Below are 57165 nucleotides of genomic sequence, written 5' to 3' on the forward strand. Positions count from 1 at the left end.
AGACACCACCCGCGTTCGACCTGCTGTACTGGAACAGCGATTCGACCAATCTGCCCGGCCCTTGGTACGCCTGGTATCTGCGCAATTTCTATCTGGAAAACAACCTGCCCAAGCCCGGCGGCGTGACGGTCTGCGGTGAGGCGCTTGATCTCTCCAAGGTCAACCTGCCGATGTACATCTACGGCTCGCGCGAAGACCATATCGTGCCGATCCAGGGCGCCTACGCGTCCACGCAGGTGTTCCCGGGCAAGAAGCGCTTCGTGATGGGGGCCTCCGGCCATATCGCCGGCGTCATCAACCCGCCCGCCAAGAAGAAGCGCAGCTACTGGGTGCAGCCGCAAAGCAAGTTCCCGGCATCGTTTGACGACTGGCTGGCCACGGCGACCGAACATCCGGGCAGTTGGTGGACCGACTGGTCCGAGTGGCTCGGCGGCCATGGCGGCAAGCAGATCGCCGCGCCCAAGACCTACGGCAAGGGCGCCAAGTACAAGGCCATCGAGCCCGCACCGGGCAGCTACGTCAAGCAGAAGGCCTGACGGCACCGAAGTCGGTGCATCCGGCTTTCTACACCATATCGAGGTGCGGAAAGTCGGGTTGCGCCGTCCCAGTAAGGGCAAGTCATAAGAGGGTAAGCCTGTGCTCCCGTTTTGCCGGAGTCACGCAAGAATCTCACCATGGAAGAGCACGTGACGGCAACGCGCTGAAAGCAGAATCAACCAGTCCCAGCGTCCGGATCATGGAGAGATAAGCATCCAGACTCCGGAACCTACGCCAAGCAGTAAGAAAGGTCCGTCATGAGTGAAGATATCGTCATTGTTTCCGCAGTCCGAACGCCTGTCGGCAAGTTCGGCGGAAGCCTCGCCAAGGTGCCAGCCACCGATCTGGGCGCGGTCGTCATCAAGGAAGCGCTTGCGCGCGCCAAGGTGCCGCTCGACCAGGTGGGTGAAGTCATCATGGGTCAGGTGCTCACCGCCGGTGCGGGCCAGAACCCCGCGCGTCAGGCCATGATGAAGGCGGGCGTCGCCAAGGAAACGCCTGCGCTCACGATCAACGCCGTCTGCGGCTCCGGCCTCAAGGCCGTGATGCTGGCGGCCCAGGCCGTCGCCACGGGCGACAGCGAGATCGTCGTCGCCGGCGGTCAGGAAAACATGAGCGCCTCGGCGCACGTGTTGCCCAATTCGCGCGACGGCATGCGCATGGGCGACTGGAAGCTGGTCGACACGATGATCGTGGACGGTCTGCTCGACGCCTACAACCACTACCACATGGGCATCACCGCCGAGAACGTCGCCAAGCAGTTCGAGATCTCGCGCGAGCAGCAGGACGCGCTCGCGCTGGCCAGCCAGAAGAAGGCCGCGGCCGCGCAGGACGCGGGCCACTTCAAGGCGGAGATCGTGACCGTGGAGTTGCCGCAGAAGAAGGGCGATCCGCTCAAGTTCGACAGCGACGAATACATCAACCGCAAGACCGATGAAGCCGCGCTCGAGCGACTGCGTCCCGCGTTCGACAAGGCGGGCTCCGTGACCGCAGGCAATGCCTCCGGTCTGAACGACGGCGCAGCGGCCGTGGTCGTGATGAGCGCCAAGAAGGCCAAGGAACTGGGCCTCACGCCGCTCGCGCGCATCGTGGCGTATGGCACGAGTGGCCTGGACCCCACGATCATGGGCATGGGCCCCGTCCCCGCGACCAAGAAGGTGCTCAAGCGTGCGGGCTGGAAGGTCGAGGACGTGGACCTGTTCGAATTGAACGAGGCCTTCGCCGCCCAGGCCTGTGCGGTGAACAAGGAGCTGGGCGTCGACCCCTCCAAGGTCAACGTGAACGGCGGGGCGATCGCTCTGGGGCACCCCATTGGTGCGTCCGGTTGCCGCGTTCTGGTTTCGCTGCTGCACGAGATGGGGCGTCGTGGCGCCAAAAAGGGCATCGCCGCGCTCTGCATCGGTGGCGGCATGGGAGTTTCGCTGGCAGTCGAACGGTAATCAGTCACAGGAAAATTGAGCAAATCAATTCATTTGCTCAATTAAATTGTGAGAAATCGTTGCTTCCAGTGTTTACCTGAATTCAGCTCGGATAATTCTTAGCTAGAGTGAAATCCGAATCCAATCATCATTAACAGGAGATAGGCGTGAGTCAAAAAGTAGCGTACGTCACAGGGGGGATGGGCGGCATTGGTACCGCAATTTGCCAGCGTTTGCACAAGGAAGGGTTCAAAGTGATCGCCGGTTGCGGTCCTACCCGAGACCATGCAAAGTGGCTTGCGGAGCAAAAGGCGCTCGGCTTCACCTTCTATGCATCCGTCGGCAATGTCGGCGACTGGGACTCCACGGTCGAAGCCTTCACCAAGGCCAAGGCCGAGCACGGCACCGTTGACGTGCTGGTGAACAATGCGGGCATCACGCGTGACCGCATGTTCGTCAAGATGTCCCGCGAAGACTGGGATGCCGTGATCGAAACCAACCTGAACTCCATGTTCAACGTGACCAAGCAGGTCGTCGGCGACATGGTGGAAAAGGGCTGGGGTCGCATCGTCAACATCAGCTCGGTCAACGGAGCCAAGGGGCAGGCGGGTCAAACCAACTACTCCGCGGCCAAGGCCGGCATGCACGGCTTCTCGATGGCTCTGGCGCAGGAGCTGGCCAACAAGGGCGTGACCGTCAACACGGTGAGCCCGGGCTACATCGGCACCGACATGGTCAAGGCCATTCGCCCCGAAGTGCTGGAGAAGATCGTCGGCTCCGTGCCGGTCAAGCGACTGGGTGAGCCCAGCGAAATCGCGTCCATCATCGCCTGGCTGGCTTCGACCGAAGGCGGCTACGCCACCGGCGCCGACTTCTCGGTCAACGGCGGTCTGCACATGCACTGATGGTGCCAAGCGTTCTTCTGGCCTGGCGCGAGCGGGCCAGAAAAGCCAAACCCCGCCGAGGCGGGGTTTTTTGTTTGGCAGATCCCGCTGCTGGGCAGGATCTGCATAGGGGAGGGACGGAAGGCCTGAAGCCAAGCCCGCTACGCTGATGAACCGCTGCTCATGCCAAAGTGGATGGGCAGTGCGTTCAAGCGCTCAAAAACGGACTGGAGCGCGCTTGCGATCACGTTCGTCGTCGGGCCAGGCAGCGAGGATAGCGATGGTATTCATACGAAAACTCCTTTGTGCCTGTTCAACGCGGTACGGGCAGAGGGCGTTGACACCTGTTGGAAAGAAAATGCAAATTCACCAAGGGTTTACCCGATGCAATTTTTGGCGGTTTTCTTTTTAATTTTTTCTTGTTTGACAATGAGTTAAAGGCGATTCTTGAAGTTTTTCCGCAATTGGTTCAGCCGTTCTTCCCGTCAGTTCTGTCAACATTTCCAATACCAACGAAACATCATCGAACCTGTCTGCAGGTCCTGAACAAAGTCTTTGGCGAAACCCGCGCTCAGGGGATGCAAAAACAAAAACCTCGCCAAGGCGAGGTTTGTGGTGTCAGGATGAACTCAGGAAGCTTATGAAGCTGCTTTGAGCGTATCCCGCTGCGTGTCAGTACAACGGTGGTGGGACGTGTCTTGCGTCCGACGAGGTTGCAGTGCTTTCAGAAGCGGACTGGAGCGCGCTTGCGATCGCGTTCGTCATCGGGCCAGGCAGCGAGGATTGCAGTGAAGGTCATTTGAATAACTCCTAAGATGAGTGTTCAACGCCTGTTCCCTGCAATCCGTTGACAGCCAGTTCACCAAATTCTTGTAATCAAAATTATCTTTTGATTGATTCCTTGAATTTCAAGAATATCGTTTTCCGATAAATGGTTGCATCGACAACTGAATCTGTTGCTTCAACGAGAAGGGCGAAATTCAGCGTTCCACTGTCCGTCAAGCAGCCGCGCCGATCTCCTGCTGAATGGCTTCGATCTGCTCGGACAGTTCCAGCCAGCGCTCTTCGAGTTGCTCTATGGAGTCGTTGACGGCCTTGAGCTGCTTTCCAGCCTCCGCGATGTCGCCTCCGGACAGACCTGGCGTGGCCAGCTTCTCTTCGAGGGCGGCGCGCTCCTGGGTGAGCTTGGGCAGGCGCTTGTCGATCTGTTCCAGTTCCTTCTTGAAGGGCTTGGTCTTCTCTGACAGCTGCTGGCGGGCCTGCGCGGCGAGGCGGCGCTGCTCCTTGGGATCGGCGGCCACTTCCGGAGCGGCTTCAACGACTTGCGCCACCTCGGTGACCACTTCCACAACGGCTGCGGGCTGTTGCTGGTCCGACGTGATTTCCGCCTGGGCCTGTTTGGCCTGCTCGCGAAGACGCTTGGACTCTTCGAGCAGGTAGCGTTGGTAGTCGTCCAGGTCGCCGTCGAACGGAGCGACGACGCCTCGGCCCACGAGCCAGAAGTCGTCGCAGACCGCTCGCAGCAGGGCACGGTCGTGGCTGACCAGCATGACGGTGCCTTCAAAGCTGTTGAGCGCCATCGACAGAGCTTCGCGGGTGGCCAGATCCAAGTGGTTGGTCGGCTCGTCAAGCAGCAGCAGGTTGGGGCGCTGCCAGACGATCATCGCGAGCACCAGCCGCGCCTTTTCGCCGCCGCTCATGGTGCCGACAGCCTGCTTGACCATGTCGCCGGTGAAATTGAAGCTGCCAAGGTAGCTGCGCAGATCCTGCTCGCGCGAGGGCTCGCGGGAGTTCGGGCCCATGTCCCGGGCGAGGCGGATCATGTGCTCCAGCGGAGAGTCCGCGGGGCGCAGAACGTCGAGCTCCTGCTGGGCGAAGTAGCCGATGTTCAGTCCCTTGCCCTCGGTGACATTGCCGCCGAGCTGGGGCATTTCGCGGGCGATGGTCTTGACCAGCGTCGACTTGCCCTGGCCGTTGGCACCCAGAATGCCGATGCGCTGGCCGGCCAGCACGGATCGGTTGACGCCGCGCAGGATGGTGGTCTCCGAGCCGTTGTCGGCGCGGTAACCAAAACTGGCGTCCGAGATCGCCAGCATCGGGTTGGGCAAGTTGGCCGGTTCCTTGAACTCGAACGTGAAGTCCGCTTCGGCCAGAACCGGCGCGATCTTTTCCATGCGCTCCAGTGCCTTGACGCGGCTTTGCGCCTGCTTGGCCTTGCTGGCCTTGGCTTTGAAGCGGTCGATGAACTTCTGCAGATGCGCGATCTTGTCCTGCTGGCGGGCAAAGGAGGACTGCTGGAGCTCAAGCTGCTGAGCGCGCAATTCCTCGAATTTCGAGTAGTTGCCGCCGTAGCGGTTGAGGTTGGCGCTTTCGATCTGCAGCGTCACCGTGGTCACGGCGTCCAGGAACTCGCGGTCATGGCTGATCACGATGAGCGTTCCTGCATAGCGCTTGAGCCAGGCCTCCAGCCAGACGAGCGCGTCCAGGTCCAAGTGATTGGTCGGCTCGTCGAGCAGCAGGATGTCGCTTGGGCACATCAGTGCCCGGGCGAGTTGCAGGCGCATCCGCCAGCCGCCCGAGAAGCTGTTCACCGGACGGTCGAGCTCGTGGGCCTGAAAGCCGAGGCCCAGAATCAGCGCCTGGGCGCGCGGCGTGGCGTCGAGCACGCCGGCGTCAAACAGGTCGGAGTGGGCATGGGCGATCGCCATGCCGTCGCCCGAGTCCTCGGCGGCCTTGAGGGCTGCGTTGAGCTCGGAGAGGCGCGAGTCGCCTTCCAGTACGAAAGTGGTGGCGGTCTCGGAGGTCTCGGGCATGTTCTGCTCGACCTGGGCCATGCGCCATTGCGCCGGCATGTAGAACTCGCCCGCATCTTCGTGCAGGCCGCCGTTGAGCAATGCGAAAAGCGTGGACTTGCCCGCGCCGTTGCGGCCCACAAGGCCCACTTTCTCGCCGGGGTTGATGGTGACGGTGGCGCTGTCTAGCAGCACGCGCGCGCTGCGGCGCAGGGTGACGTTGCGAAGGGTGATCATGGATCCGGGGATTATCCCCGCGATTGAACCGCACCGGAGCCGCAGGGGTTCCGAGGCGGCATTGCGGCCGGATTCCATCATGAGAACCGAAGCTGTAAACCGGACGGTCGATTGTGTTTCAAGTGGCGTCAGAGCGCGCTTTGGGGCGGGATGGACTGACACAATGGTCAATACTTTGTCATCACGTTGAATTGTCGTTGTGCGTGGATGCGCCCAACCCTCCATCCGCACGGCAGCCCATGCATGGCGTCGCTGACAGTCCGCATGGGTCTCGACCAGAAGCCCCATGCCGCATTTTTCCAGCCATCCGTCTCAGTCCCTGCAGCCTCGCGGTGCCGTCGAAAAGCAGCGACCGTCTGGCGACGCCGCAGAGGCGAATCACTGGCGGATCGAGGACATTCCTCTCGAGCAGATCGAGATCGATGCCATCGCGCACCATGAAGATCTGTTCTATCTGCTGATGAGCGCGTCGTTCATCGAGACCGGATCGGACACCTACGCGGCCAATCTGGCCGAGCACTACAGGGACTACCCCGACATCGCCGCCTGGCTGCAGGATCGATGGGAGAACGAGGAACTGCAGCACGGCACGGCGCTGCGGCGCTACGTCGAGGCGGTCTGGCCTGACTTTCCGTGGCAGCGGGCCTACGACAGCTTCTTCGGCGAATACTCCAAACTCTGCACGGTGGAGGAGCTGCATCCCGACCGTCACCTCGAGATGGTGGCGCGCTGCGTCGTCGAGACCGGTACTACGGCCTACTATCACACCCTGCGAGAGCTCAGTGACGAGCCCGTGCTGCGCAAGCTGCTCGGCCACATCCGCAACGATGAGGTGGGGCACTACAAGCATTTCCTCAAGTATTTCAAGGAGTTGCAGGAGCGGTCCCCGGTGAGCCGCACGCGCATCGCGGGGACGCTGTATGCCCGGCTCAAGGAGTTGCGCGAGAGCGATTCGGATGTGGCGCTGCGCCATGTGTTCGCGCACCGCGGAAACTACTTCGCGGACAGCGACCGCCGCTTTGCCGACATCGCCCAGCGCGCGTATCAGCTCGTCAGCACCCAGCTTCCGGCCGATCTGGCGGTGCGCATGCTGCTCAAGCCGCTGTTGTTGCCGCAACGGCTTGAGAGCTGTCTGTATGCGCCGATAGCGCGCTTCGCCACGAGGGTGATGGCGCCTTGAGCAGACGTTGCCCTGATTAGCCGTTGAGTTCGGACAGCGCCTGCCGGGTCACCAGCAGTACCTGTTCGTCGCCTGAACTGGTGTCGAGCCAGAAGACGGGCAGACCCGGGAAGGCCGCTTCAAAGAACGGCTTTTCATTGCCGATCTCGAGCACCAGCACGGCATGGGGGCTCATGCGCGAGGGCAGGTCCCGGAACAGTTGACGGATGAAGTCCATGCCGTCGGCACCACCGGCCAGTGCCAATGCGGGCTCGGCACGGTACTCGTCGGGCAGACGGCTCATGCTGTCGGCGTTCACGTAGGGCGGGTTGCAGAGCACGAGATCCCAGCCATCGCCGAGCAGGCTCATGCCATCGCTCTGCAGCAGCGTCACGCGGTCCTGCAGGTGGTGCTTGTCCACGTTGATGCGGGCCACGGCGAGCGCGTCGGCGGAAATGTCGGCGCCCGTCACGTCCACGTCGGGATAGGTCATGGCCGCGAGGCAGGCCAGGCTGCCGTTGCCGGTGCACAGGTCCAGAACCTTGCGTGTTTCTTCGCTGAGCCATTCGTCGATGCTGCCGTCGGCCAGCAGTTCGGCGATGAAGCTGCGCGGAACGATGGAGCGCTCGTCGATGTAGAAGGGCACGCCCTGCAGCCAGGCCTCGCGGGTGAGGTAGGCGGCGGGTTTGCGGGTGGAAATGCGCTGTTCGATCAGCTTGGCGACCTGTGCCTGCTGCTCGGCGGAGACAGGCTGGTGCGAGACCGTTTCGGGTTCGTCGTCGTCGAGCGGGCTGTCGATGGGCAGACCAAGCTGCCAAAGCACAAGCCAGGCCGCTTCGTCGTGCGCATTGGTCGTTCCGTGGCCGAAGCCGACGCCCGCATCGCTCAGCTGTCTGGCGACGCCGCGGATCAGTTCGCCGACGGTGGTCTTGGCGTTCGCAGGGGCTTCGCTCATGCCTTGGCCGCTCCGGCGTTCAGCAGTTCGAGCGTTCGGCGGTAGATGTTGGCGAGCGGTTCGACGTCGGCGAGCACCACGTGTTCGTCGATCTTGTGGATGGTCGCGTTGGGCGGGCCGAACTCGATGACCTGCTCGCAGATCTGCGAGATGAAACGGCCATCGCTGGTGCCGCCCGTGGTCGAGAGCTCGGTGTCGATGCCGGTGACTTCCTTGATCGCGCCCTGAACGGCCTGCACCAGTTCGCCGGGCGTGGTGAGGAAAGGCTGGCCGCCGAGCGTCCAGATCAGGTCGTATTCGAGCCCGTGGCGGTCGAGCACGGCGTGCACGCGCTTCTTGAGCTGCTCGGCCGTGCTCTCGGTGCTGAAACGGAAGTTGAAATCGATCACCACCGCACCGGGAATCACGTTGGTCGCGCCGGTGCCCGCGTGGATGTTGCTCATCTGCCAGCTGGTGGGCGGGAAGAATGCGTTGCCGCGATCCCATTCGATGGTGGTGAGCTCGGCCAGCGCCGGAACGACCTGATGGATCGGATTGCGCGCCAGTTGCGGATAGGCGATGTGGCCCTGCACGCCGCGCACGGTGAGCTTGCCCGACAGCGTGCCGCGCCGACCGTTCTTGATCATGTCGCCGGTCTTCTCGACCGAGGTCGGCTCGCCGACGATGCACCACGCAAGCGGCTCGTTGCGCTCGCGCAGGCGCTCCACGACGATCTTGGTGCCGTCAACGGACGGGCCTTCCTCGTCGCTGGTCAGCAGCAGGGCGATGTGGATGTCGGGATTGGTTTCGGCCGCCAGAAACTCCTCGAGCGCCACCACGAAGGCGGCGATCGAGGTCTTCATGTCGCTCGCGCCGCGCCCATAGAGGCGTCCGTCGCGGTGCGTGGGCGTGAAGGGCGGGCTGCTCCACTGCTCGAGCGGGCCGGTGGGCACCACGTCGGTATGACCGGCGAACACCAGCGTGCGGGCGTTCGCTGACGCGGAACTGCGCTTGGCCCACAGGTTGCTGACGCGGAAATCATCCGGGCCGCTGTCCATGCGTTCACAGACGAAGCCAAGCGGTTCGAGGCGCGCCGCCAGAATCTCCAGACACCCCTCGTCGTTGGGAGTCACGGAAGGGCGGCTGATGAGCTGTTCGGTCAGAAGCAGGGTGGGAGACATGGGAGAGCGGAAACTTCTATTTTCTGTGCCTCAACGCGGATGGACGTCGAGCACGATTTCGGTGAACGACGGCTGGTCGTCGTCGACGCGCTGGTGCGCCTCGGCTTGGGCCTGTGCCGCCTTGGACGCCAGTGCAAAATCGTTTTGCAGGCGCCACAGCAGATTGGTGGGCGAATCGGCGTTGGCAAGACCTTCCTTGCGGTCGATCTTGTTGTCCATGATCATGTGGGCGAGCGCTTCCTCGAAGGTCTGCGAGCCTTCGGCCATGGATTTTTCCATCGCTTCGCGCACGCCGGAAAAGTCGCCTTTTTCGATCAGGTCGGCCACCAGCTTGGTGTTGAGCATCACCTCGACGGCCGGCAGGCGCGCGCCTTGGGGCGTGCGCACCAGACGCTGGGAGATGACCGCCTTGAGCGCGGATGCCAGGTCGCCCAGCATCGTCGGGCGCACTTCGACCGGGTAGAACGACAGAATCCGGTTGAGCGCGTGATAGCTGTTGTTGCCGTGCAGGGTCGCAAGGCAGAGGTGGCCAGACTGCGCGTAGGCAATTGCGGCGGACATGGTTTCGCGGTCGCGGATTTCGCCGATCAGGATCACGTCGGGGGCCTGGCGCAGCGCGTTCTTGAGCGCCGTCTGCAGCGTCGAGGTGTCGGCGCCGATCTCGCGCTGGTTGATGATCGCCCGCTTGTTGGTGAACTGGTATTCGATCGGGTCTTCCACGGTGAGCACGTGGCCGGTCTGCTGTTCATTGCGGTGGTCGATCATCGACGCGAGCGTCGTGCTCTTGCCGGAGCCGGTGGCGCCGACCAGAAGAATCAGGCCGCGCTTTTCCATGATGAGCCCGGACAGCACTTCCGGCAGGCCCAGCGTGGGCAGCGGCGGGATGATGCTCGGGATGAAACGGATCACCACGGCGTAGCTGCCGCGCTGGCGCATTGCGCTCACGCGAAAGCGTCCGATGCCGGCCAACGGCACGCCCATGTTGAGCTCGCCGGTTTCCTGCAGCTCCTCGATCCGGTGGGGTTCGATGACTTCTGAAAGCAGATTGAGAGGGGCCTCGGCCGAGAGCACCTGATTGTTGATCGGCACGCATTGCCCATCGATCTTGATGAGCGCAGGCGCGTGCGCCGACAGGTACACATCGGATGCCTTCTTCTCCGCCATGAGGCGCAGAATTCTTTCCATCGTGCTCATGAATCATCTCCCCCGTATGCTTTGAAATGGCCGGCGCGGGCTTGTGCCGCGTCACCCGGCCGGATGCAGGATATCAGTCGCGCAGCAGGTCGTTCAGGCTGGTGCTCGAACGGGTCTTGGCGTCCACGGTCTTCACGATGATGGCCGCATAGGTGCTGTAGGCCACGCCGTCCTTGGTGGTCTTGGGCAGGTTGCCGCTGATCACCACGGAGCCGGAGGGCACGCGGCCGAAGAACGTCTCGCCGGTGTCACGGTTGAAGATCGGGGTGCTCTTGCCGATGTACACGCCCATGCCCAGCACGGAGTTTTCTTCGACGATCACGCCTTCGACCACCTCGGAGCGCGCGCCGATGAAGCAGTTGTCTTCAATGATGGTGGGGTTGGCCTGCAGGGGCTCCAGCACGCCGCCGAGGCCCACGCCGCCGGAGAGGTGGACGTTCTTGCCGACCTGGGCGCAGGAGCCCACGGTGGCCCAGGTGTCGACCATGGTGCCTTCGTCCACGTAGGCACCGATGTTCACGTAGGAAGGCATCAGGATCGCGCCCTTGGCGACGAAGCTGCCGCGACGTGCGACGGCCGGGGGCACCACGCGCACGCCGGTGGCGGCGATCTCGGCTTCGCTCATGCCTTCGAACTTGGTGGGCACCTTGTCGAAGAAGTTCAGGTCGCCCGAGCGCATCAGCGCGTTGTCCTTGAGGCGGAACGACAGCAGCACGGCCTTCTTGATCCACTGGTGCACGGTCCATTGGCCCACGCCTTCGCGGGTGGCGACGCGCAGCTTGCCGGTGTTCAGCTCGGCGATCACGTGCTCAACGGCATCCACCACGTCTTTGGGAGCGGCGGCGGGGGACATGCTGGCGCGGTTTTCCCAGGCGTTGTCGATGAGGGTTTGCAGTTGTTGAGTCATGGATTTACTACTTCAGGTTCTCGATTGAATGAACTGGACGATGCGTTCGGCCGCTTCCCGGCATTCCGCGGTTTCGGCCACCAGCGCCATGCGCACACGCTGCGCGCCGGGGTTGATGCCGTTTGCCTCGCGGGCCAGATAGCTTCCGGGCAGAACGGTCACATTGTATTGAGCCAGAAGGGCTTTCGCGAACTCCGTGTCGCTCATGCCCAGAGAATCCGGCACCTTGGCCCACAGGTAGAAGCTCGCGTCAGGCAAGGCGACGTCCATCACCTTCGAGAGCATCGGGGTGATTTCGGCGAATTTCTGGCGGTAGAGGGCGCGGTTTTCGACCACGTGCTGCTCGTCGTTCCAAGCGGCGATGCTCGCCTTCTGGATGGTCGGGCTCATCGCGCCGCCGTGGTAAGTGCGATACAGCAGGAAGGACTTGATCAGATCCGCGTCGCCCGCGACGAAACCGCTGCGCATGCCCGGCACATTGCTGCGTTTGGACAGGCTGGTGAACATCATCAGGCGCTTGAAGTCGGTGCGCCCGAGCTTGGTCGCCGCTTCCAGGCCGCCCAGAGGCGCCTCGTCGCGGAAATAGATCTCGCTGTAGCACTCGTCGGAGGCGATCACGAAGCCGTACTTGTCGGACAGTGCAAACAGCTTTTCCCACTCGGACAGCGGCATGACCGCGCCGGTGGGGTTGCCGGGCGAGCACACGAAGATCAACTGCGTGCGCTGCCAGACTTCATCGGGCACGCTGTCCCAGTCGACGGCGAAGTTGCGCTCGGCCACGCTGGGCGCGAAATACGGCGTGGCGCCCGACAGCAGGGCAGCACCCTCGTAGATCTGATAGAACGGATTCGGGCTCACCACGGTCGCGCCCGGTCGGCTGGGATCAATCACCGTCTGGGCGAAGGCAAACAGCGCCTCGCGCGAGCCGTTCACCGGCAGGATCTGGGTCGCGGGGTTGACTTTCACTCCATAGCGGCGATCCATCCAGCCGGCACAGGCCTCGCGCAGTTGGATGTCGCCCGCCGTGGCGGGGTAGGCCGCGAGGCCGTCCATGCTGTTGGCCAGAGCGTCCTTGATGAGCTGCGGTGTGGGGTGTTTGGGTTCGCCGATGCCCAGACTGATGGCGCGGTATTCGGGCGCGGGGGTGACTCCCGCAAAGAGTTGACGCAGGCGCTCAAACGGATACGGCTGCAAAAGTGAGAGCAGGGGATTCATGTTCGCCATTATGGTGGAAGCACAGGCGGCCACGGCGTTCGCATTGGAATCGGGCCTGCCGGTTGCGCGTCAGCTTTGTCCGCGCTGGGCGCGGGCGCGCGCCATTGCGGCGGCGATCATGGCCTTCTTGGGGTCGAGCGCGGAAGGGGCTGCGGGAGCTGCCGCTTCGGCCAGCGATTGCGCCGCAGTCGCTGCAGCCTGCGCATTTGCCGCCACCGCCGGTGCGTGCCGCTGGCGTGTCAGATGGTCGAGGTAGCGGCTGCGGGCGTGATGGGCCAGCGGCTCGCTCCACGCGGCCCAGCCGGTGGATGAACCGCTGATGTTGTCCAGCGAAATGCAGTCCACGGGGCAGACCGGAATGCAAAGCTCGCACCCCGTGCAGTGCTCCGCGATGACGGTGTGCATGCGCTTGTTCGCACCGATGATGGCGTCCGTAGGGCACACCTTGAGGCACAGCGTGCAGCCGATGCACCAGTTCTCGTCGATCACGGCGAGCGTGAGCGGGCCTTCGAAGCCGTTGTCGGGGTTGAGCGCGGTGGCGGATCGGCCGGTGATGGCGGCCAGTCGCACGATGCCTTCCTCGCCACCGGGAGGGCATTGGTTGATGGCGGCCTCGTTGGCCGCGATGGCGCGGGCGTAGGCGGCGCAGTCCGGGTAACCGCAGCGCGTGCACTGCGTCTGCGGAAGGGCTGCATCAATGAGAGCGGCCAAGCCCTCGAGAGGCTTGGCCGCAGTGTCGACTGGCGTGTTGTTGTTGGTTGGGGCGTGCTGCTCGGGCATGCCCAATGGTACGCCGGTTCTTGCTTCGGATCAGGCAGCCTGGCGTGCCGAAGGGGTCGCCTGTGCGGCGGCCGGTTGGTGCGCCAGGATGAAATCACGCACGCGTGGGTACACCTGATCGCGCCAGCGGCGGCCACTGAAGATGCCGTAGTGACCTGCGCCGGTGACTTCCATGTGCGAGCGGTCTTCCTTGGGAATGCCGGAGCAGATGTCCTGGGCCGCCTCGGTCTGGCCGGAGCCGGAGATGTCGTCGAGCTCGCCTTCCACGGTCAGCAGGGCGGTGGTCTTGATGTCCTGGGGGCGAACGCGCTCGATGTTGCCCTCGGGCGACTTCACGTCCCAGGTGCCTTCGACCAGGCTGTACTTCTGGAACACCGTCTGGATGGTTTCCAGATAGTAGTCGGCGTCCATGTCGAGCACGGCGTTGTACTCGTCATAGAACTTGCGGTGCGCCTCGGCGCTGGCGTCGTCACCGCGCACCAGATCCTTGAAGTAGTCGTAGTGGCTCTTGGCGTGGCGGTCGGGGTTCATCGCCACGAAGCCGCTGTGCTGCATGAAGCCGGGGTAGACGCGGCGACCGGCGCCCGGGAATTTCTCGGGCACGCGGTAGATCACGTTGTTCTCGAACCAGTCGATGCTGTGCTGCGTGGCCAGATTGTTCACGGCCGTCGGCGAGCGACGCGCATCGATCGGGCCGCCCATCATGGTCATCGACAGCGGCGTCTTCTCACCGCGCGAGGCCATCAGCGAGATCGCGGCCAGCACCGGTACGGTGGGCTGGCAGACGCTCATCACGTGGCAGTTGCCGTAGGTGGACTGCAGGTGGCGGATGAACTCCTGCACGTTGTTCACGTAGTCATCGAGATGGAACTCGCCTTCGGACGTGGGCACCAGACGGGCGTTCTTCCAGTCGGTGATGTAGACCTTGTGGCCGCTGAGCATGGTCTTGACCGTGTCGCGCAGCAGCGTGGCGTAGTGACCGGAGAGCGGCGCGACGATCAGCACCACGGGCTGGCCCTTGAGCGTGGCCAGCGTCGGGGGATCATCGGAGAAGCGCTTGAAGCGACGCAGTTCGCAGAACGGCTTGTCGATCTCGACGCGCTCGTGGATGGCGACTTCCACGCCATCGACCTTGACGGTGGCGATGCCGAACTGCGGCTTCTCGTAGTCCTTGCCAAGGCGATACATCAGATCGTATCCGGCAGCCATGCGCTGGGCCATTGTGGTCTGACTGAACGGCGTCTGTGGGTTGCTGAACATTTTGGAAGCCACTTGCGCGAGTTCGGCGAAGGGTTCCATCAAGGAGCGCTGAGCTTCGTAAATGGTGTAGAGCATCAGTGGGACCACTTTCAGTAATGTTGCAGTGCAATATAACAGGGGTTTCAGGCGTCTGTCAGAGAGTGAAATCACCTACTTGGAGTGGGACATCACGCTGTCAGAGGCAAAAACCTCCTTTTGACACGCATACACATTGCAAATTTTTGTTATCAAAAGACACTTGCCGATAAAGTTTTGCTCGTGCCGGCGGAATCGACTGTTCGCGAAATTGAAAAATTGACACGAATCAAGTGTCGCACCCTTGGATTACGTGGAGTTGACGGCGAGGATGTGCTCACATGGATGCTCGCCGCCCGTGTGGCACAGTGTGTTTTTGACGGGGTACGGGGCATCGCGGACGGTTCAGAGGTTCTGAACGGGCACGTTCATCAGCAGCCAGGCCTCGAAAGCCTCGCGCGAGCTGTTGCGCAAAGCGCGTCGGAAGACCGTCTTGTCTCCCAGATAGAGGCAGTGGCGGATGACGGTGTAGGGGTTGAAGCTGCTGCCGGGATTCTGCTCGTCGAAGAACTGCTTGTAGCGCTTGACGACGGCGATGTTCTCGCGCAATAGCGCATTGAAGCGTGCGCGCGTCACGCCGGGGGCCCAGGCGCGCACGTCGTCCACGAACATGTCGACCTTGTGCGGATCGAAATCGAAATCCTTGAAGAAATGCTGGGCGATCTTCAGAAAGGTGAACGCGTTGAGCTCGCTGCCCATGGCGATGGTCTGCCTGGGCTCCTCGCCGGGATCGGACTCATTCAGATCCGCCGTTTCGTCCACGGCCCGCAGCAGTTCGGCGTCGGTCGCGTCGCGGATCTGCCGGAATTCGCGGTCGGCGAGCTCAAACAGGGCGGAGAGCACGTTGATGCGGCGTTTCAGCTCGGCGGGGATCGACTTCTTGTACTTGATCTTGTGATCCAGCACGCTCCACGAATCCTGGATGATGGTGCGCACCTGCAGCTCGAACGGAATGTGCGCGTAGCCCGCGTTCTCGGGCAGGGCGGCCTGCTCGGCGTTGAGCCGCAGGTCCAGATGCAGGCCCTTGTAGCCGAACGAGGCCTCCGTGCTCTCGACCGCGCTGACCTTGTCGGTCACGTCGATGACGTCGAAATAGTGGCTGACGATCTGCGCCACCTTTTCCAGCTCGTCCTCATAGAGGCACACCACGCGCAGGCCGATCAGGTCGGTGATGTAGTGCTGGATCTCATAGTCGATGCCGGATTCCTCCAGCGTCGCACGGTACTTGCGCGAGAACTTGCGCAGGCATTCCTCGCGGTCCTTGACGCGGCCCTCGACCTTGGAGATGTCGATGCCTTCCACCTGGGAGAGCACGGATTGCAGCAGTGCGATGTAGAACGCGCAGGCATGTTCCAGAACCGGCAGCTCCTGTCCATAGTATTGGCGGAACGCGTGTTCTTCGGCGGGAAGGTCTTTGTCGACGGTGAGTTGGGAGGGCATGCGCAATACATCCAGAAAATCCGGCTTGCCGCAAACGTCAATCGCCGCGACGGGCCGGTCCAAGGATGCTATTCCAAACCGTGCTCTCCACCGTCGTTTGCCTGTAGGAGAAAGCCACTATTGAAAGCCATGATGCGCTTGAGCTAGCAACAGGCTCGTCGTCTCCCGAAATCAGGGCTCAGGCGACGGCCGTCTCTTGCGGGTTTGCGGCTGCATTCGGCTTGGTGCGCGCGATCTGCATGACCTCGCGCGCGGGCAGATGCTTCAGGCGATGGTCGCTCCACACCTGACGCCAGCGCCGCGCCCCGGGCAGTCCGTTGCGCAGGCCCAGCATGTGGCGGGCGATCGAATACCAGTGCGTGCCGTGCTTCGCGGCCTCGTGCTCCATGTACTCCACCATGCGTTCTTCCACGAGTTCACGGGTGAGCCCGTTTGGCGCATCGCCGTAGAACACCTCGTCCCAGCGCGCGAGCCACCATGGGTTGTGATAGGCCTCGCGGCCCACCATCACGCCATCGAGCACCTCGAGCTGTTCCAGCACCGCGCTGTCGGCAACGAATCCGCCGTTGATCGCGATCGTCAGTTGCGGAAAGTCCTTCTTCAATTGCGCCACCACGTCATAGCGCAGCGGTGGAATCTCGCGGTTCTCCTTGGGAGACAGCCCTTTGAGCCAGGCGTTGCGCGCATGGGCGATGAACACCGTGCAGCCCGCGTCGGCCACCGTGCCCACGAAATCGCGCACGAAACCATATTCTTCCACCTTGTCGATGCCGATCCGGTGCTTGACCGTCACGGGCACGGACACCGCGTCCACCATGGCCTTCACGCAATCGGCCACCAGCTGCGGCTCGTTCATCAGGCAGGCGCCGAACGCGCCACGCTGCACCCGCTCGCTGGGGCAGCCGCAGTTCAGATTGATTTCGTCATAGCCCCATTGCTCACCGAGCTTGGCGCTGTGCGCCAGATCGGCCGGCTCGCTTCCGCCCAGCTGCAGCGCGACCGGATGCTCGGCCTCGCCAAAGCGCAGATGGCGCTCCACGTCCCCATGCACCAGCGCGCCGGTCGTCACCATCTCGGTGTAGAGCAGCGTGTGGCGGCTCAGCAGACGGTGCAGATGGCGGCAATGACGGTCGGTCCAGTCCATCATCGGCGCAACGGACGTGCGCCATGGGCTGAAAGCGGGGGAGGTGGATGGGGTGTCTTTGTCAGTGTTCATGCTGGATCCGGGCGCCGCGTGCGACGCGTCCTGCCTCCCGGCAAGCGCCGAAAACGCCCGAACGCATCAAGCGTTCGGGGGCGGCGCGACCTTCGGGAGAAGGCCGCTATTGTGCACTTGCCGTGCTTGCACCTGCACGCGCGAGGCTTTCGCTCACTGCCCGGGCTTCAGCGCAAATCCTGCCGATACGGTTTCACCGACAAGAATCAGCGCGGCGCGGGCTTGTTGTACATCGCGTCGATGGCCTCGCCGTAGTAGCCCATGAGGTTGTTGCGCTTGAGCTTGAGCGTGGGGGTCATGAAGGTGTTTTCAATCGTCCATGGCTCGCGCGTGAGGTGCACCGCGCGCGGCACGGCGTAGCGGGCGAAGCTTGTGGTCTGCCTCGTGATGCGGTCCAGCGCCGCCTTCTCTACCGCGGGCTTGCCGAGGCTGGCTGGGTCTTCAGGGTCCAGTTGGAGGTCGGCGGCGAGCTTGCGCCATTCCTCCTCGTTGACGGAGGCCACACAGGCGATGAATGGGCGGTTCTCGCCGACGACGAAGGCCTGCGCGAACAGCGGATCGGCGGTGATCGCCATTTCGAGGTCGCCCGGGGGGATCTTCTCGCCGGTCGATGTGACGATGATTTCCTTGATGCGTCCCAGAATGCGGATGCGGCCGCCGTCCACCAGTTCGGCCTGATCGCCCGTGCGCAGCCAGCCGTCCTCGGTCATGATGCGCGCGGTGTCTTCCGGCCGATTCCAGTAGCCCTTCATGACGATGGGGCCGCGTACCTGCAGTTCGCGGTTCTCGCCGATGCGTGCTTCGACGCCTGGCAATGCGCGGCCGACGGTGGACGGGTCGTTGTCGGTCAGCGTGTTGACCGAGACGACGGGCGTGGTTTCCGTCATGCCGTAGCCCTGAATCAGCGGCAGCCCGAGGCCCAGAAAGCACTTGGCGATGCTGGGCGAAAGCGGTGCGCCGCCGCTGACCGCCACGCGCACGCGGCCACCGAATTTCTCCAGAAGCGGCTTGGCGACAAGCGCGCGCAGCAGCGGCCAAGGCAGGGCGCGCATCCAGCCGCCGGTGTCGTCGCCGTCCTCCTTGGGGGCTGGCAGGCCCTGTGCGGCACAGAACTTGCGCCAGCCCACGGTCTGCGCGGCCTGAAAGAGCTGCATCTTGAAGCCCGATGACGACAGCACCTCCAGCATCTTGGCGTGCACACGTTCGTAGATGCGCGGCACGGAGACCAGAATGGTCGGCTTCACGATCATCATGTCCTGCGCGATCAGCGCGACGGAGCGTGCATAGGCCACGCAGCTGCCCGAGGCAATGGCGAGGTAGTAGCCGCCGGTGCGCTCGAAGGTGTGCGACAGCGGCAGGAACGACAGGAACACGTCCGAGGCGACCGGCGAGATGCGCTGCATCACCGCCTTCACGTCGGCGATCACGTTGGCGTGCGTGAGCATCACGCCCTTGGGCTTGCCGGTGGTGCCGCTGGTGTAGACGATGGCCGCCAGATCATCCGGAGCGGGCGGCGGCGGCAGCGCCTGGTCGGCGGGTGCGGCATCCAGCCATTCACCGAGCGGCGCCACGGGAATCTCATGGGATGGCTTGTCGCCGGTGGCGGGAAGCGCCTCGCCGGTCGCGATGACCACGCCGCGCAGGTGCGGAAAGCTGTCACAGGCGTCCGCGATGTGCTGCCATTGCGCGCTGTCGGTCAACACCAGCAGCGAGACCTCGGCATCGTTGAGGATGTAGGCGATGCTGCCGGGGTTGTCGATGGCGTGCAGCGGCACAGGCGCGCAGCCGGTCGCCATGACCGCCTGATCGATGCACATGGCGTTCAGGCCATTGGGCAGAAGAATGGCCACATGCGACTTCTCGGGAAGGCCCGTCATGGCCAGCGCGCGGGAATAGCGGGCGATTTCGGCCTCGGCTTCGCGCCAGTTCAGGCTTTTCCATTCGCCGTGAGAATCACACTGGCGGTAGGCCTCGCCCTCTGGCGTGAGGCGCGCGCGCGTGGCGAACAATGCTGGAAGGGTATGGACGTCTTGTAGTTCAGTGACAGGCGAATTCATGCGGCAACCAGTGAGGGAGACGGCGGCAGGCATGGAGTGGCGCGGGTGTACCCGGCTTGTCTGCATGCCTGCATCAAAGCCAATCATCTTACCCATAGAAGGGAATACCCGGACCGGATCCTGTCGCGCGGGTTTGAAATGTCCGAGAAAGATGTGACGAGGCGTCAGCGCGCGTCATCATCAGCAGGGGCTAACCGGCCGCGTTCAGCCCCTGCATGAAATGCGTCTGCATCGCGCGGCGTGCGGCCTCAGGGTCGCGGGCGTCAAAGGCCGCCATGATGATCGCGTGTTCATGGAGGGAGTCGGCGATGCGCCCGGACTTGAGCAGCGAGTTGTGGCGGCTGAGCTTCATGACCCGGCGCAGATCCTGCACCATCTGGAACAGCCATTTGTTGGCCGTGGCCTCGAGCACGCGCATGTGGAACTGCTCGTTGATGTTGAAGAATTTCTTGCGGTCCAGCGTGGCCTGCTCCAGCTCGGCGTGCAGCGCGTGCAGCTCGGCGAGCTGCAGGGGGCTTGCGAACTCGGCGACCCAGGCGGCCGCGTCGCTCTCGAGCAGGGCGAGCAGGTGATAGACCTGCTTCATGTCCTCGTGCGTCACCTCGGTCACCCAGGCGCCGCGCCGCACCTTCATGGTGATCAGTCCTTCGGACGCCAGCACCTTGAGCGCCTCGCGCAGCGGTGTGCGGCTGATGCCGAATTCCTCCGCGATCTTCGCCTCGTCGATCCAACTGCCGGGAGTGAGCTCGTCCGAAAAGATGCGCTGACGCAGCAATTCGGCAACTTCTTCGTACAACGCGCGCGGGGAAAGGGTGGCAATGCTCATAGGTAGGGGCGAGATTCTAGGGGGAAGCGGCGTAGTCGACAGAGACGATGCGGTTGTAAGGCGTGTTGTAAGAAACTTGTGCGACAGTCGCGGCCGCTTGCGTTCTGGCAGCTGCGTTGTCCGGCCTGTCAACAAACAAGCCATCGATTTTTGATAAAAGTCGCAGATCAGTCGCTAGAATTGACGTTTACGTAAACGTGATTCTTCACAATCATGGTTTACACGAATCACCTTGGCGACATTCCTGTGACTTGAATTTCCGACAAAGATATGACAATTTACGCTGAATTCAAAATTTTGGATCAATAATTATGAATTCGCTACGTCTTTTTGCATAACGAAATTTGGCGCACCCTTCAGGTAACCCTCCAACTTCTTCCAAAGACTCCATTTGCCATGACCGAAGCCTCCAAACCCCGTGACAACTTTGCCTCCTCCAGCATGGAAGACTGGCAGAAAGCCGCCGCCAAGTCCGCCCCCAATGGCGACGTGTCGGCCCTGAACTGGATCACGCCGGACGGCATTTCGGTCAAGCCGCTGTACACGGCCGATGACACCGCGGGTCTGCAGTACACCAACACGCTGCCCGGCATGGAGCCCTACATCCGTGGCCCGCAGGCGACGATGTACGCCGTGCGCCCGTGGACGATCCGCCAGTACGCGGGTTTCTCCACCGCCGAAGAGTCCAACGCGTTCTACCGCAAGGCGCTGGCTGCGGGCGGGCAGGGCGTTTCGGTGGCGTTCGATCTGGCAACGCACCGTGGTTACGACTCCGACCATCCGCGCGTGACGGGTGATGTGGGCAAGGCCGGTGTGGCGATTGACTCGGTCGAGGACATGAAGATCCTGTTCGACCAGATTCCGCTGGACAAGGTGTCTGTCTCGATGACCATGAACGGTGCGGTGCTGCCCGTGCTGGCTGGTTACGTGGTGGCTGCTGAAGAGCAGGGCGTCTCGCAGGACAAGCTCTCCGGAACCATTCAGAACGACATTCTGAAGGAGTTCATGGTGCGCAACACCTATATCTACCCGCCCAAGCCGTCGATGAAGATCATCGGCGACATCATCGAGTACACGAGCAAGAACATGCCCAAGTTCAACTCGATCTCGATCTCGGGCTATCACATGCAGGAAGCCGGTGCGAACCAAGCGTTGGAACTTGCCTTCACGCTGGCGGACGGCAAGGAATACGTGAAGACCGCCACCGCCAAGGGCATGGACGTGGACGATTTCGCGGGCCGCCTGTCGTTCTTCTGGGCGATCGGCATGAACTTCTACCTGGAAATCGCCAAGATGCGCGCAGCCCGCCTGCTGTGGTGCCGCATCATGAAGGGTTTCGACGCGAAGAAGCCCAAGAGCCTGATGCTGCGCACGCACTGCCAGACGTCCGGCTGGTCGCTCACCGAGCAGGACCCGTACAACAATGTCGTGCGCACCACCATCGAGGCGATGGCCGCGGTGTTCGGCGGCACGCAATCGCTGCATACCAACGCGCTGGATGAAGCCATCGCGCTGCCCACCGAGTTCTCGGCCCGCATCGCCCGCAACACGCAGCTCATCATTCAGGAAGAAACCCACATCACCAGCGTGATCGATCCTTGGGCCGGCTCCTACATGATGGAAAAGCTCACGCAGGACATGGCCGATGCCGCCTGGAAGATCATCGAAGAAGTCGAAGAAATGGGCGGCATGACCGCTGCCGTGGATTCGGGCTGGGCCAAGCTCAAGATCGAAGCCGCCGCCGCCGAGAAGCAGGCGCGCATCGACTCGGGCAAGGACGTGATCGTCGGCGTGAACAAGTACAAGCTCGCCAAGGAAGACGCGGTCGACATCCTCGAAGTGGACAACGTGAAGGTGCGCGACAACCAGATCAAGCGCCTGAACGACATGAAGGCAAAGCGCGACGAAGCCGCAGTGCAGGCGGCGCTCGCCGCATTGACTGCGGCCGCCAAGTCGGGCGAGGGCAATCTGCTGGATCTGGCGATCAAGGCCATCCGACTGCGCGCCACCGTGGGCGAAGTCTCCGACGCGCTCGAAAAGGAATTCGGCCGCCATCGTGCCGATACACAGAAGGTGACCGGTGTGTACGCTGCTGCTTATGACTCCGCTGAAGGCTGGGAAAAGCTCAAGGGCGAAATCAATGAAGCCTCTGAAAACCTGGGCCGCCGACCCCGCGTGATGATCGCCAAGCTCGGTCAGGACGGCCACGATCGCGGCGCCAAGGTGGTTGCCACCGCGTTCGCCGATCTGGGCTTTGACGTGGACATGGGCCCGCTGTTCCAGACCCCCGAAGAATGCGCGCGCCAGGCCATTGAAAACGACGTGCACGCCGTGGGCGTCTCGACGCTCGCGGCCGGCCACAAGACGCTGGTGCCCGCGATCATCGAGGAACTCAAGAAGCAGGGCGCGGACGACATCATCGTGTTCGTCGGCGGCGTGATCCCCGCTCAGGACTACGACTACCTCTACAGCGCAGGCGTGAAGGGCGTTTACGGCCCAGGCACGCCGATTCCGGCGAGCGCCAAGGACGTGCTCGAGCAGATCCGAAAGGCACAGGCAGCGTGACCCCGGCGGAGTTGTTGACCGGTATTCTGCAGGGCAGTCCTGCGGTGCAGCGGCGTGCCATGGCCAAGGCCATCACGCTGCTCGAATCGACCCGCGCCGACCATCGCGCGCAGGCCGACGAGCTGCTCACCGCCATGCTGCCGCACACCGGAAAGTCCTTTCGCCTCGGCATCAGCGGCGTGCCCGGCGTCGGCAAGTCGACCTTCATCGAAACGCTGGGCCTGCACCTCATCGGCAAGGGCCTGCGCGTGGCTGTGCTGGCGATCGACCCGTCGTCCACCGTCTCCGGTGGCTCGATTCTGGGCGACAAGACGCGCATGGAGCAGCTCTCGGTCCACCTGAGCGCCTACATCCGTCCGAGTCCGTCGAGCGGCACGCTGGGTGGCGTGGCCGAGAAGACGCGCGAGGCCATGCTGGTCTGCGAAGCGGCTGGCTATGACGTGGTGATCGTCGAGACCGTCGGCGTCGGCCAGAGCGAAATCGCGGTGCACGGCATGACCGACATGTTCTGCGTGCTGCAGCTGCCCAACGCGGGCGACGACCTTCAGGCCATCAAGAAGGGCGTGATGGAGCTGGCCGATCTGGTGGTCATCAACAAGGCCGACATCGATCCGCATGCCGCCACGCGTGCGCAGGCGCAGATCACATCGAGCCTGCGACTGCTCGGCATGCACGGCAACCCCGATCACGCGCACCACAACGAGCTGCTGTGGCAGCCGCGCGTGGTGCAGATCAGCGCGCTGAAGGGCGATGGCGTCGACAGTTTCTGGAACGCCGTCGAGGAATTCCGACGCCTGCAGACCGCCAACGGCAAGCTGCAGACGCGCCGCGAAAAACAGTCGCTCTCATGGATGTGGGAGCGCATCGACTTCGGTCTCAAACAGGCGTTTCGCCAGCATCCGCAAGTGCGCGGGCTGCTGTCGCAAATGCAATCCGATGTGGCGGCGGGCCGAATGGCCGCCTCCACCGCCGCGCGCGCCTTGCTCGCGGCACAAAGCACACCCAACTGATTCATTCAATTGCCATCTCTCACGGTATTTCACTGAAAGAAGCGACCATGCAAGACATCCTTGAGCAACTGGAAAAAAAGCGCGAACTCGCGCGACTCGGAGGCGGCCAGAAGCGCATCGACTCCCAGCACAAGAAAGGCAAGCTCACGGCGCGTGAACGCATCGAGCTGCTGCTGGACGACGGAACATTCGAAGAATGGGACATGTTCGTGGAGCACCGCTGCACGGACTTCGGCATGGAAAACACCAAGATCCCCGGCGACGGCGTGGTCACCGGCTACGGCATGATCAACGGCCGTCTGGTGTTCGTGTTCAGCCAGGACTTCACCGTGTTCGGTGGCGCACTGTCCGAAACACACGCAGAGAAGATCTGCAAGATCATGGACCAGGCCATGAAGGTCGGCGCTCCGGTGATCGGCCTGAACGACTCGGGCGGCGCCCGCATTCAGGAAGGCGTGGCGTCGCTTGGCGGCTATGCCGACGTGTTCCAGAAGAACGTGCTGGCCTCGGGCGTGATTCCGCAGATCTCGATGATCATGGGCCCAAGCGCGGGCGGTGCGGTGTATTCGCCTGCGATGACTGACTTCATCTTCATGGTCAAGGACTCGAGCTACATGTTCGTGACCGGCCCCGAAGTCGTGAAGACCGTGACGCACGAAGAAGTGACCGCCGAAGAACTCGGCGGCGCGGTGACGCACACGACCAAGAGCGGCGTGGCCGACATGGCGTTCGAGAACGACGTCGAAGCACTGATGATGCTGCGTCGCCTCTATAACTACCTGCCGCTCAACAACAAGGAAAAGCCGCCCGTGCGCCCCAGCCGCGATCCCTCCGATCGCGCTGACATGAGCCTCGACACGCTGGTTCCGGACAATCCGAACAAGCCGTACGACCTGAAGGAACTCATCGTCAAGACGGTGGACGATGGCGATTTCTTCGAGCTGCAGCCCGAGTACGCCAAGAACATCATCATCGGCTTTGCGCGCATGGAAGGCCAGACGGTCGGCATCGTCGCCAACCAGCCGCTGGTGCTGGCAGGCTGCCTCGACATCAAGAGCTCCATCAAGGCCGCGCGCTTCGTGCGTTTCTGCGATGCGTTCAACATCCCCGTCGTCACGTTTGTGGACGTGCCCGGCTTCATGCCCGGCACCTCGCAGGAATACGGCGGCATCATCAAGCACGGCGCCAAGCTGCTGTACGCGTACGCAGAATGCACCGTGCCGAAGATCACCGTCATCACCCGCAAGGCCTACGGCGGCGCGTACGACGTGATGTCCTCCAAGCACCTGCGCGGCGACGTCAACCTCGCATGGCCCAACGCCGAAATCGCGGTGATGGGCGCGAAGGGCGCGGTGGAAATCATCTTCCGTGAAGACAAGAACGATCCCGTAAAGCTCGCCGCCCGCGAAGCCGAATACAAGGAGCGTTTCGCCAACCCGTTCGTCGCTGGCGCACGCGGCTTCATCGACGACGTGATCCTCCCGCACGAAACCCGCAAGCGCATCTGCCGCTCGCTCTCGATGCTCAAGAACAAGCAGATCGAGAATCCGTGGCGCAAGCACGGGAACATCCCGCTGTAAATTCCACTATGACCAAGGTTCGATTCGATCCCCAGACGTATGCAGGTCTTGAGCGACTTGGACGTGTGGCGCTCTCCGAGAACTTTCACATGCGCGAGTTTCTGTACAGCGAGATAGCTGTTCAATATGGGTTGCGCAATGTTCCCGACCGAGAGTTGCTCGACGTCGCCATAGAGGCGGGCACCCAGTTGTGCTCTCAGCTTCTGGAGCCAATCCAGCAGCAGTTTGGACGCATTCATGTTCGCTCGGGATACCGAAGTTTCGAAGTGAATGCAGCTGGTGTGAATCGACACAATTGTGCCGCCGACAATCGGGGATTTCACACGTGGGATCATGCCAGCGAGCACCATGGTGTTGGCGCGACGGCTTGCATCAGCGTGCCGAGGATTTCACGTCAGGTGCTCTTGGGCCTGGTTCCCTACGAATCGATTGCTTGGTGGATTCATGATCACCTACCTGCTTGGAGCCATCTGGAGTTTTTTGCAACGCCGGAGCACTCCGATGAGGTGTGTTTCAACATTGGATGGCTTGAAAAGCCATTGAAGACCATGACGACCTGGCGAGGTGGGCCTCGGGCGCTGCACAAGTGCCTGCCATCCGTCGAAGACAGAGTAAAGCTGTCTCAAACATTAGTGAATGCGTGCGGCGTTTAAGCCGCAGATTCAGGAGTTCTTATGTTTTCGAAGATTCTGATTGCCAACCGCGGCGAGATCGCCTGCCGCGTGATCGCCACCGCCCGCAAGATGGGCATCAAGACCGTGGCTGTCTATTCCGACGCCGACAAGGATGCGCGTCACGTCAAGCTGGCCGATGAGGCCGTCCGCTTGGGCCCTGCGCCCAGCCGAGAGTCGTATCTGCTCGGTGACAAGATCATCGAAGCCTGCAAGCAGACCGGCGCACAGGCCGTGCACCCCGGCTACGGCTTCCTGTCGGAGAACGAAGGCTTTGCCAAGCGTTGCGAAGATGAGGGCATCGCCTTCATCGGCCCCAAGTCGCACTCCATCGCAGCGATGGGCGACAAGATCGCCTCCAAGAAGCTCGCCAACGAAGCCAAGGTCAACACGATTCCTGGCTACAACGACGCGATCGCTGGCCCGGATCAAGCCGTGGAAATCGCCAAGAAGATTGGCTATCCCGTGATGATCAAGGCATCGGCGGGCGGCGGCGGCAAGGGCCTGCGCGTGGCGTTCAACGACAAGGAAGCGCATGAAGGTTTCGCGTCCTGCCAGAACGAAGCCCGCAACAGCTTCGGCGACGACCGCATCTTCATCGAGAAGTTCGTGCAGGAGCCGCGCCACATCGAAATCCAGGTGCTGGGCGACTCGCACGGCAACGTGATCTATCTGAACGAGCGCGAGTGCTCCATCCAGCGCCGCCACCAGAAGGTGATCGAAGAGGCACCGTCGCCTTTCATCAGCGACGCCACCCGCAAGGCGATGGGCGAGCAGGCCGTGCAACTGGCCAAGGCGGTGAAGTACCAGTCCGCGGGCACGGTGGAATTCGTGGTCGGCAAGGACCAGGACTTCTACTTCCTCGAAATGAACACTCGCCTGCAGGTGGAGCATCCGGTGACGGAATGCATCACCGGCCTCGATCTGGTCGAGCAGATGATCCGCGTGGCCGCTGGCGAGAAGCTCTCGCTCACGCAAGCGGACGTGAAGCGCGAAGGTTGGGCGATCGAGTGCCGCATCAACGCGGAAGATCCGTTCCGCAACTTCCTGCCATCCACCGGCCGTCTGGTGCGTTTCCAGCCACCGGAGCAGAACATGTTCCAGTCCGAAGCCGGCATCAAGGACGGCGTGCGTGTGGACACGGGCGTGTACGAAGGCGGTGAGATTCCGATGTACTACGACTCGATGATCGCCAAGCTCATCGTGCACGGCAAGGATCGCAACGACGCCATCGCGAAGATGCGCGAGGCGCTCAACGGCTTCGTGATTCGCGGCATCAGCTCGAACATTCCGTTCCAGGCCGCGCTGCTGGCGCATCCCAAGTTCGTGACGGGCGATTTCAACACTGGCTTCATCGCCGAGAACTACGCCAACGGCTTCCATGCCGAAGACGTTCCGCACGCCGATCCGGATTTCCTCGTGGCACTGGCGGGTTACATGAACCGCCGCTACCGCGCACGCGCATCGGGCATCAGCGGCCAGCTGACCGGCCATGAGCTGCAGGTGGGCGCGAAGTTCACCGTCGTCGTGTTGGGCGCGCAAGGCGAGAACAAGCAGTTCCCGATCGAAGTGACGGATTACGACCTGTCCAAGACCTCCAGCTCCAGCACCGTGACGGTGAACGGCAAGGCCTACCAGATCAAGAGCTCGGCCGGCCTCGGCGACATCCGCGTGCAGGGCGAGTGCAACGGCAAGCCGTTCACCGCCCAGGTTGAACGCGGCACCGCGAAGAATCCGCTGATCCTGCGCGTGATCCACAACGGCACCCAGATCGATTCGCTGGTGCTCTCGCCCCAAGGCGCAGAGCTGTACAAGCTCATGCCTTACAAGGCACCACCGGACCTGTCCAAGTTCCTGCTCTCGCCCATGCCCGGTCTGCTGGTTGACGTGGCGGTGCAGCCCGGCCAGAAAGTTCAGGCCGGCGAGAAGCTCGCCGTGATTGAAGCAATGAAGATGGAAAACATCCTCTTCGCCGCACAGGACGGCGTGGTCAGCAAGGTCGTCGCAGGCAAGGGCGAATCGCTGGCCGTGGATCAGGTGATCATCGAGTTCGAGTGATTTGAACCGTTTCGCTGAATGAAGAACGCCGCAGTGCCCAAGCGCTGCGGCGTTCTTCGTTGCGGAATGGAACGCTCAAGCGATCAAGGTTTGCAGACCCTGCACCCACCGTGTTCTGCGCTTCAGGGTTTGAACGTGTGCCTTTCAATCCAATGAAATCCACTCTCTTGCGGCACAGACCATCCGGGTTCCGCTAGTTCCGCCACGCTTTCTGAAAGCCCGCAGCCAGCGCCACTCCCAGCGCCGCAGCCGCGCCAATCTGCAATCCAGCCGCCGTCCAGCCCCAACTGCCCATCAGCGTCCCCAGCATCACCGGCCCCACGACCTGGCCGAGGTAGTTGCCCTGCATGAGCACGCCGAGGCTCAGTGGCGCAAGCCGGGCTTCGGGTGCGGTGCGTGGTGCGGTGGCGATGCAGGTGCCGGGGATGATGCCCGCGATGGCGGAAAACAGGACGCACAGCGCGATCAGTGGCCAGGAACCCAGCGGGGCGAGATAGATGAGCAGACCCAACGCGCCGTTGATCACGAAGGTCAGCGTCAGCAGCACGCTGGGGCGCACGCCGCGCTGCAGGCACCAGCCTGCAAGCAGGTTGCCGATCATGTTGGCGGCGACGGTGACCGCCGCAGCGATTCCGGCCTGCGCAAGCGTGAGCCCGGCGCGCTCCATGAGAAAGCTTGGCAGAAAGCTCATGAAGGCGAAGAACTGCAGGTTGTAGGCGCCGAATGCCAGGGCCAGCAGCACGGGCGCGGGGGACAGGGCGACGCTCTTGATGTCCCGGCCACTGGGGGCGGTGGGCGCATGGCTTGCCGAGGCGGCGCTGACTTTCATCGCGACGGCCGCGGCGATGAGCAGCGCCAATGCGCCATCGACGATCCACAGCGCATGCCAGCCGCCGAGCATGGGGCCGAGCAGCATCGACAGCGAGATGCCCGCGCCCATGAAGCAGCTCCAGATGCCGAAGACGATGCTGCGGCGCGAGGGCGGGGTGAGGCGGTTGAGCACCGAGGGCGCGGCCACGACGATCAGCACGAAGCCGAGTCCTTCGATGATGCGCGTGGCGATCAGCCATGGAAAGGATGGCTGCATCACCGCCGCGAGGCTTGCCATGCCGAGGATCGCGAGGCCGATGACCAGCATGCGCCGGTCGCCCTGGCGCTGTACGAGGATGCCTGCCATCAGCCCGCCGACGAGTCCGACGATGGGAAACACCGACATCACCCAACTCAGCCCCGCCAGGTCGCGGCCGAACTCCTCGCGCATCTGCGGCACCGCGATGGGCGCCTTGCCCACATGCAGCGCGGAGATGACGCCCGCGATGATGACCAGCGAAATGGCGAGCATGTCCAGCCGAACGGAGGGGGATGGCGCAGTGGACGTGTTGGAGGACGCGGCAACGTTGTTCTGGTTTTTCATGCGAATGCGGACGAATGCGGACGAATACGGTCGGGAGCGGGTGAATGCAGGTGATTGGCAGCGAGGAAAGATCTGGAGCCTATGCCATTTCACGGCCAGCGTCGGCAAAAGGTCTTGAAGCTGGCGGAGTTCGATGCTTTGAGCAGTCACAATCCCCACAGGAGCGCGGACGATTTCCGCGCGCCGTTGTTCTGTTTCCGGAATTCTGTGTTTCGCAAAAAATGAAGTTTGACACCACGACCGTGAGCCTCGTCATCGCCGTTGCCGAAGAGGGCAGCATCTCGCGCGCCGCCGACCGGCTCGGACTTGCGGTGGCGGCGGCCTCCAAACGCGTGAGTGATCTGGAGGCGCAGCTGGGCGTCAAGCTGTTCAAGCGCCAGCCGCATGGTGTGAAAGTGACGGAAGCGGGCGCCAAGCTGCTCTCGCACATCCGTCAGATCGACAATCTCACGCAGCGCCTCGTGGGGGATGCGCTCACGGTCAGCCATGGGCGCGAGGGGCGGGTGATCATCGGCGCGCCCAAGTCTGCGATCATTCCGTTTCTGGCGCGCGACCTGGCCGCCATCCAGCGCAAGTATCCGGGCATCGTGCTGCAGATCGTCGAGGAGAACAGCCGCATCGTCCAGAAGCTGCTGCGCGACAAGGTCATCGACATCGGCATCTATGAAAAGACCGCAGGTTTCGTCGATCTGCCGCGCTTCGACTACCGGCAGGACCATCTGAACGTGGTCTACAGCCGCAGGCATTTCGAGCTGCCCGAGGGCGCGCTGTCGGTGGAGCAGCTCATCGAGCTGCCGATCATCACGCTGGGGCGCGGCTCGGCCATTCTGGCCTCGTTGCATCGCGCCCACCAAAGCCGGGGCCGCGTGTTCCGCAACGATTTCACGGTGAGCGGCTTTGACTCCATGCTCGCGCTGGTGCGCGAAGGCATCGGCGTGGGGCTGATGCCGCCCGACATTCTGCGAACCCTGCATCCCGAGCCTGAACTCCTGAGCCTGCCGCTCGAGGGAGACTGGCACGAGCGCAGCTACATGCTGTCGTTCAGCGAAGGGCAGGCCGAGCAGCAGACGCTGCGCAATGTGGTGGCGGAGCTGCTGGGGCAGAACAAGCCACAGTGACGTGATTCAGTACTGATTTCGCCATTTGCGAAATCAGGCATGTTGTCTTGATCCTTGCGGGCAAATCGCTGGGAAGCGACATTCGTTCCATCAACGAAAAGTTCGCACAGGAGACAAGAACATCATGCAACGACGCCATTTCATCGCAACGGGCGCAGCCGCGCTGGCCGCACCTCTGAGCAGCTGGGCCTCGGTGGCCGAACTGCCCAAGGGCACGGTCAAGATCTACGTGGGCTGGGCTCCTGGCGGCGGCACCGATGTGTTCGCGCGCATCGTCGGGCAGAAGCTGTCCGAGGTCTGGGGGCGTCCGGTGGTCGTGGAGAACAAGCCCGGAGCTACCGGCGCGCTGTGTGCCGACTTCTTTGCCAAGTCCAAGTTCAACGACGGCGTGAACCTGCTCATGGCGCACGTGAACACGCACGCCATCTCGCCGCAGATCTTCAAGAGCATCACCTATGACCCGCTCAAGGACTACGCGCCGATCGCGCTGATCGGCGCGACGCCGCACATCCTCGTCACTGGCAGCAAGGACAAGTACGCGTCGATTCAGGACGTGGTGGCCGCTTGCAAGAAGAACCCGGGCAAGATCAGCTTCGGCTCGTCCGGCACGGGCTCGGTTCAGCATCTCGCGGCGGAGATGTTCAACATGGCGGCGGGCGTGAAGACCATTCACGTGCCCTACAAGGGCTCGGGCCCGATGCAGACCGATCTGCTCGGCGGTCAGATCGATTTCAGCTTCGACACCATGACGGCCGCCGCCCAGCAGGTCAAGAGCGGAAAGATGCAGGGCATCGTGCAGACCCGCGTGAACCGCGCCAAGGGCTTCCCGTCCGTGCCGACCATGGACGAGCAGGGCTTCAAGGGCTTTGACGCGTCGAGCTGGTATGGCGTGGTCGGCCCACGCGACATGTCCAAGGAACTGGCGCAGAAGATCAATGCCGACATCAACAAGGTGCTGGCGATGCCCGACGTGATCAGCCGATTCGACGGCTATGGCGTGGAGGGCGGCGGCGGCTCGGTCGAGAAGTTCGCGGCCTTCATGCAGTCCGAATACAGAAAGTGGGGCGACGTGGTTCGCGCCGCCAACATCACCGAAGAAAGCTGAGCCGAATCATGAACGCAACCGCCAAACAAGCCCATGCCACCAACGCCGCGGCGCTGCCTCTGGCCGGCATCCGCGTGCTCGATGTCAGTCAGGTCATGGCCGGGCCGTTCGCCTGCATGCTGCTGGCCGATCTGGGCGCCGACGTGATCAAGGTCGAGCCGCCCGAGGGCGACCAGACGCGCGGCGCGATGGGTTTCAAGATGAAGGGCCCGGACAGCATGGGCTTTCTCAACATGAACCGCAACAAGCGCTCGCTCACGCTCGACCTCAAGAGCGAGGAGGGCCGTGAAACCTTCTATGAGCTGGCCAAGACCGCCGACGTGATCGTCGAGAACTACCGCCCCGGCGTGGTGCAGCGCCTGAAGATCGATTACGAGACCATCCAGGCGATCAACCCCAAGATCGTCTACGTGAGCATCTCGGGCTTCGGCCAGAGCGGCCCGTGGGCCAAGCGTCCGGGCTTTGATCTGATGGCGCAGGCCATGTCCGGCGTGATGAGCGTGACCGGCTACAAGGGCGAAAAGCCGGTGAAGGCCGGCGTGCCGGTGGCCGACATCGGCTGCGCGCTGTTCGCGACTTATGGACTGCTGTCGGCCTACATCGGCGCACAGCGCACGGGGCAGGGCCAGCACATCGACGCGTCGCTGTTTGACTCGGTGATGGCGTTCTCGGTCTGGGACATGTCCGAGTACTGGGGCACCGGCGTGCCGCCCGCGCCGCTGGGCACCAGCAACAAGATGAGCGCACCGTACCAGGCGGTGAAGGCGCGCGACGACTACTTCGTGATGGGCGCGACCAACCAGAAGCTCTGGGCCAAGCTCTGCGAGCTGATCGCCCGACCGGACCTGCTGGAGCACGAGCAGTTCGCCACCGTGCCGCTGCGCCTGAAGAACCGCGAGGTGCTGATCGAGACGCTGGAGCAGGAATTCGCCAAGCGCGACAGCGCCGAGTGGGTCGATGCGATGCTGGAGGCGGGCATTCCCGCCGGGCCGATCCTGAGCTACCCCGAGGCCTTCGAGGGCGAGCACGGCACGTACCGCAAGATGTGCATGGAGATCGACCACCCCATCGAGGGCAAGGTCAAGAACATCGGCTTCCCGGTGAAGATGCTGGGCACGCCCCAGCAGGTGCGCCGCCATCCGCCGCTGCTCGGTGAGCACAACGCGGAAATCCTCGCCGAGCTGGCTGCGCGCGAAGGAGTGGACGCATGACGGCGGAGACGGTCTCCCTGTCGCTGGATGACAGCGGCGCCGCCTGGATCCGCGTGAACCGTCCCGAGCGGCACAACGCGATGACGGCCGCGATGTACGAGGCGCTGCTCGAGTGCATCGCCGCAGCGCGGGCCGATGCGCGCGTGCGCTGCGTGCTGCTGCAGGGCGAGGGCGGCAAATCCTTCATCTCGGGCACGGACATCTCGCATTTCAAGGATTTCACCCACGGCAAGCAGGGCAACGAATACGAGGCCTTCGTCGAGCGGGTGATCGACGCGGTCGAGCGCATCAGCGTGCCCACCATCGCCGTGATCGACGGCTGGGCCGTGGGCGGAGGTCTGGCGCTGGCGACGGCGTGCGATTTCCGCATCTGCACGCCGAAGTCGCGTTTTGGCGCGCCCATCGCGAAGACGCTCTCCAACACGCTGTCGTCGCGCAACATGGCGCGGCTGGCGGCGGCGCTCGGCGTTCCACGCGTCAAGCGCATGCTGCTGCTGGCCGACTATCTGGGCGCGGAAGACATGCTGAACTGTGGCTTTGTCCAAAGCATCGCGAGCGCGGAGACGCTGATCGACGAATCGCGGCAACTGGCGGACAAGCTGATGGCACTTTCCGGCACCACGCAGGCGGCCGTGAAGGAAAGTCTGCGCCGCATCGTGGTGGACAATGACCTGCATGATGTCGATCTGGTCGAATCGGTCTATGGCAGCGCTGCGTTTCGCAGTGGAGTTGCGGCTTTCATCAAGAGTTGAGACCGCTGCACCGAGCCGAGCCGGCCTTCACAAAAAAGGAGCGGGCGGGTGATGGAGACACTGTTGGTCTATGTGGCGCTGGGCATCGGCGCAGGGCTGCTGGCAGGCATGCTGGGCGTGGGTGGCGGGCAGGTCGTCGTGCCGGGCCTGCTGTATCTCTTTCACCTGAACCATTTCCCCGAGCAGCATCTGGTGCATCTCGCGCTCGGCACCAGCCTCGCGACCATTGCCGTCACCTCGCTGTCGTCTGCATGGTCGCACCATCGCCTTGGCTCCATCAGTCTGGATCTCGTGCGGCGGATGGCGCCGGGCATCGTGGCCGGTGCCGTCGTCGGCGGACTCATGGCGGGACTGTTTCCCAGCCATGCGCTCAAGCTCGGCTTTGGCATCTTTCTGATCCTGTTGGCCATACAGATGGCGTTTTCGCTCAAGCCGAAGCCGGGGCGCGATCTGCCGCAGAGCCTTGGGTTGTCGGTCGTCTCCGCCGCGATTGGCTGGGTGTCCGCCATTGTAGGTGTTGGCGGCGGCAGCATGGTCGTACCGTATCTGACCTGGTGCAACGTGGACATGAAGACCGCCGTCGGCACCGCCTCCGCCTGCGGCTTCTTTCTGGCTGTGGCCGGGATGGTCGGCTATGTGATCTCGGGCTGGAACGCGCCGGGACTGCCCGCCTACAGCGTCGGCTATGTCTATCTGCCGGCCTTCGCGGCGGTGTCGCTGCTGTCCATCGTGTTCACCCGCGTGGGCGCGACGCTCGCACACCGGTTGCCGGTGGCCAGCCTCAAGCGCGTCTTCTCGATCTGTCTGCTGGTGGCGGGCGTGCGCATCCTGCTGTGACCCCCGTTCGCATGGATCGCCGAGAATGGCGGGCTTGCTTGCTCCGACCATTGCGCCGTGCCTTTGAATTCAACGTCCGTCAATCCCTCGACCATTCTTCACTCGCTCTGGCTGCGCGTGCTCTGCGGCGTGGCTGGCGCGCTGCTGCTGGGCGACGCACTGGTGTTGATGCTGTATGGCATGTTCAACGTCGGCATTCTCGTGCCGGCGGTGGTTGGCACGGTGCTGCTCGCGATGCTGGTCTGGCGCGGACCGATTTCCCGCTTGCTGGCCGCGAGGCCCCGGCTGCGGCGGCTCTGGCGGCTGGGCTGGTGGCTGTTCGGCATATGGGTGGTCAGCCTGCTGGTGTTCTGGCTGCGCATTGCCCAGCAAATGCATGGCGACGGCGAACCCCAGCCGGTCGATGCGATCATCGTGCTCGGCAGCGCCACGCGCGACGGCCAGCCATCGCAGACGCTGGCGCTGCGGCTGGACACCGCAGCCACGGTCGCCGCACAGCAGCCCAAGGCGTTGATCGCGACCAGCGGGGGTGTTGACTTCGGCGAGTCTGAAAGCGAGGGCCGCATCATGGCGCGCTATCTGCAGCAGCGCCACGGCATCGCGACCGAGCGACTGGTGATGGAAGAGCAAAGCACCAGCACCGCATTGAATCTCTCGCTGAGCATGGGGCTGCTGGCGGCGCGGAATCTGCCGGCCGATGCGTCCATCGCCATCGTCACCAGCGATTTTCATACCCCGCGCGCACAGTGGATCGCGCGCAAGGTAGGCATCCGCAATGCGCACACCGTGGCCGCGCCGACGCCGCTGTCCATCCGCTTCAACGCCTGGCTGCGCGAGTATTTTGCGGTGGCAAGCAGCTGGCTGCTCCGCGAGTTCTGAAAAGCGCGGAAAATAGGGCTTGGTTGCGTTGCACAAAACCTGTCCAGCGCCCGGTTTCCAAGAGACATACATCCATTCATACATCATTCAATCCAAGGAGTACTTTTCAATGGCGAGCGAACAACGTCCTTTCCGCGTTCTGGGAATTCAGCAAGTGGCCATCGGCGGCACGGACAAGGCGCGCATGAAGAAGCTGTGGGTGGACATGCTGGGTCTGGAGCAGACCGGCACCTTCCAGAGCGAGCGCGAGAACGTGGACGAGGACATCCTCGCCATGGGCAAGGGTGCGATGAAGGTGGAAGTGGACATCATGCAGCCCATGGACATCGACAAGAAGCCTGCCGTGCACGCCACGCCGCTCAACCACATCGGACTGTGGATCGACGACCTGCCCAAGGCCGTGGAATGGCTCACCGCCAAGGGCGTGCGTTTTGCGCCGGGCGGCATTCGTCCTGGTGCAGCGGGTTACGACATCACCTTTCTGCACCCCAAGAGCAACGACGAGTTCCCGATCGCGGGCGAGGGCGTGCTGATCGAGCTGGTGCAGGCTCCGGCAGACGTGATCGCCGCGCTCGGCTGATTTTCAACGTGAGCGCGACACCCATGTCCAGTCTCGTAGACAAGATCAACGCATTGAGCGCGGGCTCGCTGCCGGGCCTGCTCGGCGTTCACGCCGTGAAGGCTGAGCGTGGAGTCATTCACACCGAAATGCAGGTGCGCGCCGAACTCATGGCGCCCAACGGCTATCTGCACGCAGGCAGTCTGGTCACTCTGGCCGACACCTCCTGCGGCTACGGTTGCCGTTCCATGCTGCCCGAAGGCGCGAGCGGCTTCACCACCATCGAGCTCAAGTCCAACCACCTCTCGACCGCCCGCGAAGGCACGGTCGAATGTGTGGCGACCATCGTGCACGAAGGCCGCACCACGCAGGTCTGGGATGCCGTGGTCAAGCACCGCGAAACCGGCAAGACGCTGGTGATGTTCCGCTGCACGCAGATAATTCTCTACCCCGTTCCCAAGAACTGACGAAATCCTCTTCGTTGCTGCACATGCCCCGCTCGTCGGGGCTTTTTTTCGTCTATCTCCCGACACTTTCCGGTGACGGTAGGGCGGAATTTGCGGATGAAGCCGTCTCATTGCGCGACGTTTGAGGCGTGGCTTTCAAACATCGCCCAACGTCGCCTATCTGCCTTGCAACGTCTGCCAAATGGCGCGTGATTTGGCGGGCGAAAAGAGCAGATTTTTCAATCCCACAATTTGCGGGCTGAGTCTTCCCACGCTTGGTTTGCGCTTTCACAATCGCGGCCCATCAGGTTCTCTGGAGATTGCCCAATGAGCAGCACCCCCTTCCCACAAGCCGAATCCTCCGTGCACGAACAGCAAGTGCAGTTTTTCTCCAAGCCGCGCTCGGCGCCGAACTTGGACAATGCCCAAGTGACATGGAGCGTCGAGGCCATTCAGCAACTGCTCGACATGCCGTTCATGGATCTGCTCTGGCGTGCGCAATCCGTGCATCGCGCGCATTGGCCCGCGGGCGACATCGAGCTGGCAACGCTGCTCTCGGTGAAGACGGGCGGATGTCCCGAGAACTGCGGCTACTGCCCCCAGTCCGCAGAGTTCGACACGGGCGTGAAAGCGCAGAAACTCATGAGCGTGGAGGAGGTCACTGCCGCCGCGCAGGCCGCCAAGGACGCCGGCGCGACGCGCTTTTGCATGGGGGCGGCCTGGCGGGCACCCAAGGACCGCGACATCGACAAGGTCAGCGAACTGATCACGGCCGTCAAGGGCCTCGGAATGCAGACCTGCGCGACGCTCGGCATGCTCGAGCCGCACCACGCCGAGACGCTCCGGGGCGCGGGGCTGGACTACTACAACCACAATCTCGACACCGCGCCGGAGTACTACACCGACGTGGTCAGCACGCGCCAGTACCAGGACCGTCTCGACACGCTCAAGGCGGTGCGCAATGCGGGCATCAGCGTGTGCTGTGGCGGCATCATCGGCATGGGGGAGGAGGTGGTGCACCGCGCGGGCCTGATCGCGCAACTGGCCAATCTGCAGCCCTATCCGGAATCGGTGCCGATCAACAGTCTGGTGCGGGTGCCCGGCACGCCGCTGGCGGACAGCGCCCCCGTCGATCCGCTTGATTTCGTGCGGGTGATCGCCGTGGCCCGCATCACCATGCCCAAGGCGCGCGTGCGCCTGTCCGCCGGTCGCCAGAAGCTCGGCGAAGCGGTGCAGGCGCTGTGCTTCATGGCTGGCGCCAATTCCATTTTCTATGGCGACAAGCTGCTGGTGACGGGCAATCCCGAGGCCTCGGACGACGCGCGCCTGATCGCGAAGCTGGGCCTGACCACGACCCGACAAATGGGATGAACCTAAGGCAAAAAGAAAATGCGCTGCACCGACGCATCATCGGTGCAGCGCATCTGGGCTAAGGATTTTTAGCGTTTCGCGAGGCAGAAGCCGATGACCGCACCCACGGCCAGCGCCATCCCCGCGACGCGCCAGGGCTCGTCATGCGCGTATTCATTGCCAAGGCGGGCGGCCTCGCGGGTGCGGTGAGCCGTCTCTCCGGCCGCGCTGCTGACCGCGTCGCGCACATGGCTCACGCCGTCGCCCAGACGCTGGCGCATGTCGCGGATCTGAGGAACGGAGTCCAGCTCCTTGCTCGACAGCAGGCTGCCGAGGTCACTCAGCAATTGCTCGAGGCTGCTCACGGCGTCGGATGCATTGCGGTTTGAAAATTTCATGTTCTTCGCCTTTCTTGGATGGTTGCGTTTCGGGCTGAGATGTCCACCTGGGCTCAATAGCCGGTTTCCTGAACGTACTTGCGGTTGGCGCGCTCCCATGCGGCCTTGAAAGCGGGCTGTGCCTTTTCCCACTTCAAGCCACCTTGCGCATGTGCGGCATCCCACTTGCGGGCCCATTCGGCGCGGGCGGCGTCGTAGTCGGTTCCGGCCACGCGGGCTTCCCAGCCCGCGCGGTAGGCCGGTGCGTAGTCGTCATAGCCATGCTCGGGCGAGTAGTAGGGCTCCTCCACATGGACCTCGCGCCAGTGCGCGTCTTCGTCCGTGGGATTGATGACCTCGGCCGCGCCCTTGCCGGCCAGGCCTCCCACCACCGCGCCGACGATGGCGCCAGCCGCCGCGCCCAGCGGACCGCCGATGGCCCCCGCAGCGGCCCCGGTGACGGCGCCACCTGCGGCACCAAGGCCGGTGCCTACCGGGTGCGATCCGGGTTCGCCGGTGATGGGATCGCGGTTGAGTTTGTCGTTCGAGCTGCTCATGTTGGTTCCCCTTTGCTTCGAAGAGTCCGAGACGTGTTGAATGCGCTTGCGGTCAGACCGAAATCCGAGCCGCAGCGGCTTCACGTGGGCCTCCACCTCATTGGGCTATGCAATGCAGGCGATGTCTGTAGGAGAAATGAGCCTACTGCCTTAGGACAAGCAGGTTGACGGCGTCCAGCGGCCGCCGGAGCGGCGATCCAGAGAGGGTCAGAGCGCCTTTGCCAGCAGCACCACGCCCGAAACGATGGCGAACCCTTGTACCAGCCAGCGCATGAAGCGCGCGTTGATTCGGCTGTGCACGAAGCGGCTCGCGAACATGCCGACCGCAAGCGGGGGCAGAAGCAGCAGGGTGATCTGGATGTGCGACGCGTGGATCTTGTCCATGAAGAACAGAAAGACCAGCGAGATCAGCTCGCCCACCAGAAAGCACACCGCAATCGTCGAGCGCATCTCGGCCACGGGGCGATGCTGCAGGGTCAGGGCGAGCGGTGGTCCGCCGATGCCCGTGGCGGTTTCGGTGACGCCCGTGATCAATCCCGCCAGCAGAAACGCGATGACGCCCGGCGTGAATGCCGGAATGAACCAGGTGACCACGGCGGCGGCAATGGTGGACGCCCCGACGAAGATCGACAGGGCCTTGGCGCTCAACACCACCAGCACCGCCAGTCCGCCAAACGTCCCGACGAACCGCCCAAGGCTGATCCAGGCCACACCGCGAATGTTGATCGCATGCCGCTCGCGCCAGGCGACATAGAAATTCAGCGGCAGCATCAGAAACAGCACGCAGACCGGCAGCAGATCGGGCTGCAGCATCGCGAGCACCGGCGCGACGATCAGCGCGAATCCAAGGCCGCTCGCCCCCTGCACGAACGCGGCGAAGGCCACCGTGAGCGCCACGATGATCAGGTCAGGCGTGCTCATCGGCGCTCCCTGAATGTCGCGGGCACGCGAAGCGCCGTGGGCTTTTTCATTGCGGAATCAAGGCGTCTCTGGGTGGGATGAAGCGGCATCGCCCAAGGATACCGAAGCGTCAGCATCTTGATATCCGTCAGGTGGAAAGACCTTCGTCCCATTCTGCCCCGCAGAACAGCTTTCCCGGTCGATCGACTTTCCGGGGGTCGTCTCAGAATTCGGAAAATAAAGCACGGTAAGCAGTTTGCAGCGCCCGTGCGCGTCGTTACCAGCACCTCAACTGCCCGCTCAATCCTTGGCCAGCACGTCGATGATCGGACAAGTCGTATGGCCGTCCCTCGCGTCGCACTGCTGTACCAGTTCCTCCAGCACCCGCTGCATGGCCACGAGGTCAGCCATCTTCTGCTCGATCAGACCCAGCTTGCGCACGGCCAATTCCTGAGTCTCGCCGCAGGCGCACGCCGCATCCAAGGTCAGCAGTGCGGCCACCTCATCGAGTGTGAAGCCGAGCGCCTGTCCCCGCTTGATGAATCGCACACGCTTGGCCTGCTCGGGCGCATAGCGCCGATGCCCACCTGGCGGCTTGGGCGGCTCACCCAACAGGCCACGTCGCTGGTAGTAGCGAATCGTCTCGATATTCACCCCGGCGGCGTCAGCCAGCTTGCCGATGGTCAGTTCTGTTCCCATCACATTCCCCTTGACTCCGTACTTAGGTACGGGATTTAGAGTAACACTTGGGCAAACAGGTTCAAGGAAAACGACATGGCACGACTCACTGAAAAAGGCTCGTTGATCGCGGGCGTACTGGCCGCCATCGGCGCGTCGGTGTGCTGCGTCGGGCCACTTGTCCTGCTGGCACTCGGCATTGGTGGCTCATGGGTTGGCAGCCTGACCGCGATGGAGCCGTACCGACCCTTTTTCATCGGCATGACGCTGCTGTTTCTAGGACTGGCCTTCCGCAAGCTCTATCTGGTGCCGCAGGTCTGCACGCCCGGCACGCCGTGCGCTGATCCGCGCACACGCCAGCGGCAGCGCCTGACGTTCTGGATCGTTACCGTGCTGCTGCTTGGCCTGTTGGCCGTGCCGTGGCTCGCCCCACTGTTCTACTGAAAGGAGATCCCCATGCGCAAACTGCTGATTGCCCTGTTGGCAGCCGTGCCGCTCGCCGTGCTGGCCACCACCCCGAAAACCGTCACGCTGGCCGTGCAGAACATGACCTGCGAGCTATGCCCGATCACGGTCAAGAAGTCGTTGGAGAAGGTGCCCGGTGTGAGCGCCGTCAAAGTCGATTTCGACAAGAAAACGGCCACCGTCACCTATGACGCCGACAAGACCAAGCCGGAAGCGTTGACCTCGGCCACGACGAACGCAGGCTATCCGTCCACCGTGCAAAGGTGACGCCACGATGAACGCCGTCATCCTCGAATCCGTCCTGACCTGCCCGCACTGCGGCCACGCACAGCAGGAAACCATGCCCACGGACGCCTGCCAGTTTTACTACGAGTGCCCGGCCTGCCATACGCTGCTGCGTCCAAAGCCGGGCGATTGCTGTGTGTTCTGTTCGTTCGGATCGGTACCATGCCCGCCGATCCAGCAGCAGCGTGGGTGCTGCGGTTAAGTCGGGGACAACGGTCGCAATGGCCTGAACTTGCCCGGGCCGATCTTGGCGCTGCTGCGCCAGAGGTAATCGCCGGTCAGGTTGATGTGCTCCCAGCCGAGCGGCGAAAGGTACTGCAACAGCCCGTCATCGACGGTCTGGCCATGGCCACGCAAGGCGTTCGCGGCCCGCTCCAGATAGACCGTATTCCACAACACTATGGCCGCCGTCACCAGGTTGAGGCCGGAAGCGCGATAGCGTTGCTGCTCGAAACTGCGGTCGCGGATTTCACCCAGGCGGTTGAAGAACACGGCGCGGGCCAGCGCGTTGCGTGCCTCGCCTTTGTTCAGCCCGGCATGCACGCGGCGGCGCAGCTCGACGCTTTGCAGCCAGTCCAGGATGAACAGGGTGCGCTCGATGCGTCCCAGCTCGCGCAGCGCCACGGCCAAGCCGTTCTGACGCGGGTAGCTGCCGAGTTTTCGGAGCATCAGCGAGGCCGTCACCGTGCCCTGCTTGATCGAGGTGGCCAGCCGCAGGATTTCGTCCCAATGGGCGCGGACGTGCTTGATATTGAGCGTGCCGCCGATCATCGGCTTGAGCGCCTCATAGGCGGCATCGCCCTTCGGGATGTAGAGCTTGGTGTCGCCCAGGTCGCGGATGCGCGGGGCGAAGCGGAAGCCCAGCAGGTGCATCAACGCAAAGACGTGATCGGTGAATCCGGCCGTGTCGGTGTAGTGTTCCTCGATGCGCAGGTCGGATTCGTGGTACAGCAGGCCGTCGAGCACGTAGGTCGAGTCGCGCACGCCGACGTTCACTACCTTGGTGTGGAACGGTGCGTACTGGTCGGAGATGTGGGTATAGAACGTCCGCCCTGGGCTGCTGCCGTATTTCGGGTTGATGTGGCCGGTGCTCTCGGCCTTGCTGCCAGTGCGGAAGTTCTGACCGTCCGACGATGACGTGGTGCCGTCGCCCCAGTGCTCGGCAAAGGGATGGCGGAACTGCGCGTTGACCAGCTCGGCCAGGGCCGCCCCGTAGGTTTCGTCGCGGATGTGCCAGGCTTGTAGCCAGGCCAGCTTGGCGTAGGTCGTGCCGGGGCAGGACTCGGCCATTTTGGTCAAGCCCAGGTTGATCGCGTCGGCCAGGATCGTGGTCAGCAGCAGATTCTTGTCCTTGGCCAGGTCGCCTGACTTCAGGTGCGCGAAGTGACGGGTAAAACCGGTCCATTCGTCCACCTCCAGCAGCAGTTCGGTGATCTTGACGTGCGGCAGAACCATCGCCGTCTGGTCGATCAACGCCTGCGCGGTGTCGGGCACCGCCGCATCGAGCGGCGTGATCTTCAGGCCCGACTCGGTGATGATGGCATCCGGCAGGTTATTGGCCGCTGCCATGCGGTTGACGGTGACAAGTTGCGTTTCCAGCAGTGTCAGCCGCTCATGCAGGTACTGGTCGCAGTCGGTGGCCACGGCCAGCGGCAATTCGCTGGCCAGCTTGAGGCTGGCGAATTTCGCGGGCGGCACCAGGTAGTCCTCGAAGTCCTTGAACTGGCGCGATCCCTGCACCCAGATGTCGCCCGAGCGCAGCGCGTTCTTGAGTTCCGATAGTGCGCACAGCTCGTAGTAGCGCCGGTCGATGCCGGCGTCGGTCATCACCAGCTTCTGCCAGCGCGGCTTAATGAAGTCGGTCGGCGCGTCGGCGGGCACCTTGCGGGCGTTGTCGCTGTTCATGCCGCGCAGCACCTCGATGGCGTCGAGTACGTCCTTGGCGGCGGGCGCGGCCCGCAGCTTGAGCACGGCAAGGAATTCCGGCGCGTAGCGGCGCAGCGTGGCGTAGCTCTCGCCGATGCGGTGCAGGAAATCGAAGTCCTCGGGTTGGGCGAGTTTCTGCGCCTCGGTGACGCTCTCGGCGAAGGCGTCCCAGGACATGACGGCCTCGATGGCGGCGAACGGATCGCGGCCAGCTTGCTTGGCTTCGATCAGGGCCTGGCCGATGCGCCCGAACAGCCGCACCTTGGCGTTGATCGCCTTGCCGGATGCCTGGAACTGCTGCTGATGCTTGTTCTTGGCGGCATTGAACAGCTTGCCCAGGATGCGGTCGTGCAGGTCGATGATTTCGTCGGTGACGGTGGCCATGCCCTCGATGGCGAGCGCCACCAGGGTCGCGGAGCGCCGTTGCGGCTCGAACTTGGCCAGGTCAGCGGGCGTCATCTGGCCGCCCTCGCGGGCGATCTTGAGCAGCCGGTTCTGGTGCACCGACCGTTCGATGCCGGAAGGCAGATCGAGCGCCTGCCACGCCTTGAGGCGTTCGATGTGTTCGAGCATGTGCCGCGAGTTCGGCTTGACCGGTGACTGGCGTAGCCAGGCCAGCCAGGTCGTCTTGCCGTTGTCCCGGCGCTTGAGCAAGTCGTCGAGACGGCGGCGATGTGCGTCCGACAGCGGTTCGGCCAAGGAATCGTAGATGCGCCGGTTGGCGCGGGTGATCGCCTCGGCGCTCGCCCGCTCGATAGCGTTGAGCGCGGGCAGAATGATCGACTGCCGCCGTAGATGTTCGACCAAGGCGCTGGCCAGCACAATACCCTTGTCGGTTTGCATGGCCAGCTCGGTCAGCGTGTGGACGGCCTGCCGGTAGTGGCTCATGGTGAAGGGCTGGAAGCCGAATACCGTTTGCAGTTCGACCAGATGCTCGCGCCGGGTCTGCTCCCGCTGCCCGTACTCGCCCCAGCTTTCAATGCCGACCTTGAGCTGGTCGGCGACCAGTTTCAGCAAGGGCGGAAACGGCGCCTCATCGACACCAAGAATGACGCCAGGAAAGCGCAGGTAGCAAAGCTGCACGGCGAAGCCCAGGCGGTTGGCCGGGCCGCGCCGCTGCCGGATGATGGCGAAGTCGGTATCGCTGAATGTGTAATGTCGGATCAGGTCGTCCTTGGTGTCCGGCAACGCCAACAGGCTTTCGCGCTCGGCGGCGGACAGGATCGATCGGCGGGGCATCGTCAGGCATCTTTCAGGTATTGGTACAGGGTTTCCCGACTGACGCCGAACTCACGGGCCAGCTTCGATTTCTGTTCGCCAGCCTCGGCGCGATGACGCAATTCGGAGGCGCGCTCAGGGGACAGTGCTTTCTTGCGTCCACGATACGCGCCCCGCTGCTTGGCCAACGCAATGCCCTCGCGTTGCCGCTCACGGATTAAGGCGCGCTCGAACTCGGCGAACGCGCCCATCACCGACAACATCAGATTCGCCATCGGCGAGTCCTCGCCGGTGAAGGTCAAGCACTCCTTGACGAATTCGATCCGTACCCCGCGCTTGGTGAGCGTCTGCACCATACGGCGTAGGTCATCGAGGTTGCGCGCCAGACGATCCATGCTATGCACCACCACCGTGTCGCCCTCGCGGGCGAAGGCCAGCAGGGCTTCCAGTTCTGGGCGCTGGATGTCCTTGCCCGATGCCTTGTCGGTGAACACCTTGTCCACCTGTGTCTGCTCAAGCTGGCGTTCCGGGTTCTGATCGAAGCTGCTGACCCGGACGTACCCGATCCGTTGTCCCTTCAAGATGCTCTCCCGTGCAAAATGTCAGAAAAGAATCTATGACCCTTTGTTGATCGTGTCAACAAATATCAAAACTCACTCTATCCTGACGGATTTCGGGAGCAATCATTGACGCCAGATTAGGGTATAGCTCAGACTGACATTATTATTGCTGCGCCGCCGCAAAGAAGGTAAAATACCCCTTCCAAAAAATCAGCAAGCCAACTATCGGAGTTCCTACCCGTGTAAGCCTCTTTCTCGCTGCGAGCCAGCTTCAACCACTCACCACGCTCGCACGAGGCTGCACGTCCGATTCACTGCGTCTTGCTGGCCCCGGATCACTCGGGGTTCGTTCTCTATTCCGCTGGCCGGGAAGACGCGCTTGCGCTCGCCCCAACTGCCACCACTGGCTGGCAACCACAACGGAATAGAAGAATGATGAAATCCTTACGCCAGGACTGGCTTTCCAATGTCCGAAACGACCTACTAGCGGGCATCGTCGTCGCGCTGGCACTGATCCCCGAGGCGATTGCCTTCTCGATCATTGCGGGCGTCGATCCCAAGGTCGGCCTTTACGCCTCATTCAGCATTGCCGCAATCATTGCCTTTGCCGGTGGTCGCCCTGGCATGGTGTCTGGGGCCACAGGTGCAATGGCGCTGCTGATGGTGACCTTGGTCAAAGACCACGGCCTGCAATATCTGCTGGCTGCCACCGTGCTGACCGGCGTGCTGCAAATTCTCGCGGGCTGGCTCAAGCTCGGCGCATTGATGCGCTTTGTCTCTCGCTCGGTCATCACGGGCTTTGTCAACGCGCTGGCCATCCTGATCTTCATGGCTCAGTTGCCCGAGCTGACCAACGTGACGTGGCATGTCTATGCCATGACGGCGGCAGGTCTGGGCATCATCTACGGCTTCCCCTACATCACAAAGGCGGTGCCGTCGCCGCTGGTCGCCATCGTCGTACTGACTGCCGTAGCGATCTTCCTCGGTCTCGACATTCGCACCGTGGGCGACATGGGCAAGCTGCCCGACAGCCTGCCGGTGTTCCTGCTGCCTGATGTGCCGTTGAACCTCGAAACGCTCAAGATCATCTTCCCTGTCTCGGCCACCTTGGCAGTCGTCGGCCTGCTGGAATCCATGATGACGGCTTCCATCGTCGATGATCTGACCGACTCCAACAGCAACAAGAACCGTGAATGCGTGGGCCAGGGTGTCGCCAATATCGCCTCCGGCTTCCTCGGTGGCATGGCCGGTTGCGCCATGATTGGCCAGTCGGTCATTAACGTGAAATCCGGCGGCCGTGGCCGACTCTCCACGCTGGCCGCTGGCGTGTTCCTGCTGCTGATGGTGGTGTTCATCGGTGACTGGGTGGCCCGCATTCCGATGGCCGCACTGGTCGCGGTGATGATCATGGTGTCCATCGGCACCTTCAACTGGGCCTCGATCCGCAATCTGCGCGAGCACCCCAAAAGCTCCAGCGTGGTGATGCTGGCCACCGTGGTGGTGACGGTCGGCACCCACGACTTGGCCAAGGGCGTGCTGGTCGGCGTGTTGTTGTCAGGCTTTTTCTTCGCGCACAAGGTGGGCCAGATTCTGCGCGTCACCTCTCGCACTGAGGACGAAGGCCGCGTGCGCACCTACACCATCACCGGCCAGGTGTTCTTCGCCTCGTCGGAACGCTTCATCAATGCCTTCGACTACAAGGAGGTCATCGAGAAGGTGCGCATTGACGTGAGCCGTGCCCACTTCTGGGACATCACCGCTGTCAGTGCCTTGGACAAGGTGGTCATCAAGTTCCGCCGTGAAGCCACCGAGGTAGAAGTCATCGGCTTGAACGAGGCTAGCGCCACGCTAGTGGACAAGTTCGCCGTGCATGACAAAGACGGTGCCGACGACATGCTGATGGGCCACTGAGAGGAAACAGGATCATGAAGAACGAAAACAAAGTGCTGGCCTGCGTGGATCAATCCCACTTCGCCGAATACGTGGCTGACTACGCCGCATGGGCCGCTCGCCGCATGGACGCGCCGCTGGAGTTCCTACACGTCATCGACCGCCACCCCGAGCAGGGATCAGGCGAAGATCACAGCGGGGCCATCGGCATCGACGCCCAAGAAAACCTGCTGACCAAGCTCTCCGCAGAAGACGAGGCCCGCACCAAGAATGCTCGTGAACAAGGCCGCATCTTCCTGAACCGCCTGCGCGAACGGGCCACCGCTGCCGGTGCCGCGCTGGTCGATGTTCGCCAGCGTCATGGTGAGCTGGAAGCCACGCTGGCCGAACAGGAAGACGGCGTGCGCCTGCTGGTACTCGGACGCCGTGGCGAAGCCGCAGAAACGACACAGCGCGACTTGGGCCGCAATGTGGAACAGGTAGTGCGGTCCCTGCACAAACCGATCCTGACCGTGACCGAAGGCTTCAAAGAGCCGCAGCGCGTGATGATCGCCTTCGACGGTAGTACCGTGACCCGGCGTGGCGTCGAAATGGTCGCAGGCAGCCCGCTGTTCCGTGGCTTGCCAATCACCCTGCTGATGTCGGGAAAGGAAAGCCAGGACGCACCCAAGCAGCTTGATTGGGCCAAGACCACCTTGGAGGCCTCTGGCTTCAATGTGACCGCCTCGCTGATCCCCGGCGATGCGGAAAACATCATCGCCAAGACGGTCAAGGAGCAGTCCATCGACATGCTCATCATGGGCGCATTCGGTCACTCGCCGCTGCGCACTTTGATGTTCGGCAGCAAGACCGCTGACCTGCTGCGTTCCTCGACCGTCCCCACGCTTCTACTGCGATAGCGAAGGAGTCGCCTCAATGGACATGGAACAGTTCCGCGCTCGACTGCTGATCGAGCAAAGGGAAACCGTTGAGGCAATCCAGCAGGCTCAACAGTCCGCCGCGCCGGTCGAGCTGGATCAATCCTGTGTCGGTAGGGTGTCGCGTATCGACGCCCTCCAACAGCAGGCTCTCGCCCAAGGATTGCGGGAGCGGCTGACCATTCGCAAGCGCAAGGTCGAAGCTGCGCTGGCCCGCCTCGACTCTGGCACCTATGGGCTGTGCTGCGCCTGTCACAGTGATTTGGAGCCGGAACGGTTGAACGCCGATCCTGCTGTTGTGTTCTGCCAGGAATGCGCAACAGAGCGTCAATGACAAAGCCGTATTGATGCCCAACGGTGGAGCCGTTTTGCCTTAACGTGCTTTATTTTCCGTTTTCTGAGACGACCCCTTCCGGGTCAACCCGGGTTCTGTCGCCAGCGCGGCATTCCTCTCGACCCAGACGATGCTAGGGTTTCCCATGAGGCGCTTGCACCCTGACTGGGGTGCTCCTCTTTTTGGGGGATGTCGGGCGCTTTTCGTTAGTCTCAACGGACGATGTTTCAAACAGCGTCGATCTCCAGAATCCATGGCATCAGTCATCAGAACCTTGGGTTGGAGGCCCCGCCGTCATGATGGAAATCCGTGGACTTGCCTATATCGTCGCCGAGAGCACGAACCTCGATCAATGGAGCGTCTATGCCAAGGACGTGCTTGGCATGATGGCCACGCCGGCTGGCGATGGCACGCTGCACATCAAGATGGATGAGCGCCAGTTCCGCTTTCAGGTGCAGGCGGGCAGCAAGGATCGCTATCACGCGTCGGGCTGGGAATTGCTCAACAAGGCCGCTTTTGACGCGGCACTGAAAGCGCTGGATGACGCCAAGATCGCCTATGAGCTGGGCAGTGCGGAGCTGTGTCGTCAGCGCTGCGTGCAGCAGATGGCCGTGCTGTTTGACCCGGCGGGCAATCGCCATGAAGTGGTCTGGGGCTTCAAGTCCGACTTCAAGCGCTTTGCCTCTCCGCAGGGCGTGTCCAGCTTCGTGACGGGCGACTACGGTCTCGGTCACACGGTGCTGCCGGCGCCCGACTTCGATGTCACCGTGGCGTTTGTGCGCGATGTGCTGGGATTCGAGACATCCGACATCTACAACTTCAAGCCTGCGGGCGACGCGGGTCCGACGGTCCGCATTCATTTCTTCCACTGCGCGAATGGTCGCCACCACAGTCTGGCGCTGGCCGAGTTTCCGGTGCCGAGCGGCTGCGTGCACGTGATGGTCGAAGTGGAAAACATGCCGGAGGTGGGCCGCGCGATGGATCGCATGCAGCAGGGCAAGGTCCAGCTCACCGCGACGCTCGGCCAGCACACCAACGACCGCATGACCTCGTTTTACATGAAGACGCCGTCGGGCTTCGATCTGGAGTACGGCTACGGCGGCGCGATTCTGGATTGGGAACAGCACATCGTGCACGAGTTCACCGCCGTGAGCCTCTGGGGTCACGACTTCACGATAGGCCGGGTGGAACAGCCCGCCTGAGCGGGCGCTGGGCAGGGTCAAGAGACAAGACACACAGGACAGAACAAGGTAACTGGGTAGATCGGAGAGCAAGAAAAATGGTCAACAAGGTCATGAGTGCGAAGGATGTCGTCGCATCCATTCAGGATGGAATGACGATCGGCATCGGTGGCTGGGGCCCGCGCCGCAAGCCGATGGCGCTGGTGCGCGAGCTGCTGCGCAGTGATGTGAAGGATCTGACGGTGGTGTCGTATGGCGGCGCCGATGTGGGGATGCTGTGCGCGGCGGGCAAGGTCAAGAAGCTGATTTTCGCGTTCGTCACGCTGGATTTCATTCCGCTGGAGCCGTACTTCCGCAAGGCGCGCCAGAGCGGCGAGATCGAGGTGGTGGAAGTCGACGAAGGCCAGATGCTGCTGGGTCTGAAGGCCGCCGCTATGCGCGTGCCCTACATCCCCACGCGCATCGGTCTGGGCACGGATCTGGTCAAGCACAACCCGCAGATCAAGGTGATCGGCTCGCCTTACGACAGCAAGGAATGGGTCGCGATGCCCGCGCTCCATCTGGACGTGGCCTTGCTGCACGTGGACAAGGCCGACGCGCGCGGCGTCTGCCAGATCAGCGGGCCCGACATGTACATGGACGACCTCTATGCGCGTGCAGCCAAGAAGACCTTCGTGAGCTGCGATGAGCTGGTGGACTCCAGCGCGTTCGAATCGGCCGAGAGCTCGCGTCTCGTCTTCTGGGAGCGCTCTGAAACCACGGGCGTGGTGCATCTGCCGTGCGGTGCTCACCCCACGTCGTGCGGGCCTGCGTACGGTTTTGACAACAGGCACTTCAAGGAATACGCGAGCAGCGCCAAGGAAGATTCCGGCTGGAGCGACTACGTGAACAAGTATGTGAATTGCACCGAACAGGAATACCTGGACAAGGTGGGCGGTGCGGATGCGATCAAGCGTTTGCCACTGCCGGTGTTTTGAGAGAGGGAGGTGAGCATGAGCAGTGAAATTTCTTTGGTCGATCGCATCATCTGTGCGGCGGCGCAGGCGTGGAAGGATGACGGCGAGGTGCTGGCCACGGGCATCGGCCTGGTGCCGCGTCTGGCGGCGTCGCTGTGCATGAAATCCGTCAACACGGACATCATGATGACCGATTCGGAGGCCTGGATCGTGAGCGAACCGGTGCCGGTGGGGCCGCGCGGGGACTACCAGATCAAACGCGAAACGTGGATGGGCTTCTCGCGCATTTTTGACAACGTGTGGGGCGGCAAGCGCCACGCGATGGTGGGTCCGGTGCAGGTGGACCGCTTCGGTCAGGCCAACATTTCGATGGTGGGCGGCGACTACGCACGTCCCAAGTCGATGATGCTGGGCGTGCGCGGCTTTCCGGGCAACTCCATCAACCATGCGAATTCGTTTTTCGTGCCCAACCACAGCAGGAAGGTGTTCGTGGAGGGCGAGGTGGACATGGTCGCGTCGGTGGGCTACAACCCCGCGCGTCTGCCCAAGGGCTGGACGCTGGAGGAGATGACCGACATCCGCTTCATCTTCACCAACCTGTGCGTGCTGGACTTCGGCGGTCCGAACCACCAGGTGCGCCTCGTCTCGCTGCACCCCGGCGTGACGGCGCAGATGGTGCAGGAGAACACGGGCTTCCCGATTTTCATGCCGGAGAGCGTGCCGACCACGGCCACGCCAAGCGCCGCGCAACTGGCGCTGCTGGCCGAGCTCGATCCGCACAACCTGCGCGCATCCGCCCTGGGAGCCTGACATGCCAAGCCCTGCCAACACAGCTCAGGAGGCGAGCGAGTTCGTCACGCGCGAGGACAGCGCGGTCTACGAAACCGACGCGCCCGTTCTCTATGAAGTGAAGGACGGCATCGCCACCGTGACGATGAACCGGCCCACGTTCCACAACGTGCAGAACTCGCAGATGACCTATGCGCTGGACGACGCCTTCCGCCGCGCGGTGGACGACGACGCGGTCAAGGTGATCGTGCTTGCGGGCAGCGGCAAGCATTTCAGCGCGGGCCACGACATCGGCACGCCGGGCCGCGACATCAACAGGAGCTTTGATCGCAAGCACCTGTGGTGGGACCATGTGAACAAGCCGGGCGGCGAGCAGCTGTTCGCGCGCGAGCAGGAGGTCTATCTCGGCATGTGCCGCCGCTGGCGCGACATCCCGAAGCCGACCATCGCGATGGTGCAGGGCGCCTGCGTCGCGGGCGGACTGATGTTGGCGTGGGTGTGCGACTTCATCGTTGCGAGTGAAGACGCGTTCTTCCAGGACCCGGTCGTGCGCATGGGCATTCCGGGCGTGGAGTATTTCGCGCACGCCAACGAGATGCATACCCGCATCGCCAAGGAATTTCTGATGCTCGGCGAGCGCATGAGCGCCGGGCGCGCCTACGAGATGGGCATGGTCAACCGCGTGGTGCCGCATACCGGGCTGCAGGCGCAGGTGCTGGCAATGGCCGAGAAGCTGGCCGCGCAGCCGCGCATGGGTCTTGCGCTCACCAAGACCGTGGTGAACCGGGCCGAGGAACTGCAGGGGCTGCGCGCGACGATGGAGATGGCCTACGGGTATCACCACTTCGCGCACGCCCACAGCCTCGCGATGGGCGCGGGACATCTCGGGGGGCACGACGCCAAATCGATGGTGCGCGCCAACAAGGAGGAGGCCAGGTCATGAGTGATTCGATCAAGGACTCCAACTCCTTGCGCACGCCGCTGTGCGATCTGCTGGGTTGCCGCCATCCCATCATCCAGACCGCGATGGGCTGGGTGGCGGGAGCCGATCTGGTGGTGGGCACGACCAACGCGGGCGGCTTCGGATTCCTGGCAGGCGCGACCATTGCCGCTGAGCAGATCGAGGCGGAGATTCTCAAGGTCAAGCGCCTGACGGATGACCGTCCGTTCGGCCTGAACTTCCACATGTTTCAGCCGAACGCGCAGCAGCTGCTGGATCTGGCCGTGAAGTACCGTCTGCGCGCGGTGAGCTACGGCCGCGGGCCGGACAAGAAGGTGATTGGCCGCCTGCGCGACGCGGACATCGTCTGCATGCCCACCGTGGGCGCGCTCAAGCACGCGCAGAAGGCGATTGAAATGGGTGCCAACGTCATCACCGTGCAGGGCGGCGAGGGCGGCGGCCACACCGGCAGCGTGCCGACCACGGTGCTGCTGCCGCAGGTGGTGGATGCCGTCGATGTGCCAGTGGTGGCTGCAGGCGGCTTCTACGACGGACGCGGTCTGCTCGCGGCGCTGGCCTTTGGTGCGCAGGGCATTGCGATGGGCACGCGCTTTCTGATGACCAGCGACTCCAAGGTGCCCGACGTGACGCTCGAGCGCTACGTGCAGACCAAGGACGCCGAGAAGATCGCGATCTCGTATCTGGTGGATGGCATGCCGCAGCGCATGATTCCCAACGAATACCTCTCGATGCTCGAGAAGGCGAGCCCGATGAAGCGGCTGCGCATCGCCATCGATCTGGCGCTGAAGTGGAAGGCCGAGACCGGCATGACCACGGGGCAGGCGATGAGCATCTTCATGAAGGCGCTCAAGGAAGACTCGTCCTCGGTCGCGCAGACCGTGATGGCCGCCAATGCGCCCATGCTGCTGCAGAAATCCATGGTCGAGGGCAATCCGGCGGACGGCGTGATGTCGGCCGGTCAGGTGGCCGCGCTGATCGGGCGGCTGGACAGCTGCGAGACGGTGATCTCCGGCATCGTGCGTCAGGCGCTGGAGCGCCGCGACGCGCTGAACCAGCTCAATCAGCACGACCAGCTGGCGGTGGCCTGAACCGACAACAACAAACAACGTACAAGAGACAAACCGAAAGAACCGCATCCATGTCTTCGTCACAGTTCCATTCAAGAATTCATGACAACGGCGTCGCCGAACTGGTGATTGACCGTGCTCCCGTCAATGCGCTCAACGCCGCCGGCTGGAATGGCCTGGCCAAGGAAATCGAGTCGTTGGGCAACCATCCGCAGACGCGCGTGATCGTGATCCGCGCCGAGAACCGTGGCTTCTGCGCGGGCGTGGACATCAAGGAGCTGGCCGCCAACGACAAGCTGATCATCGACGTGAACGCGGGCAACTACGCCACGTTCAAGGCGGTTCACCTGAACAGGGTGCCGGTGATCGCTGCGGTGCACGGCTTCGTGCTGGGCGGCGGCATCGGAATCTGCGGCGCGGCGGACATCGTGATCGCCGCCGATGACGCGACCTTCGGCCTGCCCGAGGTGGACCGCGGCGCGATGGGCGGCGCGGCGCATCTGCAGCGCATGTTCGGCGTGCAGAAAACGCGCTACCTGTTCTTCACGGGCGAGATGATCGGCGCGGCCGAGGCGCTGCGTTTGGGTGCCATCGAGCGCGTCGTCCAGCGCGACGAATTGCGCGCTGCGGCCATGGAGATCGCGGCCAAGATCGCCGCCAAGAGCCCCGCGATGATCCGCATCGCCAAGGAGGCGCTCACCGGCATCGAGGACGGCAACCTCGAAGACAAGTACCGCTGGGAGCAGGGCTTCACCCTGCAGGCCTACATGAGCCCCGATTCCGCAGAGACACGCGATGCCTTTGTGGAAAAGCGGGACGCCAAATTCTGAGCACTGCTCGCGCATTGAGGAGATTTTCACCATGGATTTGACCTATACCCCCGCGCAGCAGGCATTTCGCGCGGAAGTGCGCGCCTGGCTCAAGGACCACGTGCCGCGCGAGAAGCTCGCGAGCTACGACACCCGCGAGGGATTTGAGCAGCACCGCCAATGGGAAGCGACGCTGGCCGAGGCAGGCTACAGCAGCGTGACCTGGCCCAAGGAGCTCGGCGGACGCGGCTGCGACTTGAACGAGTGGCTGATCTTTGAAGAGGAATACTGGGCCGCCGACGCGCCCCATCGCGTGAATCAGAACGGCATTCTGTTGCTCGGTCCCACGCTCATGGAGTTCGGCACCGAGGCACAGAAGGCGCGCTTTCTGCCGCGCATGGCACGCTGCGACGAGATGTGGGCACAGGGCTGGTCCGAGCCGAATGCGGGCTCTGACATGGCTGCGATCTCGAGCCGCGCGATCCGCACTGGCGACAAGTATGTGCTCAACGGCCAGAAGATCTGGTCCACCCGCGCCGTGTTCGCCGACTGGCTGTTCGGCCTGTTCCGCAGCGATCCGCAATCGAGCCGCCACCACGGCCTGAGCTACATCCTCGTGCCGCTCAAGTCCAAGGGCGTGACGATCCGCCCGATCCGAGACATCGGTGGCAAGGAGCATTTCGCCGAGATTTTCTTTGACGACGTTGAAGTTCCGGTGGAGAACCTGGTGGGCGCCGAGGGCAAGGGCTGGAACGTGGCGATGGCCACAGCCGGTTTCGAGCGTGGCCTGCTGCTGCGCTCGCCGGCGCGCTACCAGCGCAGCGCGCAGAAGCTGATCGAACTCTACAAGCGCCATCAGGCCGATGCCGACCGCGATTCATCGATCCGCGACGCCGTGCTGCGTGCCTGGATGGGCGCGGAGGCCTACACGCAATCGTCTTTCCACACGGTGGGCCGCCTGGACAAGGGCGCGCAGATCGGCGCGGAGGCGAGCACCAACAAGATCGTCTGGTCCGAGCTCGACATCCTGATCCACGAGACCGCGATGCGCATTCTCGGCCCGCGCGCCGAGCTGCGCGATGACGCCGAGGCCAATGAATGGCTCGAAGGTTTTCTGTTCTCGCAGGCCGGTCCGATCTATGCGGGCAGCAACGAGATCCAGCGCAACATCATCGCCCAGCGCATGCTGGGTCTGCCCAAGTCCTGAAGCCGAGAGGAGCACCCAATGGATTTCACCTTCTCCGAAGATCAGCTCGCTTTCCGTGACTCGATCAGCCGATTCTTCATGACCGAAGCCGCGCCCGAAATGCTGCGCGAGGTGTGGGAAACCGAATCCGGCCGCAGCCCCGAGCTGCGAGCCAAGATCGCAGAGCAGGGCATCGGTGGCCTGTCCGTGCCCGAGGAGTTCGGCGGCATGGGTCTGGGCGATGTGGACTGGGCCCTGCTGCTGCAGGAGATCGGCTACTACGCGCTGCCCGATTCGCTGATCGACACGGTCTACGTGGCCGCCGGAGTGCTGAGCGCACTGCCCGCAGGCCATGCGGCGCGAGCGCAGTGGCTGCCCGGCATCGCCGACGGAAGCATCCGCGTGGCCGTGGGTCACCCGATCAACCCGTGGGTGGCCGACGCCCAGCAGGCCAATCTGCTGCTGCTGCCGCACGCCACCTGCCAGGGCCTCGAAGTGCATGCGGTACTGCCATCGCAATGCACGATCAATCCGCTCAAGAGCATCGACACTTCGCGCCGCCTCTACAGCGTGGAGTGGACGGCCACGCCGCAAACCTGCATCGCCGCCGGAGCACAAGGACAGAAGATCTGGGACATGGCCGTGAACCGCGGCGCGCTGGGCTCGGCCGCACAGCTCGTTGGTCTTGCGCAGCGCATGGTGGACCTGTCAGTGGACTATGTCGCGCAGCGCAAGCAGTTCGACAAGGTGATCGGCAGCTTCCAGGCGGTGCAGCACCACCTGGCCAACGTGGTCACCAAAATCGAGTTCGCCAAGCCCGTGCTCTACCGCGCGTTCTATGCGCTGCAGCACGGCGAGATCGATGCGGACACGCGCGTCTCGCACGCCAAGCTGGCGGCCTGTGACACCGGCTGGTTCGCTACCCGCCAGAGCATTCAGGTGCACGGCGCCATGGGCTACACATGGGAAGTCGACCTGCAGATGTTCATGAAGCGCGCATGGGTGCTCGACGCTTCCTGGGGGGATCGTGGCTACCACAGCGCACGGCTCTCGCAGAGCCTGTTGCTCGATGCCAACCCGCCGCTCGGCCCTGGCAGCACCTTTGATCGTCTTGCGTCGCAGGGCGCGGGCAATGACGTGGCAAGCGTCAATGCAGTGAACAGCAACAGCAACAGCAATGTGGCCGAGGAGGCAACGGCATGAGGGCAGAGGCATACATCGTTGACGCGCTGCGCAGCCCCACGGGCAAGCGCAAGGGCTCGCTCGCGCAGGTGCATGGCGCCGATCTGGGCGCCCATGTGATCAAGGCGCTGGTGGAGCGCAACGACATTCCCGCATCGGAATATGACGACGTGATCTTCGGCTGCGTGGATACCATCGGCGCGCTTGCGGGCGACATCGCGCGCACGTCGTGGCTGGCCGCCGGCATGCCGCTGAACGTGCCGGGCACGACGGTGGATCGACAGTGCGGCTCGTCCCAGCAGGCCATTCATTTCGCCGCGCAGGCAGTGATGAGTGGCACGCAGGACGTGGTGCTCGCCGGTGGCGTGCAGACGATGTCGGCGATCCCGATCTCGTCGGCCATGCTGGCGGGACAGCCGCTCGGCTTCACCACGCCGTTCGCCGAGAGCAAGGGCTGGCAGGCACGCTTCGGCGATGCGCCTGTCAACCAGTTCTACGCGGCGCAGCGCATTGCCGAACACTGGAATGTCTCGCGCGAAGACATGGAAGTTTTTGCCAAAGAAAGCCATGACCGTGCGCTCAAGGCGATTGCCGAGGGCCGCTTCGACCGCGAGATCGTGCCGTTCGGAGACTTCCGAATGGACGAGACAGCACGCTTGTCGACGCTGGAAAAGATGGCGACGCTGGAGCCGGTCGATCCGACTTATCCCTGGATCACCGCCGCCGTTTCCAGCTCCACCTGTGACGCGGCAGCCGCCGTGCTCGTGGTGTCGGAAGAGGCGCTCAAACGCTACAGGCTCACGCCGCGCGCCCGGATCCATCACCTGAGCGTGCGCGCCGACGACCCGATCTGGCACCTCACGGCACCGATCCCCGCGACCGAATACGCGCTCAGGAAGGCAGGCATGAAGCTCGACGACATCGACCTCGTCGAGATCAACGAAGCCTTTGCCTCGGTGGTGATGGCCTGGCTCAAGGAGACCGGCTACGACCATGCGAAGACCAACGTCAACGGCGGTGCGATCGCGCTTGGACATCCGCTCGGCGCATCAGGCGCGAAGCTGATGACCACGCTGCTGCACGAGCTTGAGCGCACGGGCGGCCGCTATGGTCTGCAGACCATGTGCGAGGGTGGTGGTCAGGCCAATGTGACCATCATCGAACGCCTGTGATTCCTGCGGGAGTGTGATACCCAAAACGACGGAGACGGACACCATGCAGGACGACATATTCAACAGCTTCCAAACCACCCCGAACGGT

52 protein-coding genes and 1 pseudogene (2 of these 53 running past the window's edge) are annotated in these 57165 nt (G+C 63.1%); 34 read left to right on the top strand and 19 right to left on the bottom strand.

What is annotated here, in order from left to right:
- From phaC to ISG32_RS24615, 4 genes are all read left to right on the top strand, one after another.
- A protein-coding gene (gene phaC / locus ISG32_RS24600) for a class I poly(R)-hydroxyalkanoic acid synthase (protein ID WP_194773657.1) crosses the window boundary here: on the top strand, positions 1-536 show its end. It extends 1177 nt beyond the left edge of the window; the window shows 536 of its 1713 coding nt (coding positions 1178-1713); the start codon falls outside the window, past its left edge; it ends in the stop codon at positions 534-536.
- A gap of 258 nt (positions 537-794) precedes the next feature.
- A complete protein-coding gene (locus ISG32_RS24605) occupies positions 795-1976 on the top strand; it encodes an acetyl-CoA C-acetyltransferase (protein ID WP_194773658.1) in 1182 nt (393 codons plus the stop codon).
- Positions 1977-2122: 146 nt separating this feature from the next.
- Positions 2123-2860: an acetoacetyl-CoA reductase gene (gene phbB / locus ISG32_RS24610; protein WP_194773659.1), complete on the top strand. Its 738-nt coding sequence runs from the start codon at positions 2123-2125 to the stop codon at positions 2858-2860.
- Between the two features lie 326 nt (positions 2861-3186).
- Entirely contained in the window at positions 3187-3483 is a 297-nt protein-coding gene (locus ISG32_RS24615) for a hypothetical protein (protein ID WP_194773660.1), read from the top strand.
- Between the two features lie 354 nt (positions 3484-3837).
- On the opposite strand, the gene ISG32_RS24620 is transcribed toward ISG32_RS24615, so the two are convergent.
- Complete coding sequence (locus ISG32_RS24620; protein WP_194773661.1) at positions 3838-5868, bottom strand: ABC-F family ATP-binding cassette domain-containing protein; 2031 nt, start codon at positions 5866-5868, stop codon at positions 3838-3840.
- Between the two features lie 286 nt (positions 5869-6154).
- Between ISG32_RS24620 and ISG32_RS24625 the strand changes: the two genes are divergently transcribed.
- Positions 6155-7048 (top strand): ferritin-like domain-containing protein, encoded by an 894-nt coding sequence (locus ISG32_RS24625; protein WP_228530096.1) that lies wholly within the window; start codon positions 6155-6157, stop codon positions 7046-7048.
- Between the two features lie 16 nt (positions 7049-7064).
- On the opposite strand, the gene prmB is transcribed toward ISG32_RS24625, so the two are convergent.
- From prmB to ISG32_RS24680, 11 genes are all read right to left on the bottom strand, one after another.
- Positions 7065-7982: a 50S ribosomal protein L3 N(5)-glutamine methyltransferase gene (prmB, locus tag ISG32_RS24630; RefSeq protein ID WP_194773662.1), complete on the bottom strand. Its 918-nt coding sequence runs from the start codon at positions 7980-7982 to the stop codon at positions 7065-7067.
- Complete coding sequence (gene dapE, locus ISG32_RS24635) at positions 7979-9142, bottom strand: succinyl-diaminopimelate desuccinylase (RefSeq protein WP_194773663.1); 1164 nt, start codon at positions 9140-9142, stop codon at positions 7979-7981. Before dapE ends, prmB begins: the two co-directional genes overlap by 4 nt.
- A gap of 30 nt (positions 9143-9172) precedes the next feature.
- Entirely contained in the window at positions 9173-10336 is a 1164-nt protein-coding gene (locus ISG32_RS24640) for a PilT/PilU family type 4a pilus ATPase (RefSeq protein ID WP_194773664.1), read from the bottom strand.
- A 73-nt stretch (positions 10337-10409) separates the two neighbouring features.
- A complete protein-coding gene (gene dapD / locus ISG32_RS24645; RefSeq protein WP_194773665.1) occupies positions 10410-11243 on the bottom strand; it encodes a 2,3,4,5-tetrahydropyridine-2,6-dicarboxylate N-succinyltransferase in 834 nt (277 codons plus the stop codon).
- A gap of 12 nt (positions 11244-11255) precedes the next feature.
- Positions 11256-12458, bottom strand: coding sequence for a succinyldiaminopimelate transaminase (dapC, locus tag ISG32_RS24650; protein WP_194773666.1), 1203 nt, complete (start codon positions 12456-12458; stop codon positions 11256-11258).
- Between the two features lie 69 nt (positions 12459-12527).
- Positions 12528-13238 (bottom strand): RnfABCDGE type electron transport complex subunit B, encoded by a 711-nt coding sequence (locus tag ISG32_RS24655; RefSeq protein ID WP_194773667.1) that lies wholly within the window; start codon positions 13236-13238, stop codon positions 12528-12530.
- Between the two features lie 30 nt (positions 13239-13268).
- Positions 13269-14573, bottom strand: a complete 1305-nt coding sequence (locus ISG32_RS24660) for a polyhydroxyalkanoate depolymerase (protein WP_194773668.1) — start codon at positions 14571-14573, stop codon at positions 13269-13271.
- A 345-nt stretch (positions 14574-14918) separates the two neighbouring features.
- Positions 14919-16013 (bottom strand): GTP pyrophosphokinase, encoded by a 1095-nt coding sequence (locus ISG32_RS24665; RefSeq protein ID WP_194773669.1) that lies wholly within the window; start codon positions 16011-16013, stop codon positions 14919-14921.
- Positions 16014-16191: 178 nt separating this feature from the next.
- Positions 16192-17229, bottom strand: a complete 1038-nt coding sequence (gene dusA, locus ISG32_RS24670) for a tRNA dihydrouridine(20/20a) synthase DusA (protein ID WP_194773670.1) — start codon at positions 17227-17229, stop codon at positions 16192-16194.
- Between the two features lie 206 nt (positions 17230-17435).
- Positions 17436-19286 (bottom strand): AMP-dependent synthetase/ligase, encoded by a 1851-nt coding sequence (locus ISG32_RS24675; protein WP_194773671.1) that lies wholly within the window; start codon positions 19284-19286, stop codon positions 17436-17438.
- Between the two features lie 190 nt (positions 19287-19476).
- Positions 19477-20112 (bottom strand): GntR family transcriptional regulator, encoded by a 636-nt coding sequence (locus tag ISG32_RS24680; RefSeq protein ID WP_194773672.1) that lies wholly within the window; start codon positions 20110-20112, stop codon positions 19477-19479.
- Positions 20113-20508: 396 nt separating this feature from the next.
- Here ISG32_RS24680 and scpA point away from each other — a divergent pair, with 396 nt between their 5' ends.
- The 5 genes from scpA to ISG32_RS24705 all read left to right on the top strand — a co-directional run bounded on the left by scpA (position 20509) and on the right by ISG32_RS24705 (position 27996).
- Complete coding sequence (scpA, locus tag ISG32_RS24685) at positions 20509-22677, top strand: methylmalonyl-CoA mutase (RefSeq protein WP_194773673.1); 2169 nt, start codon at positions 20509-20511, stop codon at positions 22675-22677.
- Positions 22678-22688: 11 nt separating this feature from the next.
- Positions 22689-23687 (top strand): methylmalonyl Co-A mutase-associated GTPase MeaB, encoded by a 999-nt coding sequence (gene meaB, locus ISG32_RS24690; protein WP_228530104.1) that lies wholly within the window; start codon positions 22689-22691, stop codon positions 23685-23687.
- A gap of 47 nt (positions 23688-23734) precedes the next feature.
- On the top strand, positions 23735-25267 hold the full coding sequence (locus ISG32_RS24695) for an acyl-CoA carboxylase subunit beta (RefSeq protein WP_194773675.1): 1533 nt from the start codon (positions 23735-23737) through the stop codon (positions 25265-25267).
- Positions 25268-25356: 89 nt separating this feature from the next.
- Entirely contained in the window at positions 25357-25920 is a 564-nt protein-coding gene (locus ISG32_RS24700) for a peptidase M15 (RefSeq protein ID WP_194773676.1), read from the top strand.
- Between the two features lie 21 nt (positions 25921-25941).
- Entirely contained in the window at positions 25942-27996 is a 2055-nt protein-coding gene (locus ISG32_RS24705; RefSeq protein ID WP_194773677.1) for an acetyl-CoA carboxylase biotin carboxylase subunit, read from the top strand.
- A gap of 193 nt (positions 27997-28189) precedes the next feature.
- On the opposite strand, the gene ISG32_RS24710 is transcribed toward ISG32_RS24705, so the two are convergent.
- On the bottom strand, positions 28190-29410 hold the full coding sequence (locus ISG32_RS24710; RefSeq protein ID WP_194773678.1) for an MFS transporter: 1221 nt from the start codon (positions 29408-29410) through the stop codon (positions 28190-28192).
- 221 nt (positions 29411-29631) lie between these two features.
- Here ISG32_RS24710 and ISG32_RS24715 point away from each other — a divergent pair, with 221 nt between their 5' ends.
- The 9 genes from ISG32_RS24715 (at position 29632) to bioB (ending at position 37688) form a co-directional block, all read left to right on the top strand.
- Positions 29632-30528, top strand: coding sequence for a LysR family transcriptional regulator (locus ISG32_RS24715; RefSeq protein ID WP_194773679.1), 897 nt, complete (start codon positions 29632-29634; stop codon positions 30526-30528).
- Positions 30529-30652: 124 nt separating this feature from the next.
- Positions 30653-31633, top strand: a complete 981-nt coding sequence (locus tag ISG32_RS24720) for a Bug family tripartite tricarboxylate transporter substrate binding protein (protein WP_194773680.1) — start codon at positions 30653-30655, stop codon at positions 31631-31633.
- Positions 31634-31641: 8 nt separating this feature from the next.
- Positions 31642-32844: a CaiB/BaiF CoA transferase family protein gene (locus ISG32_RS24725; protein WP_194773681.1), complete on the top strand. Its 1203-nt coding sequence runs from the start codon at positions 31642-31644 to the stop codon at positions 32842-32844.
- Entirely contained in the window at positions 32841-33596 is a 756-nt protein-coding gene (locus ISG32_RS24730) for an enoyl-CoA hydratase (protein WP_194773682.1), read from the top strand. The genes ISG32_RS24725 and ISG32_RS24730 overlap by 4 nt, the downstream gene beginning before the upstream one ends.
- Positions 33597-33647: 51 nt before the next feature.
- Positions 33648-34433, top strand: a complete 786-nt coding sequence (locus tag ISG32_RS24735) for a sulfite exporter TauE/SafE family protein (protein ID WP_194773683.1) — start codon at positions 33648-33650, stop codon at positions 34431-34433.
- 168 nt (positions 34434-34601) lie between these two features.
- On the top strand, positions 34602-35312 hold the full coding sequence (locus tag ISG32_RS24740; protein WP_194773730.1) for a YdcF family protein: 711 nt from the start codon (positions 34602-34604) through the stop codon (positions 35310-35312).
- Positions 35313-35421: 109 nt separating this feature from the next.
- Positions 35422-35892 (top strand): VOC family protein, encoded by a 471-nt coding sequence (locus ISG32_RS24745; RefSeq protein ID WP_194773684.1) that lies wholly within the window; start codon positions 35422-35424, stop codon positions 35890-35892.
- 23 nt (positions 35893-35915) lie between these two features.
- Positions 35916-36338: a PaaI family thioesterase gene (locus ISG32_RS24750; RefSeq protein WP_194773685.1), complete on the top strand. Its 423-nt coding sequence runs from the start codon at positions 35916-35918 to the stop codon at positions 36336-36338.
- A 306-nt stretch (positions 36339-36644) separates the two neighbouring features.
- A complete protein-coding gene (gene bioB / locus ISG32_RS24755; RefSeq protein ID WP_194773686.1) occupies positions 36645-37688 on the top strand; it encodes a biotin synthase BioB in 1044 nt (347 codons plus the stop codon).
- Positions 37689-37756: 68 nt separating this feature from the next.
- Here the strand turns inward: bioB and ISG32_RS24760 are convergent, their stop codons facing one another.
- The 4 genes from ISG32_RS24760 to merR all read right to left on the bottom strand — a co-directional run bounded on the left by ISG32_RS24760 (position 37757) and on the right by merR (position 40200).
- Complete coding sequence (locus ISG32_RS24760; RefSeq protein ID WP_194773687.1) at positions 37757-38065, bottom strand: DUF883 family protein; 309 nt, start codon at positions 38063-38065, stop codon at positions 37757-37759.
- Between the two features lie 53 nt (positions 38066-38118).
- Positions 38119-38601 (bottom strand): hypothetical protein, encoded by a 483-nt coding sequence (locus ISG32_RS24765; RefSeq protein WP_194773688.1) that lies wholly within the window; start codon positions 38599-38601, stop codon positions 38119-38121.
- 207 nt (positions 38602-38808) lie between these two features.
- Positions 38809-39522: a sulfite exporter TauE/SafE family protein gene (locus tag ISG32_RS24770; protein WP_194773689.1), complete on the bottom strand. Its 714-nt coding sequence runs from the start codon at positions 39520-39522 to the stop codon at positions 38809-38811.
- Between the two features lie 279 nt (positions 39523-39801).
- Positions 39802-40200, bottom strand: coding sequence for an Hg(II)-responsive transcriptional regulator (gene merR, locus ISG32_RS24775; protein WP_029306736.1), 399 nt, complete (start codon positions 40198-40200; stop codon positions 39802-39804).
- Positions 40201-40275: 75 nt separating this feature from the next.
- Here merR and merP point away from each other — a divergent pair.
- A pseudogene (merP, locus tag ISG32_RS27940) lies at positions 40276-40911 on the top strand (mercury resistance system periplasmic binding protein MerP).
- Between the two features lie 7 nt (positions 40912-40918).
- On the top strand, positions 40919-41131 hold the full coding sequence (locus ISG32_RS27685; RefSeq protein WP_029306733.1) for a GDCCVxC domain-containing (seleno)protein: 213 nt from the start codon (positions 40919-40921) through the stop codon (positions 41129-41131).
- Here ISG32_RS27685 and ISG32_RS24790 read toward each other — a convergent pair.
- Positions 41128-44094: a Tn3 family transposase gene (locus ISG32_RS24790; protein ID WP_029306732.1), complete on the bottom strand. Its 2967-nt coding sequence runs from the start codon at positions 44092-44094 to the stop codon at positions 41128-41130. The genes ISG32_RS27685 and ISG32_RS24790 overlap by 4 nt on opposite strands.
- A gap of 2 nt (positions 44095-44096) precedes the next feature.
- Complete coding sequence (locus tag ISG32_RS24795; RefSeq protein WP_029306731.1) at positions 44097-44654, bottom strand: recombinase family protein; 558 nt, start codon at positions 44652-44654, stop codon at positions 44097-44099.
- Between the two features lie 411 nt (positions 44655-45065).
- Between ISG32_RS24795 and ISG32_RS24800 the strand changes: the two genes are divergently transcribed.
- The 13 genes from ISG32_RS24800 to ISG32_RS24860 form a co-directional block, all read left to right on the top strand.
- The gene (locus ISG32_RS24800; RefSeq protein ID WP_029306730.1) at positions 45066-46544 is read left to right on the top strand and encodes a SulP family inorganic anion transporter; all 1479 of its coding nucleotides are present in this window, start codon (positions 45066-45068) and stop codon (positions 46542-46544) included.
- A 14-nt stretch (positions 46545-46558) separates the two neighbouring features.
- Positions 46559-47422, top strand: coding sequence for a universal stress protein (locus ISG32_RS24805; protein WP_029306729.1), 864 nt, complete (start codon positions 46559-46561; stop codon positions 47420-47422).
- A gap of 16 nt (positions 47423-47438) precedes the next feature.
- Positions 47439-47774: a TraR/DksA family transcriptional regulator gene (locus tag ISG32_RS24810; RefSeq protein WP_029306728.1), complete on the top strand. Its 336-nt coding sequence runs from the start codon at positions 47439-47441 to the stop codon at positions 47772-47774.
- A 296-nt stretch (positions 47775-48070) separates the two neighbouring features.
- On the top strand, positions 48071-48976 hold the full coding sequence (locus ISG32_RS24815) for a VOC family protein (protein WP_194773690.1): 906 nt from the start codon (positions 48071-48073) through the stop codon (positions 48974-48976).
- Between the two features lie 77 nt (positions 48977-49053).
- Complete coding sequence (locus tag ISG32_RS24820) at positions 49054-49932, top strand: CoA transferase subunit A (RefSeq protein WP_194773691.1); 879 nt, start codon at positions 49054-49056, stop codon at positions 49930-49932.
- A 15-nt stretch (positions 49933-49947) separates the two neighbouring features.
- Positions 49948-50721 carry a CoA-transferase subunit beta gene (locus ISG32_RS24825; protein ID WP_194773692.1) on the top strand — a complete coding sequence of 258 codons (774 nt, stop codon included), beginning with the start codon at positions 49948-49950 and terminating at the stop codon, positions 50719-50721.
- Position 50722: 1 nt separating this feature from the next.
- On the top strand, positions 50723-51643 hold the full coding sequence (locus ISG32_RS24830) for an enoyl-CoA hydratase (RefSeq protein WP_194773693.1): 921 nt from the start codon (positions 50723-50725) through the stop codon (positions 51641-51643).
- A complete protein-coding gene (locus ISG32_RS24835; protein WP_194773694.1) occupies positions 51640-52749 on the top strand; it encodes an NAD(P)H-dependent flavin oxidoreductase in 1110 nt (369 codons plus the stop codon). The genes ISG32_RS24830 and ISG32_RS24835 overlap by 4 nt, the downstream gene beginning before the upstream one ends.
- Before the next feature lie 50 nt (positions 52750-52799).
- On the top strand, positions 52800-53558 hold the full coding sequence (locus tag ISG32_RS24840) for an enoyl-CoA hydratase family protein (protein WP_194773695.1): 759 nt from the start codon (positions 52800-52802) through the stop codon (positions 53556-53558).
- Between the two features lie 31 nt (positions 53559-53589).
- Positions 53590-54744 carry an acyl-CoA dehydrogenase family protein gene (locus ISG32_RS24845; RefSeq protein ID WP_194773696.1) on the top strand — a complete coding sequence of 385 codons (1155 nt, stop codon included), beginning with the start codon at positions 53590-53592 and terminating at the stop codon, positions 54742-54744.
- An 18-nt stretch (positions 54745-54762) separates the two neighbouring features.
- On the top strand, positions 54763-55926 hold the full coding sequence (locus ISG32_RS24850; RefSeq protein WP_194773697.1) for an acyl-CoA dehydrogenase family protein: 1164 nt from the start codon (positions 54763-54765) through the stop codon (positions 55924-55926).
- Positions 55923-57077, top strand: a complete 1155-nt coding sequence (locus ISG32_RS24855; RefSeq protein ID WP_194773698.1) for an acetyl-CoA C-acetyltransferase — start codon at positions 55923-55925, stop codon at positions 57075-57077. The genes ISG32_RS24850 and ISG32_RS24855 overlap by 4 nt, the downstream gene beginning before the upstream one ends.
- Before the next feature lie 43 nt (positions 57078-57120).
- Positions 57121-57165 carry the beginning of an amidase gene (locus ISG32_RS24860; protein WP_194773699.1) on the top strand. Its footprint extends 1551 nt past the window's final position, so the window shows 45 of its 1596 coding nt (coding positions 1-45); its start codon is at positions 57121-57123; its stop codon lies off the right edge, out of view.

The organism is Diaphorobacter caeni (genome assembly GCF_015354245.1).
Classification (GTDB): Bacteria; Pseudomonadota; Gammaproteobacteria; order Burkholderiales; family Burkholderiaceae_C; genus Diaphorobacter_A; species Diaphorobacter_A caeni.

Bases quoted from the DNA above. Each gene is read 5' to 3' on its own strand.
- ISG32_RS24605 (WP_194773658.1), top strand. From the start codon at position 795: ATGAGTGAAGATATCGTCATTGTTTCCGCAGTCCGAACGCCTGTCGGC.
- ISG32_RS24620 (WP_194773661.1), bottom strand. From the start codon at position 5,868: ATGATCACCCTTCGCAACGTCACCCTGCGCCGCAGCGCGCGCGTGCTG.
- ISG32_RS24625 (WP_228530096.1), top strand. From the start codon at position 6,155: ATGCCGCATTTTTCCAGCCATCCGTCTCAGTCCCTGCAGCCTCGCGGT.
- prmB (WP_194773662.1), bottom strand. From the start codon at position 7,982: ATGAGCGAAGCCCCTGCGAACGCCAAGACCACCGTCGGCGAACTGATC.
- dapE (WP_194773663.1), bottom strand. From the start codon at position 9,142: ATGTCTCCCACCCTGCTTCTGACCGAACAGCTCATCAGCCGCCCTTCC.
- ISG32_RS24640 (WP_194773664.1), bottom strand. From the start codon at position 10,336: ATGAGCACGATGGAAAGAATTCTGCGCCTCATGGCGGAGAAGAAGGCA.
- dapD (WP_194773665.1), bottom strand. From the start codon at position 11,243: ATGACTCAACAACTGCAAACCCTCATCGACAACGCCTGGGAAAACCGC.
- dapC (WP_194773666.1), bottom strand. From the start codon at position 12,458: ATGAATCCCCTGCTCTCACTTTTGCAGCCGTATCCGTTTGAGCGCCTG.
- ISG32_RS24655 (WP_194773667.1), bottom strand. From the start codon at position 13,238: ATGCCCGAGCAGCACGCCCCAACCAACAACAACACGCCAGTCGACACT.
- ISG32_RS24660 (WP_194773668.1), bottom strand. From the start codon at position 14,573: ATGCTCTACACCATTTACGAAGCTCAGCGCTCCTTGATGGAACCCTTC.
- ISG32_RS24665 (WP_194773669.1), bottom strand. From the start codon at position 16,013: ATGCCCTCCCAACTCACCGTCGACAAAGACCTTCCCGCCGAAGAACAC.
- dusA (WP_194773670.1), bottom strand. From the start codon at position 17,229: ATGAACACTGACAAAGACACCCCATCCACCTCCCCCGCTTTCAGCCCA.
- ISG32_RS24675 (WP_194773671.1), bottom strand. From the start codon at position 19,286: ATGAATTCGCCTGTCACTGAACTACAAGACGTCCATACCCTTCCAGCA.
- ISG32_RS24680 (WP_194773672.1), bottom strand. From the start codon at position 20,112: ATGAGCATTGCCACCCTTTCCCCGCGCGCGTTGTACGAAGAAGTTGCC.
- scpA (WP_194773673.1), top strand. From the start codon at position 20,509: ATGACCGAAGCCTCCAAACCCCGTGACAACTTTGCCTCCTCCAGCATG.
- ISG32_RS24695 (WP_194773675.1), top strand. From the start codon at position 23,735: ATGCAAGACATCCTTGAGCAACTGGAAAAAAAGCGCGAACTCGCGCGA.
- ISG32_RS24700 (WP_194773676.1), top strand. From the start codon at position 25,357: ATGCGCGAGTTTCTGTACAGCGAGATAGCTGTTCAATATGGGTTGCGC.
- ISG32_RS24705 (WP_194773677.1), top strand. From the start codon at position 25,942: ATGTTTTCGAAGATTCTGATTGCCAACCGCGGCGAGATCGCCTGCCGC.
- ISG32_RS24710 (WP_194773678.1), bottom strand. From the start codon at position 29,410: ATGAAAAACCAGAACAACGTTGCCGCGTCCTCCAACACGTCCACTGCG.
- ISG32_RS24715 (WP_194773679.1), top strand. From the start codon at position 29,632: ATGAAGTTTGACACCACGACCGTGAGCCTCGTCATCGCCGTTGCCGAA.
- ISG32_RS24720 (WP_194773680.1), top strand. From the start codon at position 30,653: ATGCAACGACGCCATTTCATCGCAACGGGCGCAGCCGCGCTGGCCGCA.
- ISG32_RS24725 (WP_194773681.1), top strand. From the start codon at position 31,642: ATGAACGCAACCGCCAAACAAGCCCATGCCACCAACGCCGCGGCGCTG.
- ISG32_RS24730 (WP_194773682.1), top strand. From the start codon at position 32,841: ATGACGGCGGAGACGGTCTCCCTGTCGCTGGATGACAGCGGCGCCGCC.
- ISG32_RS24735 (WP_194773683.1), top strand. From the start codon at position 33,648: ATGGAGACACTGTTGGTCTATGTGGCGCTGGGCATCGGCGCAGGGCTG.
- ISG32_RS24740 (WP_194773730.1), top strand. From the start codon at position 34,602: ATGCTGTATGGCATGTTCAACGTCGGCATTCTCGTGCCGGCGGTGGTT.
- ISG32_RS24745 (WP_194773684.1), top strand. From the start codon at position 35,422: ATGGCGAGCGAACAACGTCCTTTCCGCGTTCTGGGAATTCAGCAAGTG.
- ISG32_RS24750 (WP_194773685.1), top strand. From the start codon at position 35,916: ATGTCCAGTCTCGTAGACAAGATCAACGCATTGAGCGCGGGCTCGCTG.
- bioB (WP_194773686.1), top strand. From the start codon at position 36,645: ATGAGCAGCACCCCCTTCCCACAAGCCGAATCCTCCGTGCACGAACAG.
- ISG32_RS24760 (WP_194773687.1), bottom strand. From the start codon at position 38,065: ATGAAATTTTCAAACCGCAATGCATCCGACGCCGTGAGCAGCCTCGAG.
- ISG32_RS24765 (WP_194773688.1), bottom strand. From the start codon at position 38,601: ATGAGCAGCTCGAACGACAAACTCAACCGCGATCCCATCACCGGCGAA.
- ISG32_RS24770 (WP_194773689.1), bottom strand. From the start codon at position 39,522: ATGAGCACGCCTGACCTGATCATCGTGGCGCTCACGGTGGCCTTCGCC.
- merR (WP_029306736.1), bottom strand. From the start codon at position 40,200: ATGGGAACAGAACTGACCATCGGCAAGCTGGCTGACGCCGCCGGGGTG.
- ISG32_RS27685 (WP_029306733.1), top strand. From the start codon at position 40,919: ATGAACGCCGTCATCCTCGAATCCGTCCTGACCTGCCCGCACTGCGGC.
- ISG32_RS24790 (WP_029306732.1), bottom strand. From the start codon at position 44,094: ATGCCCCGCCGATCGATCCTGTCCGCCGCCGAGCGCGAAAGCCTGTTG.
- ISG32_RS24800 (WP_029306730.1), top strand. From the start codon at position 45,066: ATGATGAAATCCTTACGCCAGGACTGGCTTTCCAATGTCCGAAACGAC.
- ISG32_RS24805 (WP_029306729.1), top strand. From the start codon at position 46,559: ATGAAGAACGAAAACAAAGTGCTGGCCTGCGTGGATCAATCCCACTTC.
- ISG32_RS24810 (WP_029306728.1), top strand. From the start codon at position 47,439: ATGGACATGGAACAGTTCCGCGCTCGACTGCTGATCGAGCAAAGGGAA.
- ISG32_RS24815 (WP_194773690.1), top strand. From the start codon at position 48,071: ATGATGGAAATCCGTGGACTTGCCTATATCGTCGCCGAGAGCACGAAC.
- ISG32_RS24820 (WP_194773691.1), top strand. From the start codon at position 49,054: ATGGTCAACAAGGTCATGAGTGCGAAGGATGTCGTCGCATCCATTCAG.
- ISG32_RS24825 (WP_194773692.1), top strand. From the start codon at position 49,948: ATGAGCAGTGAAATTTCTTTGGTCGATCGCATCATCTGTGCGGCGGCG.
- ISG32_RS24830 (WP_194773693.1), top strand. From the start codon at position 50,723: ATGCCAAGCCCTGCCAACACAGCTCAGGAGGCGAGCGAGTTCGTCACG.
- ISG32_RS24835 (WP_194773694.1), top strand. From the start codon at position 51,640: ATGAGTGATTCGATCAAGGACTCCAACTCCTTGCGCACGCCGCTGTGC.
- ISG32_RS24840 (WP_194773695.1), top strand. From the start codon at position 52,800: ATGTCTTCGTCACAGTTCCATTCAAGAATTCATGACAACGGCGTCGCC.
- ISG32_RS24845 (WP_194773696.1), top strand. From the start codon at position 53,590: ATGGATTTGACCTATACCCCCGCGCAGCAGGCATTTCGCGCGGAAGTG.
- ISG32_RS24850 (WP_194773697.1), top strand. From the start codon at position 54,763: ATGGATTTCACCTTCTCCGAAGATCAGCTCGCTTTCCGTGACTCGATC.
- ISG32_RS24855 (WP_194773698.1), top strand. From the start codon at position 55,923: ATGAGGGCAGAGGCATACATCGTTGACGCGCTGCGCAGCCCCACGGGC.